Source organism: Vibrio furnissii CIP 102972 (genome assembly GCF_000176175.1).
Taxonomy (GTDB): domain Bacteria; phylum Pseudomonadota; class Gammaproteobacteria; order Enterobacterales; family Vibrionaceae; genus Vibrio; species Vibrio furnissii.
Genome location: NZ_ACZP01000014.1, coordinates 980418 through 1038088 on the forward strand (window position 1 = coordinate 980418; position 57671 = coordinate 1038088).

General features: G+C 51.9%; 55 protein-coding genes and 1 pseudogene (2 of these 56 cut by a window edge). 20 read left to right on the top strand and 36 right to left on the bottom strand.

Translation table 11 applies throughout. The features are described 5' to 3' along the window. From VFA_RS14620 to VFA_RS14640, 5 genes are all read right to left on the bottom strand, one after another. Positions 1-1101, bottom strand: the 5' portion of a protein-coding gene (locus VFA_RS14620; protein WP_004727625.1) for a pectate disaccharide-lyase. Its footprint begins 537 nt before the window's first position; the window shows 1101 of its 1638 coding nt (coding positions 1-1101); the start codon lies at positions 1099-1101; its stop codon lies beyond the left edge, outside the window. Positions 1102-1238: 137 nt separating this feature from the next. Further along, positions 1239-2525: an ABC transporter substrate-binding protein gene (locus VFA_RS14625; protein WP_004727626.1), complete on the bottom strand. Its 1287-nt coding sequence runs from the start codon at positions 2523-2525 to the stop codon at positions 1239-1241. Positions 2526-2547: 22 nt separating this feature from the next. Next, a complete protein-coding gene (locus VFA_RS14630) occupies positions 2548-3690 on the bottom strand; it encodes an ABC transporter ATP-binding protein (RefSeq protein WP_004727627.1) in 1143 nt (380 codons plus the stop codon). Positions 3691-3723: 33 nt separating this feature from the next. Then, positions 3724-4635: a carbohydrate ABC transporter permease gene (locus VFA_RS14635; protein ID WP_004727628.1), complete on the bottom strand. Its 912-nt coding sequence runs from the start codon at positions 4633-4635 to the stop codon at positions 3724-3726. 2 nt (positions 4636-4637) lie between these two features. Further along, complete coding sequence (locus VFA_RS14640) at positions 4638-5522, bottom strand: carbohydrate ABC transporter permease (RefSeq protein WP_004727629.1); 885 nt, start codon at positions 5520-5522, stop codon at positions 4638-4640. 630 nt (positions 5523-6152) lie between these two features. Here VFA_RS14640 and VFA_RS14645 point away from each other — a divergent pair. The 4 genes from VFA_RS14645 (at position 6153) to VFA_RS14660 (ending at position 14040) form a co-directional block, all read left to right on the top strand. Then, the gene (locus tag VFA_RS14645) at positions 6153-6881 is read left to right on the top strand and encodes an oligogalacturonate-specific porin KdgM family protein (protein ID WP_004727630.1); all 729 of its coding nucleotides are present in this window, start codon (positions 6153-6155) and stop codon (positions 6879-6881) included. Positions 6882-6969: 88 nt separating this feature from the next. Then, positions 6970-9207: a right-handed parallel beta-helix repeat-containing protein gene (locus VFA_RS14650; protein ID WP_004727631.1), complete on the top strand. Its 2238-nt coding sequence runs from the start codon at positions 6970-6972 to the stop codon at positions 9205-9207. Positions 9208-9338: 131 nt separating this feature from the next. Beyond that, on the top strand, positions 9339-11366 hold the full coding sequence (locus tag VFA_RS14655; RefSeq protein ID WP_004727632.1) for a methyl-accepting chemotaxis protein: 2028 nt from the start codon (positions 9339-9341) through the stop codon (positions 11364-11366). 121 nt (positions 11367-11487) lie between these two features. Further along, positions 11488-14040, top strand: coding sequence for a pectinesterase family protein (locus tag VFA_RS14660; protein WP_050780269.1), 2553 nt, complete (start codon positions 11488-11490; stop codon positions 14038-14040). A gap of 225 nt (positions 14041-14265) precedes the next feature. Here VFA_RS14660 and VFA_RS14665 read toward each other — a convergent pair whose 3' ends face one another. The 16 genes from VFA_RS14665 to kduD all read right to left on the bottom strand — a co-directional run bounded on the left by VFA_RS14665 (position 14266) and on the right by kduD (position 28684). Further along, positions 14266-14889, bottom strand: a complete 624-nt coding sequence (locus tag VFA_RS14665; protein WP_000854585.1) for a bifunctional 4-hydroxy-2-oxoglutarate aldolase/2-dehydro-3-deoxy-phosphogluconate aldolase — start codon at positions 14887-14889, stop codon at positions 14266-14268. A gap of 10 nt (positions 14890-14899) precedes the next feature. Then, entirely contained in the window at positions 14900-15826 is a 927-nt protein-coding gene (kdgK, locus tag VFA_RS14670; protein WP_004727634.1) for a 2-dehydro-3-deoxygluconokinase, read from the bottom strand. A gap of 143 nt (positions 15827-15969) precedes the next feature. Further along, positions 15970-16776: a helix-turn-helix domain-containing protein gene (locus VFA_RS14675; protein WP_004727635.1), complete on the bottom strand. Its 807-nt coding sequence runs from the start codon at positions 16774-16776 to the stop codon at positions 15970-15972. Positions 16777-16944: 168 nt separating this feature from the next. Beyond that, on the bottom strand, positions 16945-17769 hold the full coding sequence (gene rhaD, locus VFA_RS14680; RefSeq protein ID WP_004727636.1) for a rhamnulose-1-phosphate aldolase: 825 nt from the start codon (positions 17767-17769) through the stop codon (positions 16945-16947). Positions 17770-17791: 22 nt separating this feature from the next. Next, positions 17792-18121, bottom strand: coding sequence for an L-rhamnose mutarotase (gene rhaM / locus VFA_RS14685; RefSeq protein ID WP_232281722.1), 330 nt, complete (start codon positions 18119-18121; stop codon positions 17792-17794). Positions 18122-18127: 6 nt separating this feature from the next. Next, the gene (locus tag VFA_RS14690; RefSeq protein WP_004727638.1) at positions 18128-19393 is read right to left on the bottom strand and encodes an L-rhamnose isomerase; all 1266 of its coding nucleotides are present in this window, start codon (positions 19391-19393) and stop codon (positions 18128-18130) included. Between the two features lie 10 nt (positions 19394-19403). Next, the gene (gene rhaB / locus VFA_RS14695; RefSeq protein WP_004727639.1) at positions 19404-20846 is read right to left on the bottom strand and encodes a rhamnulokinase; all 1443 of its coding nucleotides are present in this window, start codon (positions 20844-20846) and stop codon (positions 19404-19406) included. A gap of 213 nt (positions 20847-21059) precedes the next feature. Then, positions 21060-22202, bottom strand: coding sequence for a beta-galactosidase BglB (bglB, locus tag VFA_RS14700; protein WP_004727640.1), 1143 nt, complete (start codon positions 22200-22202; stop codon positions 21060-21062). Between the two features lie 19 nt (positions 22203-22221). After that, on the bottom strand, positions 22222-23529 hold the full coding sequence (locus VFA_RS14705) for a TRAP transporter large permease (RefSeq protein ID WP_004727641.1): 1308 nt from the start codon (positions 23527-23529) through the stop codon (positions 22222-22224). After that, a complete protein-coding gene (locus tag VFA_RS14710) occupies positions 23522-24055 on the bottom strand; it encodes a TRAP transporter small permease (protein WP_038151860.1) in 534 nt (177 codons plus the stop codon). Before VFA_RS14710 ends, VFA_RS14705 begins: the two co-directional genes overlap by 8 nt. Before the next feature lie 39 nt (positions 24056-24094). Next, on the bottom strand, positions 24095-25087 hold the full coding sequence (locus tag VFA_RS14715) for a TRAP transporter substrate-binding protein (protein ID WP_004727643.1): 993 nt from the start codon (positions 25085-25087) through the stop codon (positions 24095-24097). A 255-nt stretch (positions 25088-25342) separates the two neighbouring features. After that, positions 25343-26242: an alpha/beta hydrolase gene (locus VFA_RS14720; RefSeq protein ID WP_004727644.1), complete on the bottom strand. Its 900-nt coding sequence runs from the start codon at positions 26240-26242 to the stop codon at positions 25343-25345. 113 nt (positions 26243-26355) lie between these two features. Beyond that, positions 26356-26991 (bottom strand): RpiB/LacA/LacB family sugar-phosphate isomerase, encoded by a 636-nt coding sequence (locus VFA_RS14725; RefSeq protein WP_000684798.1) that lies wholly within the window; start codon positions 26989-26991, stop codon positions 26356-26358. 49 nt (positions 26992-27040) lie between these two features. Then, positions 27041-27364, bottom strand: coding sequence for a cupin domain-containing protein (locus VFA_RS14730; RefSeq protein ID WP_004727645.1), 324 nt, complete (start codon positions 27362-27364; stop codon positions 27041-27043). Between the two features lie 14 nt (positions 27365-27378). Then, positions 27379-27900: a YgjV family protein gene (locus VFA_RS14735; protein ID WP_004727646.1), complete on the bottom strand. Its 522-nt coding sequence runs from the start codon at positions 27898-27900 to the stop codon at positions 27379-27381. Between the two features lie 22 nt (positions 27901-27922). Next, positions 27923-28684: a 2-dehydro-3-deoxy-D-gluconate 5-dehydrogenase KduD gene (gene kduD, locus VFA_RS14740; protein WP_004727647.1), complete on the bottom strand. Its 762-nt coding sequence runs from the start codon at positions 28682-28684 to the stop codon at positions 27923-27925. Between the two features lie 259 nt (positions 28685-28943). Here kduD and kdgR point away from each other — a divergent pair, with 259 nt between their 5' ends. The 4 genes from kdgR (at position 28944) to VFA_RS14760 (ending at position 33121) form a co-directional block, all read left to right on the top strand. Continuing rightward, positions 28944-29726, top strand: a complete 783-nt coding sequence (gene kdgR / locus VFA_RS14745; RefSeq protein WP_004727648.1) for a DNA-binding transcriptional regulator KdgR — start codon at positions 28944-28946, stop codon at positions 29724-29726. Between the two features lie 82 nt (positions 29727-29808). Continuing rightward, on the top strand, positions 29809-31680 hold the full coding sequence (locus VFA_RS14750) for a DUF294 nucleotidyltransferase-like domain-containing protein (protein ID WP_004727649.1): 1872 nt from the start codon (positions 29809-29811) through the stop codon (positions 31678-31680). A gap of 4 nt (positions 31681-31684) precedes the next feature. Next, positions 31685-32401, top strand: coding sequence for an exonuclease domain-containing protein (locus tag VFA_RS14755; RefSeq protein WP_004727650.1), 717 nt, complete (start codon positions 31685-31687; stop codon positions 32399-32401). 111 nt (positions 32402-32512) lie between these two features. Continuing rightward, positions 32513-33121, top strand: coding sequence for a 2OG-Fe(II) oxygenase (locus VFA_RS14760; protein WP_004727651.1), 609 nt, complete (start codon positions 32513-32515; stop codon positions 33119-33121). A gap of 81 nt (positions 33122-33202) precedes the next feature. Here VFA_RS14760 and VFA_RS14765 read toward each other — a convergent pair whose 3' ends face one another. The 4 genes and pseudogenes from VFA_RS14765 to VFA_RS14780 form a co-directional block, all read right to left on the bottom strand. Next, positions 33203-33454, bottom strand: coding sequence for a Rho-binding antiterminator (locus tag VFA_RS14765; RefSeq protein WP_004727652.1), 252 nt, complete (start codon positions 33452-33454; stop codon positions 33203-33205). 3 nt (positions 33455-33457) lie between these two features. After that, positions 33458-33991 (bottom strand): spermidine N1-acetyltransferase, encoded by a 534-nt coding sequence (gene speG, locus VFA_RS14770; protein WP_004727653.1) that lies wholly within the window; start codon positions 33989-33991, stop codon positions 33458-33460. A 94-nt stretch (positions 33992-34085) separates the two neighbouring features. Continuing rightward, a pseudogene (locus VFA_RS14775) lies at positions 34086-34487 on the bottom strand (DUF2391 family protein); the annotation flags it as partial. Positions 34488-34559: 72 nt separating this feature from the next. Then, positions 34560-35981, bottom strand: coding sequence for an aminotransferase-like domain-containing protein (locus VFA_RS14780; RefSeq protein WP_004727655.1), 1422 nt, complete (start codon positions 35979-35981; stop codon positions 34560-34562). Between the two features lie 97 nt (positions 35982-36078). Here VFA_RS14780 and VFA_RS14785 point away from each other — a divergent pair, with 97 nt between their 5' ends. Then, positions 36079-36984 (top strand): DMT family transporter, encoded by a 906-nt coding sequence (locus VFA_RS14785; protein WP_038151867.1) that lies wholly within the window; start codon positions 36079-36081, stop codon positions 36982-36984. A gap of 94 nt (positions 36985-37078) precedes the next feature. Here VFA_RS14785 and VFA_RS14790 read toward each other — a convergent pair whose 3' ends face one another. The 3 genes from VFA_RS14790 to VFA_RS14800 all read right to left on the bottom strand — a co-directional run bounded on the left by VFA_RS14790 (position 37079) and on the right by VFA_RS14800 (position 38861). After that, positions 37079-37912, bottom strand: coding sequence for a CsgG/HfaB family protein (locus tag VFA_RS14790; RefSeq protein ID WP_004727657.1), 834 nt, complete (start codon positions 37910-37912; stop codon positions 37079-37081). Between the two features lie 18 nt (positions 37913-37930). Then, positions 37931-38293 carry a curli assembly protein CsgF gene (locus VFA_RS14795; protein WP_004727658.1) on the bottom strand — a complete coding sequence of 121 codons (363 nt, stop codon included), beginning with the start codon at positions 38291-38293 and terminating at the stop codon, positions 37931-37933. A gap of 94 nt (positions 38294-38387) precedes the next feature. Beyond that, entirely contained in the window at positions 38388-38861 is a 474-nt protein-coding gene (locus tag VFA_RS14800; RefSeq protein WP_232281723.1) for a CsgE family curli-type amyloid fiber assembly protein, read from the bottom strand. Positions 38862-39115: 254 nt separating this feature from the next. On the opposite strand from VFA_RS14800, the gene VFA_RS14805 reads away from it, so the two are divergent. The 3 genes from VFA_RS14805 to VFA_RS14815 all read left to right on the top strand — a co-directional run bounded on the left by VFA_RS14805 (position 39116) and on the right by VFA_RS14815 (position 41134). Further along, the gene (locus VFA_RS14805) at positions 39116-39766 is read left to right on the top strand and encodes a minor curlin subunit CsgB (RefSeq protein WP_050780270.1); all 651 of its coding nucleotides are present in this window, start codon (positions 39116-39118) and stop codon (positions 39764-39766) included. Positions 39767-39836: 70 nt separating this feature from the next. Beyond that, positions 39837-40751 carry a hypothetical protein gene (locus VFA_RS14810; protein ID WP_004727662.1) on the top strand — a complete coding sequence of 305 codons (915 nt, stop codon included), beginning with the start codon at positions 39837-39839 and terminating at the stop codon, positions 40749-40751. A gap of 26 nt (positions 40752-40777) precedes the next feature. Then, positions 40778-41134 carry a hypothetical protein gene (locus tag VFA_RS14815; protein WP_231623316.1) on the top strand — a complete coding sequence of 119 codons (357 nt, stop codon included), beginning with the start codon at positions 40778-40780 and terminating at the stop codon, positions 41132-41134. A 37-nt stretch (positions 41135-41171) separates the two neighbouring features. On the opposite strand, the gene malK is transcribed toward VFA_RS14815, so the two are convergent. After that, positions 41172-42296 (bottom strand): maltose/maltodextrin ABC transporter ATP-binding protein MalK, encoded by a 1125-nt coding sequence (malK, locus tag VFA_RS14820; RefSeq protein ID WP_004727664.1) that lies wholly within the window; start codon positions 42294-42296, stop codon positions 41172-41174. A gap of 739 nt (positions 42297-43035) precedes the next feature. Here malK and malE point away from each other — a divergent pair. The 3 genes from malE (at position 43036) to malG (ending at position 46774) form a co-directional block, all read left to right on the top strand. Continuing rightward, positions 43036-44217, top strand: coding sequence for a maltose/maltodextrin ABC transporter substrate-binding protein MalE (gene malE, locus VFA_RS14825; protein ID WP_038152314.1), 1182 nt, complete (start codon positions 43036-43038; stop codon positions 44215-44217). An 80-nt stretch (positions 44218-44297) separates the two neighbouring features. After that, positions 44298-45869 carry a maltose ABC transporter permease MalF gene (malF, locus tag VFA_RS14830; protein WP_038151870.1) on the top strand — a complete coding sequence of 524 codons (1572 nt, stop codon included), beginning with the start codon at positions 44298-44300 and terminating at the stop codon, positions 45867-45869. Positions 45870-45883: 14 nt separating this feature from the next. Then, positions 45884-46774, top strand: coding sequence for a maltose ABC transporter permease MalG (gene malG / locus VFA_RS14835; protein WP_004727667.1), 891 nt, complete (start codon positions 45884-45886; stop codon positions 46772-46774). A 336-nt stretch (positions 46775-47110) separates the two neighbouring features. Here malG and VFA_RS14840 read toward each other — a convergent pair whose 3' ends face one another. Both VFA_RS14840 and VFA_RS14845 read right to left on the bottom strand, forming a co-directional pair. Further along, positions 47111-47362: a hypothetical protein gene (locus VFA_RS14840; protein ID WP_004727668.1), complete on the bottom strand. Its 252-nt coding sequence runs from the start codon at positions 47360-47362 to the stop codon at positions 47111-47113. A gap of 237 nt (positions 47363-47599) precedes the next feature. Continuing rightward, a complete protein-coding gene (locus VFA_RS14845) occupies positions 47600-48091 on the bottom strand; it encodes an acyl-CoA thioesterase (RefSeq protein WP_004727669.1) in 492 nt (163 codons plus the stop codon). A gap of 337 nt (positions 48092-48428) precedes the next feature. Here VFA_RS14845 and VFA_RS14850 point away from each other — a divergent pair, with 337 nt between their 5' ends. Further along, the gene (locus VFA_RS14850) at positions 48429-49010 is read left to right on the top strand and encodes an acyl-homoserine-lactone synthase (protein ID WP_004727670.1); all 582 of its coding nucleotides are present in this window, start codon (positions 48429-48431) and stop codon (positions 49008-49010) included. A gap of 1 nt (position 49011) precedes the next feature. On the opposite strand, the gene VFA_RS14855 is transcribed toward VFA_RS14850, so the two are convergent. The 3 genes from VFA_RS14855 to VFA_RS14865 all read right to left on the bottom strand — a co-directional run bounded on the left by VFA_RS14855 (position 49012) and on the right by VFA_RS14865 (position 51703). Next, positions 49012-49734, bottom strand: coding sequence for a LuxR family transcriptional regulator (locus VFA_RS14855; protein ID WP_004727671.1), 723 nt, complete (start codon positions 49732-49734; stop codon positions 49012-49014). Between the two features lie 144 nt (positions 49735-49878). Beyond that, positions 49879-50640 carry a DeoR/GlpR family transcriptional regulator gene (locus VFA_RS14860; protein WP_004727672.1) on the bottom strand — a complete coding sequence of 254 codons (762 nt, stop codon included), beginning with the start codon at positions 50638-50640 and terminating at the stop codon, positions 49879-49881. Between the two features lie 163 nt (positions 50641-50803). Beyond that, positions 50804-51703, bottom strand: a complete 900-nt coding sequence (locus VFA_RS14865; protein ID WP_004727673.1) for a DMT family transporter — start codon at positions 51701-51703, stop codon at positions 50804-50806. Positions 51704-51802: 99 nt separating this feature from the next. On the opposite strand from VFA_RS14865, the gene VFA_RS14870 reads away from it, so the two are divergent. Continuing rightward, the gene (locus VFA_RS14870; RefSeq protein WP_014258049.1) at positions 51803-52591 is read left to right on the top strand and encodes an AraC family transcriptional regulator; all 789 of its coding nucleotides are present in this window, start codon (positions 51803-51805) and stop codon (positions 52589-52591) included. 59 nt (positions 52592-52650) lie between these two features. Here VFA_RS14870 and VFA_RS14875 read toward each other — a convergent pair whose 3' ends face one another. Continuing rightward, entirely contained in the window at positions 52651-53571 is a 921-nt protein-coding gene (locus VFA_RS14875; protein ID WP_004727675.1) for a M14 family metallopeptidase, read from the bottom strand. A 177-nt stretch (positions 53572-53748) separates the two neighbouring features. Here VFA_RS14875 and VFA_RS14880 point away from each other — a divergent pair, with 177 nt between their 5' ends. After that, positions 53749-54657 (top strand): DUF808 domain-containing protein, encoded by a 909-nt coding sequence (locus tag VFA_RS14880; protein WP_004727676.1) that lies wholly within the window; start codon positions 53749-53751, stop codon positions 54655-54657. Between the two features lie 92 nt (positions 54658-54749). Then, the gene (gene rlmC, locus VFA_RS14885; RefSeq protein WP_004727677.1) at positions 54750-55883 is read left to right on the top strand and encodes a 23S rRNA (uracil(747)-C(5))-methyltransferase RlmC; all 1134 of its coding nucleotides are present in this window, start codon (positions 54750-54752) and stop codon (positions 55881-55883) included. Positions 55884-55960: 77 nt separating this feature from the next. Here the strand turns inward: rlmC and pyrC are convergent, their stop codons facing one another. Then, complete coding sequence (pyrC, locus tag VFA_RS14890) at positions 55961-56989, bottom strand: dihydroorotase (RefSeq protein WP_004727678.1); 1029 nt, start codon at positions 56987-56989, stop codon at positions 55961-55963. Positions 56990-57245: 256 nt separating this feature from the next. Here pyrC and VFA_RS14895 point away from each other — a divergent pair, with 256 nt between their 5' ends. Continuing rightward, on the top strand, positions 57246-57671 hold the 5' end (the start) of the coding sequence (locus VFA_RS14895) for an MOSC N-terminal beta barrel domain-containing protein (protein ID WP_004727679.1). It continues 1395 nt past the right edge of the window; the window shows 426 of its 1821 coding nt (coding positions 1-426); the start codon lies at positions 57246-57248; its stop codon lies off the right edge, out of view.

Here is a 57671-nt window from a genome sequence, read left to right on the forward strand (position 1 = left end):
GTCGCGCACAAAGGTGTAGCCCGTCAGGTCTTCACCGCTGTTCCACATGGGGATGATTTCGTTGCGCGCTTCATCCCACGCATGGGCAAAGTAAGCTGTGATGCCGTCTATTGCCCATTGACGCATTTGCGGTTCATCGAGCAGTTTGGCGCATTCGAGGATCGCCAGTGGGTTATCGACCACCACCGGCCAGCTATCGCGAAATAGCACGTTCGCTTCACGCGCGATGTCACCAAATTCGGGGCCGAATTGGCGTTTTGCACGGTCCCCAAACCACGAGTAGGTGAGGGTATCGTCGTCTGGAATCGGCTCTCTTTGCAGCGGTGACGAGAACTGATACACCGGCATGCCCGTTTCGGGATGGCGCGCCAACACAAATTGTTGATAGAGGTGTTTGGCCCACACTTTGGCGTGCGCGTCCCCGGTGTAGTGATAATAGTGGCTCGCGGCGTAGATCAAATCAGTGGACGCGTTGACGAACGTCAGCCCAATGGTTTCGGGTAGCGCGGGCCAGCGCGTGGGGTCGACCACAGGTTTGGGCTGATGACGTGCAAACAGATCGGCGGCGTACGGCTGGCCGTATTCGCCGTGGCGGCTGAGATCGAGCTTGTCCCAATCCGACACATGCGCCGCCCAAAACCCTTTCAGGAAGGTTTCGGTTGTGGCGGGGCTGACCTCATGCAAGAAGGCATAAAACGGAAAATGGTGTTTGAGTTCATGCACGCACTCCTTGCTGGCTGGCCCTTCAATGTTGCCATTTTGCCAGTGTACAAAGCGGTGACCGCCCCAATGGAACAGGCCGCTGGCGTCATCGACATAATGCTCCAGAAAATAACGCGTCACCTTGCTGGCGTGCTCGCGATACTGGTCATCGCCGGTCAGTGTGCTGAGCGCAACGAGGCCGCGCAGGAAGTTTTGTTGGCTGGCGAAGTTGCTCATTGGCACGCGCGTGCCATCGGGATACGTCCACGCGACCGGTTTCAACGTTTGGGTGTCGATGCCGTCTGCGAGCAAAGGAGAGGTTGGCGATTGCGCCAATGCACCGAGGCGCTGATAGTATTCGGTTAATAAAGGCAGATAGGATTTGCGTGTGTACGCCATGACATCACCCCATATTGAAAATAAAAAGGCCCAACATTGGAGATCGGGCAAATAAACAAGGTTAAGCGCCGGGCTTAGCGTTGATTACTTCGTGAAAACAATTCAGCACCCCTTGCGGGGTGCTGGTGGTTGGGTTGTTAGTTCATACGGTTCAGTACACGGTTACCACGACGCAGGAAGTTTTTCGCTGCATCTTCAACCGAGGCACGGCCGTAGTCGAGGCGTTGCATCTCTTCACTAAACAGTTCCATCAACTGTGCGTTGTCGGTGTATGTGGTTGGCATGATCTTCTGTGGAAGCTCTTTTGCCTGCTCATAACCTAGGAACGACAAGCTGTTTGGATCGATGTGACCGCTCTCTTGCAGCGTAGACAGACCCGCGTGGCTCATTGGAATACCACGGGTCAGCCCCAGCGCTTCAATACCCACAGGATCGTTGAGCAGGAAGTTCACCAGTTTGGCCGCTGCATCTGGGTTTTTGGTGTTACGGCCGATAGATAACATCATGGATGGGCGTGCCAACAGGCCTGCTTCCACGGCGTTTTCACTCATTGGGTAAGGACCTAACTCCAGTGACATTGGGGGTTGTAGGTTGTCGGCGTATTTCTCAACGGCGGTATCCCACATGTAAAGACCACCGAAACGACCGTCGATCCAAGGGCGCATTTCGTACAAGTTCCCTTTCCCGTAAGAGGCGAACTCTTTGGTTGATGGGAACACGTGGCTGTTGACTTGATCCACATACAGCTGGAAGAACTCGGTCATCTCTTTTTCGTTGAACGCCAGCAGGTTGGTGTCGTGATCGATAATGTCTCGGCCATGTTTTTGGATGTACAGCGAACGGTTCATCGCAAACACGTCACGGGCTTCAATCACCAGTGGGTAATAACCATTGCCCAAGTTCTGTTTGAAGGCTTGGCCTGCTTTCATCAGATCATCCCAAGTTTTTGGATAATCCACGCCTGCTTTCGCCCAAATGTCCTTGTTGTAGTAGAACACGCGTGACGTCATGCTCACCGGCAAACCGTTGATCTTGCTGTTGACGGTGGTCATGTTGATCGCTTGTTGCGGGAACTCGCTGAGCTGCAACGCATCTTTCTTCTGGGTCATGTCATAGAAGCCGCCGCCATCGCGAGAGAAGATAGGCAACCAGTTCCAGTTGGTCTGCATGACGTCTGGCTCAGTGTTCCCTGCGATTTGCGTGGTTAGGCGCGACAAGTGACCATCCCAACCGGTGTATTCCCCTTTCACGACGATGTCTGGGTATTTCTCATGGAATTTTTCCAGCGCTTGTAGGGTTGCTTGGTGGCGGGCATTGCCACCCCACCAAGACATACGCAGTTCCGTTTGTGCGTAGGCACTGGCAGCCATACCACCTAGCGCAAGCGCAGTCAGCGTTGATAGCAGCGTTCGTTTCATGTTCATAGGGTTTAGCCTCCAAGCTAATTTATTTTTTTAGGGAGATGTTCTTTTCAGTTTCTTTATCGAAAATGTGTGCTTTGTTCATGTCCACCATGAAGCTCACACCGCGTTTCAATTCCATGTTGAGTTTCGCTTTCACATCGTCGATTGGCACACGCGCCGTGAACTCTTCTTTACCCACGCGGAAGTAAACAAACACTTCGTGGCCCATGTTTTCCATACGAATCACGTCACCGATGAGCGATTGCATGCCTTCTGGCACGTCGTCAGTCAGGTTCAGTGTGATGTTGTCTGGGCGAATGCCCAGCACGGTTTTGTTGTAACCGTGGGCTTTGATGTTCGCTGCTTTCTCTGCCGAGATGGTGAGGCGCTGGCCTTCGATCTGCACCGCCAATTCGCCGTCGATGTCTTCGAGTGTGACATCGCGTAGGTTCATTTCTGGTGCGCCGATGAAGCCGGCCACGAACATGTTGACCGGGTTGTTGTACAGCTCATCAGGGGTGTCAACTTGCATGATTTCACCCAGCTTCATGACACAGATGCGATCACCCATGGTCATGGCTTCGGTTTGGTCATGCGTGACGTAAACCGCCGTAGCGGGACGATTTTCCGCTTTCAGGTGCTTGTGCAGATCCGAAATGCGCACGCGCATGGAGGCACGAAGCTTAGCGTCGAGGTTCGAAAGCGGTTCGTCGAATAGGAATACATCCGGTTTCTTCACGATCGCGCGGCCCACGGCCACACGCTGTGCCTGACCACCAGACAACTGGCGAGGCAGACGCTCAAGCAGCTCTTCGATCTCTAGGATCTTGGCGGCTTCGTTCACACGTTGTTCAATTTCTTCTTTAGGCAGCTTTTGCAGCTTCAGACCAAACCCTAAGTTTTCACGCACGGTCATGTGCGGGTACAGGGCGTAGTTCTGGAACACCATTGCGATACCGCGATCTTTCGGTGGCAGGTTGTTCACCACTTTGTTGCCGATGGTGACTTCGCCACCGGTGATGTTTTCCAGACCAGCGAGCATGCGCAGTGTGGTCGATTTCGCACAGCCCGATGGGCCAACGATCACCAGGAATTCACCTTCGTTGATGGTCAGGTCGATGCCGTGTACGGCTTTGAATCCGTTGGAATAGACTTTTTCTAATTTGTTGAATTTCACTTCAGCCATTGTTTTAACTCCAAAACTTGTTTAATTCCAAAATCAGCCTTTAATGCCGCTGCTGGTCACGCCTTCAACGAAGTATTTTTGAGACATAAAGAAGACGATGATTGATGGGATGATGGCGATCGATGCCATGGCCAGAATCTCGTTCCATCGTGCGCCTTCAGTGACGTCGATAGACATTTTCAGAGCCAGTGCAATCGGGTACTTCTCTACGCTCGATACGTAGATCAGTGGGCCAAGGAAGTCGTTCACTGACCACATGAACTGGAACAGTGCAACTGAAATGATGGCCGGACGAATCACCGGAACCACGACGTACCACAACACTTGGAACGAGTTGCAGCCGTCAATCATCGCCGCTTCTTCCATGTCTGTTGGTACGCCACGCAGGAACTGCACCAACATGAAGACGAAGAAACCTTGCGTTGCAAATGCCAGTGGCAGGTACAGCGGTAAGTAGCTGTCTAGCAGACCCATCTCACGGAACATCAGGTACTGAGGAATCAGTAGGACTGACTGAGGTAACAAAATGGTGGCGATCAAGGTCGCGAACCAGAACTTTTTCCACGGAATATCAAAGCGGGCAAAAGCGTAGGCCACGATGGTTGAAGACACCACGGTAAAGAACACTTTTGGCAATACATACAAGAAGGTATTCATGATGTAGTGGCCGAAGGTGTATTCCGTACCGGTTTTCCAACCGTTGATAAAACCTTCCATGCTCCATTCGCTTGGAATGAGGCTCATGGAAGAGAAGATCTCGTGGTTGGGTTTCATTGCCGCAGAGAACATCCACAACAATGGGTAAAGCATCATAATGCCGACGCTGATCAGCACGACGTAACGGATCGTGGCGTTGATCTTCTCGCGGCGCAGTGTACGTTCGTTTTCAACGTTACTGGCGTTAACTTCATTCGCCCCGTTTTGGGCAGCGATGGTTGTAGACATGATTATTTGCCTCCCTTGTCACCGGAGTAGAACACCCAGTATTTTGAAGAACGGAACGTGATGGCGGTGAAAATCGCAACAACGATGAACAACGACCAAGCCAGCGCACTGCCGTAACCCATGTCGAAGAACTTAAACGCGGTTTCGTAGATGTAGAGTGAAATCAGGTACGTTGACTTCATTGGGCCACCACCGGTGACGACATACGGCGCGGTAAACTCTTGGAATGCCTGCGTGGTTTGCATGATGAAGTTAAAGAAAATCACTGGCGTAATCAGTGGCACGGTCACTTTCATGAACATCTGCCATTTGCTCGCACCGTCGATCATCGCGGCTTCATACTGAGATTGCGGTACGTTTTGCAACGCAGCCAAGAAGATCACCATCGCTGAACCGAACTGCCATGCACGCAATAACGTGATAGAGAACAGTGCGAATGCAGGTTCACCCAGCCAGTTCACTGGATCAAAACCAATAAAGCCCAGCATGCCGTTCAAGACACCATCGATGGCAAACAAAGCGCGCCACAGAACAGCGATCGCGATACTGCTGCCGAGAATGGAAGGGATGTAGTAAGCGGTGCGGAAAAAGCCGATGCCTTTGAGCTTGAAGTTCAAAATAAAGGCAATAAATAACGCAAACGCCAGTTTGACTGGAATGGTCAAGAAAACGTACGCAAACGTCACGCTCATTGATTTCCAGAATAAATCATCCTCTGTGAGCATGTATCGATAGTTCTCAATGCCGACAAATTCAGGTGCGGTCATTAAGTCGTAATCGGTAAAGCTCATCAGAAATGACGAAACGAAAGGAAAGGCAGTAAACACAATCAACCCGATAATGTAGGGAGAGAGGTATGCCAATCCTAGCTTACGATTTTCATACATTTTCTTGTCCTCGTTAGTTTTATTCACCGAAAAGTAGAAAGCATCGCTCCGAAATCACTCCTCGGTTTCGGTTTTTATTTAACGCCGATAAAATTTTATTTTCCACATGACGTTTTGATAAATGTGATCGGATATTATTATTTTTAAATAAATTAAAATAAAAATGTGAAACAACGTTTTGTTTTGGTGTTGTCATCCTTTTAGATGTGATGTTTGTCGCGTTGTTTGATGGAGATGTGAGAGTTACTTATTTTTACCTATAAATTGTTGTTTTTTATAAGATTAACTTTCGGTCTAAATGGGAGGGATGGGTGTCGGTTTTGATGAAGCGAGTTGAGCGCACTATTGATAAATTTGTTTTTTGATTTAAATCAATATAATTATCATTTTTAAGATTTTGCCGATTTTATTTGTCGGGCTATTCTTACGTTTATTGTGATTCTAAAATTAAATAGATATTTATTTGAACTTAAAAATAAAACGTTATTTCAACTTTGATCACACATATTTGACTCTTTGGCCTTTGCGCAGTTTCATCGATCACACTTTGTCTATTTCTCACTTTTACAATGGAACAGGATTTATAAAATGAAACTCTAAATCCAACAAAACAAAACGGTGTTTCAAATTATGAAAGCTAAAATCCTTACCACTGCCGTCCTTCTTGCACTTACTTCTGCGGCAGCAAGTGCAGCCACCATTAACATTCGTCATGAGTTCTCGCCAGAGCACGGCGATCGCGCTAAGGCCCAACATCGCGACCGTATCGCAGTGAGCCATCGCTTTGACAACGGCATTGGCTTTGAAGTGGAAGCGAAATGGCGCTCCAACCAAAAAGCCAGTGATGAAAATGAGAAAGCATTTGATGAATTCGCAGGTAACGGCCAACAAGCAAACGTGAGCTACCGTTACCGCCTGTCTGACTCATTCACACTGACCCCGCAGTACAAATGGGAATCGAACGACAGCAAAATGGGTAACCAGTTCAACCTGACACTGGGCTACAAAATCAACAGCGACTGGAGCGCGTCATTCCGTCACCGTTACCACTACGAAACCAAACCAAACGTCGATGAAAGCTCACACTACAACCGCTGGACATTCGGCGCGGGCTACACCGGCTTTGATCTGTGGTCACTGGGTGCATCACTGGATTACACCTGGAAACAATCGTCAGACATCGTCTACAAAGATGACAGCCATGGCATCAGTGAAGTGAACTTCACAGCGGAATACCGCGGCCTTGAAAGTGGTTGGCGTCCATTCGGTGAGTTCGGTATGACGCCGTCTCGCAAAGATGATGCCGATGTTGATTCTTACCGCCCACGTTTCCGTGTCGGCATGAAATACAACTTCTAACACATCAAATTAATCAAAACCTGTCCATAACTCCTCTGGCTCTAAGTGTTCACTCTGAGCCAGCTTTTTTTCTGCTAAAGGTGCTCTGATGAAAAAAACACCCATTGCATTATGCATCGCTTCTGCGCTGGCGCTGTCTGCCTGTTCGACGACTTCTGTTTCACCGGTTTCAAACCTCGATGGTAGCCAGGCAGTTTGGCAAGCGATCACATTTGGTCAGTCGACCGATTTGAACTTCGGTTCGACGATCTTGCCGGAAAAAGTGGGCTTGAACCACGTGGTGGCCAATGGCCAAGAGGTTCAGCCGGGGCCGGTTGCGTCTCAGTTCACCATTGAAAGCCGTGGCGGCAAAATTGCGAACTCGCATGAAGGCGGCACGTTCTATTACACCGAATTACCGACCGATGTGAACTTCACCTTGTCTGCGAACGTGACCATCGATCAACTGGGCCCTGAAACCGGATCAACACCGAACCGCCAAGAAGGTGCAGGCCTGATGGTGCGCGATATTCTGGGTGAAGCGCGTTTGGATCCACAGCCGCAAGGTTTGGAAGAGTTTCCAGCGGCATCCAACATGGTGATGAACCTCGTGCGTGCGAACAAGAAAGAGCACAACGGGTTAGCCAACATCAATGCGTCTTACCGCGAAGGGATTTACCAACCGTGGGGCACTGCAGGCAACCGCATGACCCACAACGAATTTATCAAAGGCGTGCAGTTTGGCCCGGGTAAAACCTACCACATGACGCTCACGCGAACTGATGACGGCTATGTGGTGAGTTACGATGACGGCACCGTGAAGCAAACTCAGGAAGTGCGCGGCGCGAATGCCAACATCGTGCAGATGCAAGACGGCAAGCACCAATACGTGGGCTTCTTTGCTTCACGCAACGCCAAAATGACAGTCACCGATGTGGCACTGACTTTGTCAAATGCCAACACCGTGGATGCGCCACGTTACCAAGCGCGCTTGGACAACCCAGTGTTGCAACAAGCTTCGGCGGATCAATCGGCGATCGACAACTACACCGTACAAGCGCGTGCCAACTACAGTGGCACCTTCAGCGTCACGCAAAATGGCCAGCTCTTGGCGGACAAACAAGCGGTATCAGCGGGTGAAATGTTTGGCTTCCCGACTACGCTGACGCAAGCTTCAACCCAATTCAATGTCACGTTTACCCCAATCGAAGGCCCGGATCTTCAGCCGCTCAGTTACCAGCAGAGCGTCGAGAAAGTCGCGGTGAACAACCCGATGGAAATTCGCGTGAATCCAAACGGCACGGATGGCCGCATGACGCTCGATGCTGCGGTGAAACTGCTGCCACCGGGTGGCACGATTGTGCTGGAAGATGGTGATTACGCCGGTCTGACGCTGCCAGTCTCGGCCAGCGGCACACCAGAGGCGATGAAAACGCTGAAAACTGCGGGCGATCAGGTGCGTTTCGTGGGTGATTACCTTCACCAAGCCAACTACTGGAATGTGTCGAACATTGAAGTGTTTGGGGCGCGCACCATCGTGCATGGCAGCCACAACCACTTCTCCCACATGGTGACACATGGCGCGCCAGACACCGGCTTCCAAATCTCGTCGCCAGAGAAAATCGGCCGTGCGTTGTGGGCAAGCCACAACACAGTGACTGACAGCGAAAGCTTCAACAACATGGATAAATCACAAATCAACGCCGATGGCTTTGCGGCCAAGATGCGTATTGGTGACGGCAACACCTTCATTCGCTGTGCGTCGCACCACAACATCGACGACGGCTGGGATCTGTTTAACAAAGTGGAAGACGGCGCGAACGGCGTGGTGACCATTTTGGATTCTGTGGCGTACATGAACGGTCAAACCATGGATGTCGAAGCGAAAGGCGGCACACGCGGGAACGGCTTCAAACTGGGTGGCGAAGGTCTGCCGGTGGCGCACATCGTGAAGAACAGCTTGGCTTACCACAACAACATGGACGGGTTTACCGACAACTTTAACCCAGGCGCGTTGACGTTGGAAAACAACGTGGCGATCGACAACGTACGCTTTAACTACCTGTTCCGTAAGAGCCCTTACGAAAAAGCAGGCAAGCAAGGCACGTTTACGAACAACCAGTCTTACCGCTTCCATGTGACCAGCCAATACAGCGATGTGGTCAACGGTGACACCCTGAAAAACAACCGCTTTATTCGCGACGGCATCACGGTGGATGACCAAGGCAAGGCTGTGGATCTCTCACCGCTGGCAGAGCTGAAAGCGGCTGCGCTGCTGACGGAGACTGAATCGCATCCGGGTCATCAGCAAGTGGAACAGATTCGAAATATCTTAAACATGGACTAATCGTCCTTTTGGAGTGGCTTTCTGTCGGGAGCCACTCTTTTTTTCACTTGATTTTTCTTTTGGGTCTTCTGCTCGACGCGCGTTGAGCGGTGAGACACGTATCGCCGTACGTGACGGCGACAGGGACGACTATGAACGCATTTTTTACGCACCGCAGCGTCGGATTCCAGCTTAAACTGATCATCATGCTCTGCTTGCTGATCGCCTTTAGCGCGATTGCAACACTGGTCTATCGCACCGCCTCTGACATCTTGCTCGACACCCGCTACGACGAGCAACGCTCCAAACTCGAAGCCGTCGCACAAACCATCGGCGGCCAATTCAATGCCTATGTCAACACCACGCATGTGCTCAGTTCAACGTTTGAAAACGGCTATCTGGCTGGGTATGAGATCAGCAATGACGTGATGGCGTTTGCCGGACAACCGATTCGCAACATCCACCTCTACGGGTTACCGTTGGTCAACAATACCGACATCGTGGATATGTTCACGCGCGATACCGGTGCATTTGTCACCCTCTACAGCGCTTCCAACGATCATTGGCTGAGTATCGCCAGTTCGATGCTCGCCAGTGACAATCGCCGACTGATTTTACAACCGCTTGATGCCAAGCATGCGGCCTATGCAGCGCTGCGCCAAGGCAAAGATTTTGTCGAACTCACGCCGGACAACGGGCGTGATTACATCAACTATTACTCGCCATTAAAGGACTCGCAGGGCGATGTTGCGGGGGTATTGAGTGTGGCGCTGCCAGTGGATCAAGCCACGGTCAGTATTCTGACGTCGCTCAAAGCCATTCATTGGGGCACGAGCGGTGAAACTTGGGTGGTGAATGGCGCGCGCGATCGGTTTGGCGAGTTTTTATTGGGCAGCGTGGATGCCCGCGCAGCTTCTCGTTCCATCGTGGCCTATCGCGATGCAAGTGGCGCGATGCCCTTTGCCAATTTGCGTGATGCGCCCCAAGGCCGCGTCAACTTTACCGTCGACGGCGTTCAGCATTATCGACTCTACACCACGGTGCCGGGCTGGAACTGGCTTGTTTTGGGCGGCACTCAGGTGGATGAAATTACCCAAAGTAGTCAGCAGTTACTCACGTTGATCGCCTTGATTTCTCTGCTGGTGGGCGCGCTGACCTATGTGGTGATGAGCGGCGTGATTCATCGCGTGTTGAAACCGCTGGGCCCATTGCGCGTCACGATGGCGAAAATGGCGCAAGGCGAAGTGAGTCTTCATTTGGCGGCTCCCAGTGGCACGTCTCATAACGAAATGGTGTTACTCACGCAAGGGGCCGGGCAGATGGCCCAAGCGCTGAACCAATTGGTGGCGCAGATTCGTGAGACCAGCCAGCGCATCACCGCGCAATCGGTCAGTGTCGCGCGCGACGCGCACACCAATCTGGCGCAATCGGAAAGCCAGCAACAGCAGATTGAACAAGTGGTGGCGGCCATTGAACAGATGGCGACTTCCGCCCGCGATTCTGCCCAGCAGATCGATGTGATTGCCGACAATGTTCAGCATGCCAACCGCGATACGCAGCAGGGGCTGGCGGTGGTCGCGACGGTGGGCACGCACGTTGATGAACTGTTGGCGCAATTGACGCGCTCGACCGAGGCGATTCGCCAAGTGGACGAGAACAGCGAGCGGATTCAACAGTTAACCCAAATGATTGATGACATTGCCGAGCAGACCAACTTGTTGGCGCTGAATGCGGCGATTGAAGCCGCGCGCGCCGGTGAGCAGGGGCTCGGCTTTGCGGTCGTGGCCGATGAAGTGCGCACGTTGGCGCATCGCACCCAAAGCTCGGTGCAAAACGTGGTCACCATCATCGATGAATTACGCCGCTCCACGGCGAGTGCCGTGACGCTCACCGAGCAGAGCCAGCGCAAAGTGAGCGAAGTACAAACGCACTCAGCGCAGGCCGGCACTGCGTTACAGGCGATTGCGTCGCAGGTGGCGTCCATCGCTCAGCAATCGGAGGCCATTGCGGCGGCGGTGGAAGAGCAAGCGCAGGTGTCATCTCAGGTGGCTGACAACGCCAGCCAGATCAGCGAACTCAATGCATTGGGGCGCAGCAGCACGGAGCAAACCGCACAAAGTGCCGAGCGTTTGCAGCAGGATGCCAGCGCGCTGGAAGCGCAAGTGGCCTATTTCCATTGATGGCTTTGCGCCGATGGAGGCACCTGCATCGTTTTTGATTTCTGTACCACCGCCCAGGTCGGTGTTGTTTGTGAATTTCAACGCCTGTTGGGCGTATCATTCAAATGAAAGGAAGAGAACCATGAATCGTATCAGTCGGTTAGCTATTGGGATTTCGTCGCTAATGTGTGGCAGCGTCAGTGCCGCAATCCCTTTGTATGACGTGGTGGTGGCGAAAGATGGCAGTGGCGACTTCACGTCGGTCCAACAAGCCATTGACGTGGCCCCGCAGAATAATCAGCAATACGTCATCTACATTCGCAAAGGCATTTACCCCGAGCGACTCAATATCACGCGGAACAACCTCTATTTGATCGGCGAAGATCGGGATCGCACCATCATCACCGCATCGTTTGCCAATGGCACACTTGATGCCAATGGCGTGCGAACGGGCACCGCGGGCAGCCGCACGGTGTACGTCAATGCCCTCGATTTTAAAGCGCGCACGGTCACGATTGAAAATGGCTTTGATTTCAACGCGAACCAAGCCAAAGACGCCAACGATCCCACCAAGTTACGCGACACACAAGCTGTGGCGTTGATGGTGGCGCAAAAAGCAGATCGCGCCCAATTTAAAGATGTGAATCTGGTCGGCTATCAAGACACGCTCTATTTGCGCGGAGGACGCAGCGTGTTTGAAGAATCCGTGATTAGCGGTAACGTCGATTTTATTTTTGGCCACGGCACCGGGCTGTTTAAGTCCACCGAGCTGGTGGCGCGCAACCGCTTTGACGTCGCACCGGGCACGCCGTATGGCTACATCACCGCGCCGTCCACCAACATTGAGCAACTCTTTGGCTTGGTATTTAAAGATTGCCGTTTGACCAAGGAAGAGGGCGTGCCAGCAGACAGCTACGGTTTAGGGCGTCCTTGGCACCCCACCACCACGTTTGCTGATGGTCGTTACGCGGATCCGAACGCCATTGGTCATGCGGCGTTTATTGATTGCGACATGGACGACCACATTTACGGCTGGGACAAGATGAGCGGTCGCGACATCGATCAACAAACCATCTGGTTCTATCCGCAAGATTCCCGCTTCTGGGAATATGAAAGCCGAGGCCCGGGCGCGGCGTTGGGTGAACAACGCCCACAACTGAAAACGGCGGCACTGAGTCAATACAGTGACGACAAGGTACTCTCCGGCTGGCAAGCGGATCTGTCGCTGGGGCAAAACAGTGAGTTACATGGTGAAGTGCTGCACAACCTGATGCGTTTCCCTGCACAGGTGACCGTGCGTGACAGCGCGGGCAAGCAGCGCCAAACACAAACCGATGCCAAAGGGCGATACCAGCTGTCGATTGCGGGCATGACGGGGCCGCTACTGGTCAGTGCCGATGATCGCAGTGGATCATCGTGCTTGCACAGCGACCAACCGCGTTCGGTGTGTGCAACGGCGTTGGTGGTGGATTTGAATAACAATGCCGTCTCGACCGGTAACGTTAACCCTTTCAGTGACTTACAAGTCTCCAACCTGGCGACGCGAGAAGGCATCGACGGCCCGCAGCATCTGCTGGAACTCGAACGCCTGCCCGCGTTCTCTCGTCAAATCTGGCTTGAGACCAACCAGCAATTTCGACAGTTGAACGGTGGGCAAGACGCCCTGAATTCCCCCGTGTCGTATGCGCCTACCCTGCATCCACAGATGAAAGCGCTGGCGGACAACGTCGTGCACAACCGCGGTTACAACAGTCGCACGGGGCTGGCGAATCAAGTGGCGTTAACCGACGCTGCATTTCAGCCGATCATCAACCTCAATGCGGTGTCGCAGTATTTGGTGACCGCCGATCAGCTCGCCATGCAGCGTCAGCGCGTTCAAAACGCCGAAACGCGCCTGTTTATTGTTGGGGATTCCACCGCCTCGAATTACGAGCCGGATGTGTTTCCGCGCATGGGATGGGGCCAAGCGTTGGCGGAAAAATTGAGTGACATGCCAAATTTGGCGGTGGTGAATGCGGCGCGCTCTGGGCGCAGCTCGCGTGATTTCATCAACGGCCTGTGGTTAAGCCATCTTGAACCGATGGTGAAAGCGGGCGATTACCTGTTTATTCAGTTTGGTCACAACGATTCGAAGTGCAATCGCGCAGCCAGCGGTCGCGGTGAGGTCGATGTTCTCAATTTGTGTACTTATCCCAACGATACCAATGGTCAGGTGCAGTTTCCGCAAGGCGAAGCGGCTTTGTCGTTCCAACGCTCTTTAGAGCGCTATATTGAGTTTGCGCTGGAACACAACATGCAGCCGGTACTGCTCACTTCTGTGCCGCGTGTGCGTAACGACAGCAATCGTTCCGAGTTACCGTTGACGACGCAGCAGCATGTGACGCGCCAAAACAGCCAACATGGCTTTGAGTTTGTGGGCAGTTACTATCAAACCGTGCTTGATACCGCGCGCTTGCATCAGGTGCCTGTGCTCGATATTCAACAACGAATGATTGAGGCGACAAACCAACAAGGCGATTGGCGTCACCTGTGGTTGGCGGTCGATCCGAACGATTACCCGTATTACCAAGGGCGTACCGGCAGCCTCGATAAGCCCGATACCACGCACTTCCAGCAAGCGGGCGCGCAATTGGTCGCGGAGCTGGTATGGGACGAGATGCGCGCTCAAATCGCCTCGTTTACTGAGAACATCTAAATCGCTGCATCAGTTCAATCGCTGCATCAAATAGTGTCGGGGCTTTGGCCCCGATTTTTTTGCCCGTTCGACAGATAAAAAAAAGCCCATACCGAAGTATGGGCAAACACCTATGCATTCTGACCGCAAACTGGCAGGCATGGATTTCTACCAGTTCGCGAGCAGTCTTGGGCTGCAGGAGTAAAATCAAGGTCGAGATGATGGTCTCGAAAGCATCGGTAAGGATTAAGCGATGATACCGGCGACTTCTTTGACCAGCGCCGCCAGTTCGTCCCATTTTTCGTTGTCGATGAGATCGTTCGGTACCATCCACGTGCCACCACAGGCCAGTACGGCTGGGATCGCAAGATAATTTTTCACGTTGTTTGGATTCACGCCGCCTGTTGGCATGAAGTTCACTGGGTAAACCGCCGTCAGGGCTTTAAGCATCGCCACGCCGCCTGATGGTTCTGCTGGGAAGAATTTCACTGTTTTCAGGCCCAGTTCCATCGCTTGTTCAACCAAGCTTGGGTTATTCACGCCAGGGACGATTGCCACGCCACGTTGCTGACAGTATTTCACGGTCGTTGGGTTCAAACCTGGGCTGACGATGAAGTCCACGCCTGCGTCGATCGCTTGATCAACTTGCGCCGTGGTCAGCACGGTGCCTGCGCCAATCAGCATTTCTGGGAACGCTTCGCGCATGTTTTTCATGGCTTGTGCTGCTTGCTCAGTACGGAATGTCACTTCAGCGCATGGCAGGCCGTTTTCAACTAGCACTTGGGCCAGTTTGACGGCTTTGTTTGCATCTTGAATTGCAATCACGGGAACGACTTTGATGTCGCTCAGTTGCTCGTTAAGAGTTTTCATGTGTTCTTCCTTAAATGAGAGGCATAGCATCGCGCGGGATAATGGCCCCACGATGTTGAATGACGGTGCCTGCCAACGTGTGGCCAGCGACCGCAGAGTCGACAGTGCTGCCGCCTGTCAGACGTTTTGCCAGATAACCGGCACTGAATGAGTCGCCCGCTGCGGTGGTATCCACCACGTTGCTGACTTTCACCGCAGGGACGGCGATGAAATCATTGGGGGTCACAACATAGCACTCTTGCGCGCCACGTTTCACGACAATTTCTTTCACGCCGAACGCTTGCGTGCGTTCAATCGCTTGCTGTTCTTCGCTGTCGCCGTACAGCATCACTTCGTCGTCAAATGTCAGGAAAGCAATGTCGGTTAAACGCAGAATGCTGGCGTACATGTCACGTGCCGCATCGAGCGATTCCCACAAGGCTGGGCGGAAGTTGTTATCAAAGGCGACTTTCACCCCATCTTTGCGGCAGAGCGTCAGCAGTTCAACCAATTTTTCGCGGCAATCGGTCGGCAGAATCGCCAAGCTGATGCCACTCAGGTAAATCACTTGGTTCTGGCTCAGCGCGGCTGCAAAGCTTTCCACGGAACCGTCACGCAGCCAGTATTTCGCTGCAGAATCGTTACGCCAGTAGAAGAAGCTGCGCTCACCATCGGGTGCGGTTTCAATCGCGTAAATGCCGGGCAGCTTGTTGTCTGAGATCTGCACCAAGTCGGTATTGAGACCTTCTTGCTGCCAATTAGCCAACATCTCTTTGCTGAACGGATCTTTACCCAGCCCAGTCACGTAAGCGGTTGTGACGCCATGTTGTTGCGTTAAGCGAGACAGGTACAGCGCTGTGTTCAGCGTATCGCCACCAAAACTTTGCTTGAGTTGATCGTCGGTTTTTTGCAATTCAACCATGCACTCGCCGATAACCGCGACTCGATTCACCTTCATTGGGGTACTCCTCAAAATAATCTGGCGCCATTATGGCAATAAACAAAGACTGAAACAATAAAATTAAAACGATGGTTCATTTAAATTGTGAGTTCAGTCTTTGTTTACGATTATTCATCGAAGAAAAACCGTTTGAAGGTCGTTTAACGAAATTCAGTGGGGGTTTTGTTGGTGAATCGCTTGAACTTGGTACTGAAGTAGTTGCTGTCTTTATACCCAACTTGGAATGCAATGTCCGTGACCGAAAGGTCAGAATAGTGCAGCAAGTTCATGGCGTGGTTAATGCGCACGCGATGCACATAGTTGTTGAATGACAAGTTGGTGACTTGTTTGATCCGGCGGCTGAGCGTGCGCGAGGAGATCTCAAATTGATCGGAGATATCACCCACGTTGAACTCTTCCGCGTAGTTGTTTTGGATCCAATCGATGATCTTCAAAATGCTGTTGTCGGACGCATTGTTGCTTTGCGAAGTGAGGCGTCCGCGAGAAATTTCGACCACCAATTGTTGAAACAGCGCTTCGGTCATCAGGCGAGATTCCACCGAATGCAGGCTGGATTCGTGCTCGATCTGCGCCATCAAGGTGCACACTTTTTTCATGGTTTCGGTACTGATGTACCAACTTTGCTGCGCATCGCTCTCTTTCGGGAGCACGCTTTTCAGCAGGGGAGAATAAGCCAGTTTGTTTTTTTGAAATAAAATATTGGTGAGATGCAGATTGTCCGATTGCTCGAACAAGTGGCGATCTTTGGGTGAAATATAACAAATATAGTTTTGAGCCAAGTTAATCGGGACGTCGTTAAGAATATGCTGACCCGCACCTTTGGTGACGATCATCAGCTCATGAAAGTCATGGCTGTGCTCGGGAAAATCTTCCTGAGGCGCGCGCACCTCGGTGCAAACAGTCGCATCTGAATTATTGAAGAAATCATTACAATTTAATTGAAACATAATTTCATTTTCCTTTCTATGCGAAGTAGAAAGTAATGAAAATGCGCATCAAACTCAAGTGAGCGGGATCATAGATATGCCGTTCAATTCGGCCAAGTTTGATAAACGTGATCGGCTTATATGTTTCGCGCCCGTTGAGGTCGGGGGAGGCAACGGGCGCGCATGGGATCAGAGGTTAAACGTCACTTTCAGGTCGTGCATTTGCGCTTCACTGACGCCTTCTGGCACAAAGCCACTGGCCAGACATTTGAGGAACAGCTTCGCGCCTTTATTGGCCACGTCGATGTAATCGAAAGCCGTTAGCGCATCACGTCCGGTTGCCACGGCGCCGTGTTTTTCCCACACCGCCACATCAAACGTGGCCAGTTTGTCGCGTGTGCCATCGGCCATTTGTTTGCTACCAGGCATGCAGTACGGCACGATGCCAATGCCTCTTGGGACGAAGGCGCGAACCTCCGGCAACATTTGCCAGCACGCGTGCGTGTATGCGAGTTCATTGTGGGCGTAGTCGGCGTGGTGCGACAGCACGATCAGCTCCAGCGGGTGCGTGTGCACCACGCAGCGATCGGGTGAGCCAGCACGCTGTTTGGCCAGAATGATCTCGACGTGCGAAATGAATTCGCTGGTTGGCGCGAAGTTTGGATTGCCGCGGCCACCCCACAGCAGGTGGTAGCCTTTCGCTTCATCATCGATGCGCAGCACGCAACCGGCCAATTCAGGGTCACGCAGTTCACGAATGCGCTCGCCGGTGCCTTTGACGTAGAAGATGTGGCCGGCCGCTTCAAGCGGGAACACATCGTCGCCCACCATGGTCAGCGAGCAGTGTGGAAAGTCGTTGAGGTTGGCAGGCTCCGGGCCAAAGATTTCGGTGATGTCGACCGAAATGTTGCCGCCGTTGCGCTCTGCCCATTCGCGTTGCCACAAATATTCGGCCACTTCGGAGACTTTGCTGATTTCACGCAGCACCGCTGCGTTGAGGGTAAGTGTGTGCATTTTCTCGTTCCTGATTCGTTGCTTATGCCAAATAAAACATGTCGGTTAATGGGGTCGATTGTGGTGAGCTGTCGTCGTTCACTTCCATCAGCTCTGCCATAAACGACCACCAACGTTGGCAGACTTCGGTATTTGCAATGGTTTGCCAGCGCGCTTGCGACTCGACTTCGACATACCCGAACAACTGCAAGGTGTCGGGATGAAGGAAAATCGAATAGTTATGGGCGCCGTGGGCTTTCAGGGTTTGCGCCAATTCCGGCCACAGTTCGTCGTGACGTTGTTGGTACTGCGCCTCAAAGCCCGGCTTTAACTGCATCACAAAGGCCAATCGAGTATGTGATGGGTTCATCATGCGTCCTTAGTCGCGGCCTTGAAGCACAGTCGTTTCGTAATGTTTCACTTGGTTGAGCCAATCTGCGCCCACCGGCACGTCGTTGATCAAGCAGTAGTAATCCCACACCGCCGCCCATTGGCTTGAGCGTGACTCTTCCATCAGCGCCAAACGTGAGGTGAAGTCGCGTTGATCTTCGGCTTGCTTGAGTTGTGCATGCGGCTCCAACAGGGCTTTCAACAGCGCTTTACGCATGTTGCGTGTGCCGATCACCCAAGCGGCGATGCGGTTGATGGAGGCATCAAAGAAATCGAGGCCGATGTTGACGCGATCCAGCATTTGATGACGCACGATCTCATTGGCGATGGCTTGTGTTTCATCATCCAGCAGCACCACGTGGTCACTGTCCCAACGAATCGGACGGCTGACGTGCAGCAGGAACTCATTCACGTATAGAGAACATGCGCTGATCTTGTCGCTGATCACTTCGGTTGGGTGGAAGTGGCCGGCATCCAGACACAGCAGGATGTTACGTGTGGCCGCGTAGCCCATGTAGAACTCGTTGCTGCCGACGGTGTAGGCTTCGGTGCCGATGCCAAACAGCTTGCTCTCAACGGCGTCTTTGTGGAAACGAGTGTCGATTGGCTCGGCGATGATTTCATCTAGCGATTCCATCAGGCGTTTGCGTGGGCCGAGGCGGTCAAATGGCAAATCTTTCATGCCATCTGGAACCCAAATGTTCATCACCGATGGGGTGCCCAGCTCTTTGCCGAAGTATTCCGACACGCGACGGCTGGCTTTGCAGTGATCAATCCAGAACTGACGAATGGCCGCGTCAGGATGCGACAGCGTCATGCCATCTTCGCTCAATGGGTGAGAGAAGCACGACGGGTTAAAGTCGAGGCCGGTTTGGGTTTGTTTCGCCCATTCCACCCAGTTCGCGAAGTGTTTGGGTTCGATTTTATCGCGCGACACTGGCTGTTCGGCTTCTAGGTAGATGGCGTGCAAGTTCAGGCGTTTTTTGCCTGGGATGAGGCGAAATGCCATGTCCAGATCTTGACGCAGTTCTTGCGGTGTTCTGGCGCGGCCAAGGTAGTTTCCGGTCGCTTGAATGCCACCGCTCAAGGCTTGTTCTGGGTTTTCAAATCCACGGACGTCGTCGCCTTGCCAGCAATGCACAGAAATCGCGATGTCGTTGAGTTGCGCCAGCACGGCCTCGGTGTCGATCCCTTGGTGAGCAAATTGAGTTTTCGCCAATTGGTAAGCGTCATGGATATGTTGAAAGTCTGACATAGTGAAATTCCTAGTAAGTTAATTGCTGAAAGCGCGCGTAAATTTGAGCCATGCCTTTAATTGGCTTTGGCTGGTACTCGTGACAGGTGAAAGAGCGGCGAACGAGGGCGCGTCCTTCTTCGACATGAGCCAAGTCACCATGAGCAATAAGCTGCCCGATCAGATTTCCGATGGCGGATGCTTCAGCCGGGCCTGCGGAAACTGGGGTTTGACATACGTCTGCTGTCAGTTGATTAAGAAACGTGTTGTTGGAACCGCCGCCCACGACCTGAATATGCGTTAACGGGTGTGGGGCCACGCGGTTGAGTTCTTGGAAAACATTGAGGTATTGCAGCGCCAAACTGTCGTAAATGCAGCGAACAATGGCCGCCAGATCCGGCGGTGTGCCCTGACCGGTTTGTTGGCAGAACGCGATGATTTCCGCCTGCATGTCCTCTGGGTTGAGGAAACGGGCATCGTCTGGGTTAATCAGGTACGCAAATGGCGTCGATGCAGCGGCCAGCGTGGCCAGTTCGGCGAAGCTGTAGCTTGGGTTTTGGCGCTGAACGTTTTGAACCAGCCAAAGTCCCATGATGTTCTTCAAAATGCGGTAACGCCCTTCCGCGCCACCTTCGTTGGTGATGTTGGCTTCGCGAGTAAAGGTGTTGATGACCGGGCTGTGATGCTCAAAGCCCATCAAAGACCATGTGCCCGAACACAGATACGCGCTGTGGCTGTCTAGCAGCGGCGCGCCAATAACGGCCGAGGCAGTGTCATGGCTGGCAACGGAAACCACTGGAATCGTGTGGTCGCGTACGGTGTACTCGCCGATGACTTGGAACGGTTGCTCGGTTGGGCGAATCCAGTTGCGGTCGATGTTGCAGCATTCAAGCAACAATGGGCTCCACTGCTGCTGCGCCGCGTTGAGCAGTTGCGTGGTTGACGCGTTGCTGTACTCGAAATGCATCTTGCCCGTCAGGCGGTAGTTGAGGTAATCCGGAATCATCAGCAAGCTGGCGATCGTGTCGCGCTCAGGGCCTTGCAGGCGTTTGTCGACGCTCAATTGGAATAGGGTATTGAACGACAGGAACTGAATACCCGTTTCGGCATACAACTGCTCTTTGGTGAGCGTGTGGGCGAAAAAGTCATTCATGGCATCGCTGGTGCGCGGGTCGCGGTACGACACGGCTTCGCCAATGCGTTCGCCTTGGTTGTCGAGTAACACGTAATCGACGCCCCACGTGTCAATGGCCAGTGAATCTGGCACTTGTCCGCCAGCGACCAGTTGGTCGACGCCGTATTGAATTTGGCCGAGCAGTTCGTCGAGGTTCCAACACACCTGCTGGTCGCGTTCAACCAATGTGTTGTTGAAGCGGTGGACTTCGGTCAGTGTGAGCTGCTCAGCGGTGTACTCACCCGCCATCAATCGGCCACTGGATGCGCCGATGTCGACGGCGATAAATAGCTTTGCCATAAATGGCTCCTATCCGTTTCGTATAGGCAAATTATCGGGAAATCGCAGCGGTGAGGACTTAAAAAAACCGCACCCAGACACGCTTGTCTGTCCGTTTTTTCTTAGTGGCGGTGAGTGATATCACACTTAGAGAAACTCAGGTGTGGCGGGGATTTCGCATAAAAAAAGCCCCACCGAAGTGGGGCAAAGCGCGTATCGAGGTTGAACGCAATTTTACAAATAAGTACGGAGGTATTCAGACAAGCAGAGGATGGCCATCGCTTGTCCGTAAGGCATTGATGTCAGTGGGATCTCACGGTAGTAATCGAGGTCAGAGCCCATCGCGGTACCGAACGAGACGTTGATCAATTCACCCGCATCGTTGATGTAGTCGCTGATCAGCGCATCGACCGCTTTGTGCGCCATGTCGGCGTATTTCGCATCGATGTAGCGCATGCGTACGGCTTTCAAAATACCGTAGGCAAATCCAGCAGTGGCTGATGCTTCAACGTACGAGTTGCTGTCGTCGAGTAGGGTATTCCACAAACCGCCTGGCTGTTGGTATTGGGCCAGCGCTTCCACTTGACGATTCAGAATGTGAATCAGGTGGCGGCGGTACGCATCGTGCTCTGGCAGGTTCAGCAGCTCCAGGAAATCAGGAATGACGATCGTCACCCAGCTGTTGCCACGTGCCCAACGTGCGTTGGCAAAGTTGTGGTTGCCTTCAAATGTCCAGCCGTGGAACCACACGCCTGTTTCGCGATCGGTCAGGTATTGAATGTGCGTTAGGAACTGGTATTTCGCTTCTTCCACGTACTCTGGGCGATCTAACAGTAGGCCGATTTTCGTCAGCGGCATCACGCTCATCATCAGCGTGTCATCCCACATTTGCTCTGGGTTTTCGCTGTTGTAGACGATGTGCTGAATACCACCACTTTGGGTGCGCGGCATCTGGTACATCACGTAATCAGCCCATGTTTCCAAGTAAGGGATCAGGGATTGGTCGCCCGTCTCTTCGTAGCGGTACGCCAGTGTCAGGAACGGACACACGGTGTTTACGTTCTTGGTTGCTTGCTCTTCGGCGAAGCGGTCTTCAAACCACTCGTCGATGATGTTTAGCACGTTCAGGTCGTTGGTTTGCTGGTAGTACTTGTACATGCCGTACAGGCCGATTCCATGTGTCCATTCCCAGCCTGCCCAGCCTTTGGTATCGATGGTGCGACCGTCATCCAAGTGCAGCAGAAATTCGCCCGTGTGGTCCTGAATGTTGATCAGGTTATCAATCAAGTTTGTAATTTTATCCACGACAACATGGCGAGGATGAGTGCGCTCTACGCGGCGCAATAGTGAGCTGTGTTTTACTGGAAAAACTTTCATGTTAAATCCTCAAATTCAATTACATGACGCCAAGCAGTTTTGGCAAAAACAGTGTCAGTTGCGGTATGTAGGTGATGAGTAACAGTACGGCGACAATGGACACGTAAAACGGGATCAGGGGTTTAATCAGATTCTCGACCTTTACTTGACCCACGCTGGCACCGACGTACAAGCCGCTCCCCACCGGAGGGGTGATGGTGCCAATCGCCAGGTTGTAAACCATTAGGATGCCGAAGTGGACTGGGTCAACGCCGATCTTTTGCACGATAGGCAGCAGAATCGGGGTGAAAATCAGAATCGCAGGGCCGATGTCCATGAAGGCGCCAACCACCAACAAGAACAGGGTCACGACCAACAGAATCATGGCTGGGTTGTCAGAGATCCCCAGAATCATCTGACTGAGCGCGGCAGGGATACCGGTCATGGCCATCGCGAACGACATCGCCGAGGAGGTCGCCAGCAGGAACATGATGATGCCGGTCATGACAAACGTTTGGGTCAGCACTTTCGGCATGTCTTTGAGGGTCAGCGTTTTGTACAGGCCCAACGTCAGGTACACGGTGTAGATGACCGCCACAGCCGAGGCTTCAATCGCAGTAAAGATGCCTTTGACAATACCGCCCACGATGATCACCACCAACAATAAGCTTGGCAGCGCATCACGTGTTACTTTCCAAGCCACGCCTTTTTGTAGTGAGAAGAAGTTGGTGTAGTTGTTTCGTTTTGCCACGATGTAGGTGACGATCATGCACCCGATGCCCCAAAGGCTACCTGCGACCAAACCGCCCGCAAACAGCGCTGCGATGGAGGTGCCGCCACTGGCCAGCGCATACAGAATGAACGCCGTGGTCGGTGGAATCAGCATGCCGGTCGGCGCCGACGCGATGTTTACCGCAGACGCAAAGTTACGGTTGTATCCTTCTTTGGCCGACATTGGGATCATCACGCCGCCAATCGAGGTCGACGCGGCAATCGCTGAGCCAGACACCGCGCCAAACATCATGTTCCCGGCAATGTTGGTGTACGACAGTGAGCCCGGAATGCGACCGGTAAACAACTTCGCAAAGTTCACCAGACGGGTCGCGATGCCACCGTTGTTCATGATCACGCCCGAAAGAATGAAGAACGGGACGGCGAGCAGGGCAAAACTATCCAAACTCGAGAAGACTTTTTGCGCCGTGGTAAACATCGAAATATCAAACGGCAGCACCAACATGATGGTGGCGCTCGATGCCAGCACGATACACAGACCGATGGGGGTGCCTAGGACAAGTAGGACGACAAATATACCAACCAGCATACTGGCTGCAATGATGGGATCAATCATGCTGACCTCCGGCAAGTTCTTGGTTTAAATCGTGATGTTCATGGTGCGCGTGACTGTGTTGCGGTTTACGCACCAAATCGATGATGTTCAACACGCTGTAGACGATGGTGAGCACCCCTGCGATTGGCAGCGCGTAATACACTTTGCCCATCGGCAGTTGCAGCACCGGCGAAATCTGTTGCATCGCGTTGGAGGAGACTTTCCAGCCGCCGATGATCAGCACGTAGATCGAGAACAGAATAAACACCACTTGAATGATGATGTGCCACGAGCTGCGCAGTTGCGGCGGGCATTTGTCAAGAAACAGCGTTAGGGCGATGTGTTCACGTTTGCCGGACACATAGGCCAGACCAATCAGCGACAGCCACACCAGCGCAAAGCGCAGGAACTCTTCTGAAAATGTGCTGGGTGCGTTGAAGACATAACGGCTGATCACCTGCCAACAGGCAACCAAGACCATCACAATCATCAGCCCGCAGCCAAATACTTCTATGGTTCTATCCAACCAGAGTCGAATGTTACGCATGTAGACCTCACAGAAGGTAGAGAGCGTACTCTCTGCCTGTTATTCGTTAGTTAGTTGGTTGATTTGCTGATACAAGGCATAGATTTGCGGCTTGTTTTTCAGCTTGTCGTAAATGGGTTGAACGGCGGCTTTAAAGGGCGCGAGTTCGACCGTATTGAACTGCACGCCGAATTGCGTTTGTGCCAGTTCACGGGTTTTTTCCATTTCGACTTTCCACGCTTGTTTTTCCACTTCGACCGATTCTGTGATGGCCTCTTTTAGAGCCACCAGTTGGTCGGGCGTGAGCTTGCGTTTGGTCAACGTACTCATGATCACGATGTCAGGAATGCGTGTGTGCATGTCGTAACTGTAGAATTTGGCCACTTCACCGTGGCGGGCGATGGTCAGCGCGAATTCGTTGTTTTCTGCGCCGTCAATGATGCCTTGTTGCAGTGAGGTATAGACTTCTGCCTGACCCATGGCGATTGGCGATGCGCCCAGCAGTTTCATGGTTTCAATCGAGGTTTCACTTTGCATCACGCGAATCTTTTTGCCGCGTAGATCCGCCACCGTATTGATTGGGCCGCGCGTCATGTAGAAGCTGCGCGCGCCGGAGTCATACCAACCGACACCGGCAAAGCCTTGTGATTCCGTCGAGCGGTACACTTGGCCCATGATGTCTGGGTTGTCCATGACTTGGTAAAAACGCTCTTCGCTTTCAAACAGGTAAGGGAGGGAAAAGACACCATAAAGGGGTGAAAAGCTTTCAAGTAGACCCGAGGAGACTTTGGTGAGGTCGATGGCGCCGACTTGCGTCATCTCGACCAGTTCACGTTCCCCGCCTAACTGGCCATCGGGGAAAAACTGCACTATGACGCTGCCATTGGTTTTTTCTTCGACGGCTTTGCCAATGTAGTGCAAAGCTTCTTTAACGGGTTGACTGTTTTCTGCGTACGCCAGACGTAAGATCGTGGTGGCATAAGCGGACTGCGAAAAGGGTACCATGATGGCCGAAGCCAATAACCACTTTAAAGCGCTGTGAGGTTTGGACATAAATCCTCCATACACTTGCGTGTGATGTTCCTTGTTATTGAGTAATGACGTCTGTCAGTAGCAGCGTCTGAGTGTTCTTGTAGGGCAGGGATATCTTGGCAGTTTGGCCACTCAGGCACCTTTAAAAATGCGCCAACTTCGTTCAAGAAACGTCGCTTTAATCGTGGAGAGTACGCAGAAAATCACAGTTTTAAGGATTGCATGGCGAAGGTGGGAATTCGGCGCCAATCCATGAATGTGCGCCGAATCAAACCGTTAAGAAAACTGGCTTTGTAACCAACTATCAAGCAGTTGTGGCCAATGCTGCGCGGGGAGTTGCTGCGCGCCGCGTACGCCGAACCCGTGACCGCCGCGTTCAAAAAGATGCAGCTCGGTGGGCACGCGATGCGACTTCAAGGCGTGCCAAAACACCACGCTATTTTCAACCTTGACCGCGGCGTCATCGCTGGCATGCAGCAAAAAGCAGGGGGGCGTGTCGCTGCGCACTTGGGTGTGCAGCGAGTAGTGCTGGCGCGTCTCAGGATTCGGATGTTCGCCCATCAGCTCATGACGTGAACCGGGGTGGCCGATGTCATCGTCCATGCTGATCACTGGATACATCAAGGCAGCAAAATCGGGGCGCGCGCTGAACTCATCTGCGGCGTCTTGCGCGGGGTAGACGTTTTGGGCGTGATGGACCACCAAGGTGCCCGCTGCGTGGCCGCCAGCCGAAAACCCGACGATGCCCACATGACGCAATCCCCAGCGGTCTGCGTGGGCGCGAATGAGCCGAATCGCGCGCTGCGCATCCGCCAGCGGCGCGTGAACACCTTCGGCATGTCCATCGCCCGGCATTCGGTAGGTCATGGCAAACACGGTGTAGCCTTTCTCACTCATTGCCACCGCGGTGTCCATGCCTTCTTTATCGAACGCCACACGCTGATAACTGCCGCCGGGCATCACCAACAAGCCAATGCCGTTAGATTGCTGCGGTGTGACCACCACCATCTCCGGCATCACAATTTGAGAGACTTCGCGATCGCGAATCACGTCATCGCTGCTGCGCTCGCTAAAGCGCGGTGAAAGCGGCGGCGCCGCGTGACCCGATGGCCACAGCGCCATGACATCGTGGTCGGGAAACCACTGCGTCAGCGAGGTAAATGAAAAATCAGACATATCCAATCCTTGCCGTGTTGAAAGATGATTGATTGTGCCACGAATGGCATAAAAAAAAGCCAGCGAAATCGCTGGCTTTTTGCTTAGTTCCCGATAAATGAGTCAATCAGTGCTTAGTCCAGCAGAGATTGAACGTATTCTGCGATTTCTGGCACTTGGCAGTTGCTGAAGAAACACTCTTGGAAGCGAGCGCCGCCAACAGCGGTTTTCACCAACTCTTGGTCGATTGAACGCAGTGCTTCAACCACGTCTTTTGCGACAGCAAATTTCACTTGAGTCAGGATACCTGCGTTGCGTTGTTGTGGTTCAGCGCGCTCGATTGGGTAACCTTGACCACGTTCACCTGTGAACGCTTTTTCAAAGATGTAACGAACGTTCAGTTCACCCGCCCAGCCGAAGCCTTTTGCGAATGCTAGAGACAGTGCGTTGCCGTTGTTGATTTGGTTGAACAGGAATGCGTCTGATGGCTCTAGGCAGTAACCACAGACCACGCCTGGGTGCAGGTTCAGAGACATCATTGCGCCTTGGCCCGTACCACAACCTGAAACCACGAAATCTGCTGCTTTTGAGTTCAGCAGAATGCTTGCCATGATGCCAAGGTGGATGTAAGTCAGGTGATGGTCGTTTTCGTCAGACATACCAACGTTGAAAACGTCGTGACCCAGTGGCGCCGCTACGGTGTTCAGTTCGTTCAGAACCATTGCGTTTTTGCCAGCTTGGCTGTTTTCCATCATCAGTGCAATTTTCATGGAGTTTCTCCTGCGGGGTGACCGCAACAAATAAGTTAAAACAAAATCTTTATTGAATAAAATCTTTGCGCATTGGGGTGAAGTTATCGAGTAACACACCCGCTTTTAGGCAGACGCAGCCGTGCATCACGTTCGGCTCTTTGTACAGCGCATCGCCTGCTTTGACGATCTTGGTTTCATCGCCAATGGTAAATTCGAATTCACCCGACAGCACGTAAGTGAGCTGCTCGTGGGGGTGACTGTGCATCGCGCCAACTGCGCCATCTTCAAAATGCACTTCAACACTCATGATGTTGTCGCTGTAGGCTAGGATCTTGCGTGATACGCCAGCGCCCAGATCTTCCAGTTTTACATCTTGGTTATAGACAAACATAGTGTCCTCTTTGGTTACAGAGTCTGATCAGCCAGTGCGCGTTTTTGTTCACGCACCATACGATAGATGGTCAGGCAGTTCACGGTAATCACCGTCATTTCTAGCAATGTACCACCAATCGAGCCCACCAGAATATTGTTGGTCAGCCAACAACATGCGCCGACAAGAAACGCAATGCGCATCTGAATACCGCGCAACATGAAGATAGCAAATGTACCAATCATGGTGCCGATAACCGGCCACAAATCCCACCAATGGTCAGCAATCGCTAACCCCAATCCCGCTCCAGCGAGCAGGAACAGTGCCGCCACATATTTTGACGAGGTGTAAATGGAGCTGGCTGTCCGCATGGCCGACAGTGCCGCGCTGAGCGCTGACACGGCCGAACCAAGCAAAATAAAATGGAGCAGATGATTGAGATTGAAAACGAACATGACTATTTTCAAACGTCGGTCGTTTTTTTGGTAGAACGTGGAGATGCCTAAACCAAAGCTGACAAAGCCTAATGCTTGCGCCAGAGATAAATCTGCAATCATCGTCTCGGATACTTCTTCGTGATTAACGTGCTAACCAGCCGCCATCTACAGCAATGGTGTAACCATTGATGTAATCAGACGCTTTTGATGCCAAGAACACCACTGGGCCAGCCAAGTCTTCTGGTGTACCCCAACGGTCTGCAGGGATACGCTCAAGGATCGCTTGGTTACGCTCTTCATCAGCACGCAGTGCTGCAGTGTTGTTGGTTGCCATGTAGCCCGGTGCAATCGCGTTCACGTTGATGTTGTGTTTCGCCCATTCGTTTGCCATCAGACGAGTCACACCCATCACGCCGCTTTTTGATGCGGTGTAAGACGGTACACGGATACCACCTTGGTAAGACAGCATTGACGCGATGTTGATGATCTTGCCGCCTTCGCCTTGAGCCATGAACTGTTTCGCTACAGCTTGAGACATGAAGAATACAGACTTGATGTTGATGTTCATCACGTCATCCCAGTCTTTTTCACTGAAGTCGATGGCGTCGTTACGACGAATGATACCTGCGTTGTTCACCAGAATGTCGATACGACCCAGTTCAGTCACCGCGCGGTCAACAATGGATGGGATGTCGTCCAGTGCCATCAGGTTGGCGCGAACGTCGATGAATTTACGACCGGTTTCTGCCATTTTTGCGATGGTTTCAGTTGGCTCAACAATGTTGACACCCACGATGTCACAACCTGCGTTGGCTAGGCCAAGTGCCATGCCCTGACCAAGACCAGTGTCACAACCAGTCACGATAGCAACTTTGCCTTTCAGGTTGAATGAATCAAGAATCATAACGTTTTCCTCAATGGTAGCTGGTATTTGAGTGGCAGCGGATTGGCCATCTCACTTCGTATGTCTGTATCGTGGATCAAAAAGAAACCGAAGGCAATTATTTTTGAAAAGGTGTTTTAAAAATATTGATGGTGATCGTCTTTTTAATGCTCGCAATACTTGCGCGGTTTCAAAATTTTGAAAAGGCTTTTTAAAAATTGTGGTACGAAGAAAGTGAGTGGTTATAATAGGCGGCAATAAAAGATACAAAGGATCAACCATGGAAAAGTCAACTCAACCGGAAGCAGTCTCGTCGGTTTTAAAAGTATTCAGCATTCTGCAAGCGCTGGGTGAACAGAAAGAAATCGGAGTCTCCGAACTGTCTCAACGATTGATGATGTCTAAAGCCACCACTTATCGTTTTCTGCAAACCATGAAATCTATGGGCTATGTGGCTCAGGAAGGGGAAGCGGATAAATACAAACTGACGTTGAAACTGTTTGAACTGGGCGCAAAATCGCTGGAATACGTCGATTTGATTGAACTGGCTGACAAAGAGATGCGCTGCATTTCTGAACAGACCAACGAAGCGTTGCACCTTGGGGCGTTGGATGAAAACGCCATCATTTACGTGCACAAAATCGATTCAGGGTACAACCTGCGCATGCAATCGCGCATTGGTCGTCGTAACCCGCTCTACAGTACCGCGATTGGTAAAGTGCTATTGGCTGAACGTGAAGAACAATTTGTGCGTCACACTTTAGAAGACGTTGAGTTCATCAAGCACACCGACCGTACGCTAGAAAATGTCGACCAACTGCTGGAAGAACTGGCACTGGTTCGCGAACAACACTACGCGGAAGATAACGAAGAACAAGAACCGGGCCTGCGCTGTATCGCGGCGCCAATCTACGACCGTTTTGGCCGCGTGATTGCCGGGGTTTCGATCTCCTTCCCAACCATTCGCTTTGAGGAAGAACGCTTGCACGAGTACGTGAGCATGTTGCAGACCGCCGGTCGCAATATCTCGCAGCAACTTGGCTACAACAAGTATCCCGCTTAGTCTGAAGTATGAGCAGCCGCAGGGCTGCTTTTTTTAGTCACACTTTTTGTATTGAAACAGCGTTTTGAATTTGGAGGGCATTTTGGGCTCATCATTAACTCCTAACATTTATGACTTTCTTATCAAGCTCGATCCGTTTGATAAATTGCCCTCCACGATCGTTGCGTCGCTGGCTAATCACGTCAAAGTGCGCTACCTCGCCAAAGGGGAGAAGATTGAATTCAGCGCCCTGTGTGACGACCGCTATCTTTACATTATTCGCACGGGTGCGATTGAGCAGCGCCGTCGCGACGGTGAGTTGCGTGCCCGATTGGGCGAAGAAGATCAGTTTGGCTTTACCTTCTTAGCGCCGCTTAAAGATGCCGAAGACGGCTATCAGGCCGAGGCGATTCAAGACTCGCTGCTCTACCTTGTGCCGCACCGCGATGTGTTGACGGTGTGCCAAGAGCACCCGGAGTTTGCTGATTACTTCGCCTCGCAAGCGCAACTGCGTTTGGTGTCGGCGGTCAACAGCGTGTGCCGCGAAGAAGAGAAGGGCTTGTTCTTTCGCCGTGTGGGTGAAATTGCCAGTGAAAACATCGCCATTGTCGATGAAAACACCGCCATTCAGGAGGTCGCTAGAATCATGTGTGATGATGAGCGCCGCCGCAGCTCGTGCGCGGTGATCACGCGGGGCGGCGACATTGTGGGCATCGTGACTGACCGCGACATGACGCGCAGCGTGGTGGCGTCCGGCATTGATATTCAACAACCCATTCAACGGGTGATGACGCAAAATCCGCAATTGATTCAGGCTGATGACAAAGTCATTCAGGCCATCTCCATCATGCTGCAATACAACATTCGCTGCCTGCCGGTGGTGCGTGGTAACGACGTGGTGGGCTTGCTGACTACTTCGCATCTGGTGCACAACCATCGCACGCAAGCGCTGTTTTTGATTGAGAAAATCAAATACGCCAGCTCGGTCAATGCGCTGGCGGCGCTGAAAGTCGAGAAACAATCGATTTTCGAATCGCTGGTGGAAAGCGGGGTCAGCGCCGAAATCCAAGGGCGCGTGATGTCGATGATCATGGATGCGTTTACACGCCGTCTGCTGCAAATTACCGAAGAGTTGCTGGGGCCGCCGCCGTGCGAATACGCGTGGGTGGTGGCGGGTTCGCATGCGCGCAATGAAGTGCACATGTTGTCCGACCAAGACAGCGCGTTGGTACTGTCGGATGATGTGAAACCCGAACACATGCTCTATTTCACGCATTTGGCGATGCGCGTGTGCAACGGCTTGGCCGCATGCGGTTATCCGCTGTGCGACGGCAAATACATGGCCGCTTCGCCGAAATGGTGTCAGCCACTGAGCGTGTGGAAAGAGTATTACCGCAAATGGGTTGCCAGCCCGGAGTACAACAAACTGCTGAGTATCAGCGTGTTTTTGGAAGTGCGTTCAATTTACGGTAACAGCGAGCTGGTTGACCAAATGCAGGCGCATCTGCATCAGTGCATTCAAAACAGCCCGAACTTCTTGCCTGCTTTGGTGACTGACGCCATTGATACGCAGCCACCGCTCGGGATCTTCAATAATCTGGTGTTGGAAAAGGGCGGCGATAACAGCAACACCCTCAACATCAAAAAGTACGCGCTCAATCTGATCATCGACTTAGCGCGTATTTTCAGCTTGGCGGCGGGCGGCTCGATGACGGGCACCGAAGAGCGTTTTCGTTACGCCGCGCAGCAAGGCAGCATGTCGGAAGACAGTTGTCAGAACATCATTGGCGCCTACAAGTTCATTACCCAAGTGCGTTTCCAACATCAGTTGCAGGCGATTCGGGAAGGAAAAGAGGCAAACAACCACATCGCGCCGGACACGTTCAGCAGCTTTGAACGGAAGCACCTGAAAGATGCGTTTAAGATCATCAGTGAGCTGCAAGACGTGGCGAAATTACGGTTTGTGAAAGGGTAAAACCATGTTGGAAACCATCAAGCGCCACTTTGGGGGCGGCCTGCCCAAATTACAGCAGCAGCATGACGCGCTGGCCGCTCGCGCCGATTGGACGCCGGGGCTGGCGAACTATTTCAGCCAGCCATTACCGGATGTGGACGCGTTGGTTTACCAGCACGATTTACTGGCATTTGATTTTGAAACCTCCGGCGTGGATGCCGGGCACGATCAAATTCTGAGCTTGGGTTGGGTCGGCATGACGCTGGACCAAATCGATGTGGCTGCGAGCGAAGAGATATTCGTGCGTCACCCGGAATTTGTCACCGCTGACTCGGCAGTGATCAACCACATTACGCCGCAAGTGTTGGCACATGGCGTGACGCTGGATGAGGCGATGGATCGGTTGTTTGGTCAACTGGCCGGTAAGATTGCATTGGTGCACGGGGCGTGCATCGAACGGGCGTTTGTGGCGCAGTACATGCGTGAACGCTTTGCAATCGAACACTTTCCGTGTGTGTGGGTCGACACCTTGCAAATAGAAAAGCAGATGACTTACGCCGGTAAAACTGAATGTGGCACCAGTTTTCAGCTCAACGATGTGCGCACGCGTTATGCGTTGCCGCAATATAACGCCCATTCCGCAGCCATCGATGCGCTGGCGACGGCGGAATTGTTCACCGCGCAGATGAAATCGCTGTTCAAAAACCACCCGCCCAAAGTATCGAAAATCATGATGCCGTAACGGCGAATTGATGGTTGATAATTATTCTTGTCCTTTAAGACAAACAATCCGATTTGCGGCTTTTTCGCCAGACCTCTATAACGCCTCTTTTTGTCAACGTGCATAACAACTATGGCATTAGATGCGTTATTAGACGCCATCGCGGATCAAGGATGGTTTATTTGGGACGACTTTTTGGCACCAGAGCAGGTGCAGCGTCTTAGCGAATGTGTGCCGGAAGCGTGGCATCGTGCTCGCATCGGTCGCCACGACGACGTGCAGCGTGAGGCCACCATTCGAAGCGATAAGATCCAGTGGCTGAGCCAAACCATGGGGCAGCCGATTCAGGATTATCTGGAACGGATGGAGCAGATTCGTCAGACGGTGAACCGCGATTTTTTCCTCGGCCTGTTTGAGTATGAAGCGCATTTTGCCAAATATGAGCAGGGCGATTTCTACAAGAAGCATTTGGATGCGTTTCGCGGCCAAGAAAACCGCAAGCTGACCACGGTGTTCTACATGAATACCGATTGGCAACCGGCGGATGGTGGCGAGCTGAAGCTCTACGATCTCGATGACCATTTGATTGAGACGATTGCACCTGTGGCGGGGCGTTTGGTGGTGTTTTTGTCGGAGAAATTTCCCCACGAAGTGTTGACCACCAACGCTGAGCGCATCAGCATTGCAGGTTGGTTTCGAACCAATGGTGTGACGGAAAACAAGCTCGACATCGCCAACTGAATCTCGGTGATCACACCCAAAATCTCGGTGATAATACCCAATACAACGACCGCGATACGGCTTAGCCGTAGCGCGGTTTTTTTATTGCTGCTGGAAATGAATGTCGCTGAGATGCGGGTTTTCAATCAGAACTTGCATGCGTCGCAGCGTGGCGGTTTCAACCCAACGCTCGCATTCGGCTTGCTGCAGCACCAAACACTCTTGGCGCTCGGCATTGTATCCAGTGCCTTTGGCGATGCCTTGCACCACGTCGCCGTTGAGCAGCGTCACAGCAACCGGAAATTGGTAGACGCAGGCCAGTTCGATGGCGTCGTATTGGCTGCAGGAAATCATCGCTTATTCGTCTTTGTTGATGACTTTGTTGATGTAATCTTCTTGCAGAATGTACATGCGTTTCACGTCGCGGTAGCGGCCGTTGATGAAGAACTCCTGCACCAAATGCCCCTCTTCCACAAAGCCGCACGATTCATACAAATGCACCGCTTTTTCGTTCTCGATTGCCACATGCAGGTAGATTTTGTGCAGGTTCAAAATGGTGAACGAATAGTCCAGCGCTTTGTTGATCAACGTGCGCGCAAATCCCTTGCCTTGGTGAGCCGGCGTGATGATGATTTGAAATTCGGCGCTACGGTGAATGTAGTTGATTTCGATCAGCTCGACGAGGCCAACCAGTTCTTTGTCGTCATTTTCGACCACAAAGCGGCGCTCTGCGTTGTCGTGAATGTGTTTGTTATACAACTCTTCCAGCTCATCAAATGATTCGTAAGGCTCTTCAAACCAGTACGACATGATGTTGCGGTTGTTGTTTAGGTTATGGATAAAACGCAAATCGCCGCGTTCAAGCGCTCTGAGGCTTAATTGATGTTTCATAACGATTCCTGATGTTCTCATCCTGACTCATGATGGGTCGTATCGGATAACGAATATAGCGCCGATTGATGGCAAAACAAGCCGTTACCACGAATTATTCTTTGTCGAAACTGTCGACCACAATCGCGCCCATCGAGGCTGGCATGGCGATGACGATAATGCGTTTGAGCGATACCAGCGGTTCATCCAGCAGCGGCAGTTTATCCAGCGCCAGCAGCACAAACCCGACCACCAAAGCGGTGATGACGTAGGCAATTAAGATGCGAAACACGAACACCGGAATGCGCGCGCGAATGTTGCTTTGAAAGACGCTGCCATAGGCAAAGACGCCCAAGAAACCCAGCGATAGCGTCAGCAATAACAGGAGGTTGGGCAGCGGCAGCGAGGTGCCCAGTTGCCACGCTTCTTCTGAAAACGAGATGGGTACGGCGAGCGCAAATGCGCCCACGCAAACTTGTCCTGCATCTTCCAAATTAAAACTGAATTTCATCGATGTTTTCCCAGGTTGCTGATTCTGTTGCTCTTTTCACTGTACGCTGACTCGGCGCATTTGGCGAGCTTCGCCACGTCAAGATTGCAGTTGCTCGGCGATGAGCGCCGCGAGCACCGTCAAGCTGCGCAGCCACGTTGCATCATCGTTGAGGGTCGCGACACTAAAGCGAATACAGTGATTGAATTGGCCTTGGGTGGCAAACAAATGACCGGGTAATAGGCTGATTTTCTTTGCCAAGCAGGCGTGATAAATGCGGTAGGTGTCCACCGTGTGCGGCAACGTCAGCCAACACAGAAACGAGCCGTCCGGGCGCGACAGATGATAGCGCCCGGCCAGTGCGGGTTGTTGTTGAAACGCTTGGTGTAACAAGCGCGCAAAACGCTGTTGCCGTTGCTGATAGACGCGGCGCATGCGGGCGAGGTGCGTGCGGTATTTGCCTGTGGTGAGAAATTCGGCCACCGCCGATTGCATTAAATTGAGGCTGCCCATGTTTTCACTCAGCAGTACCTTTTCGATTTGCGGCAAGTAACGACCGGCCACAATCCAACCGATGCGCAGGCGCGAGTCGAGGGTTTTAGACAGCGAGTTGAGGTAAATCACGCGCTCTTCGGTATCAAGCGCTTTGAGGCTTGGAATTGGCTCACCAAACCCTAGGCTGCCAAACACATCATCTTCGATAATGGGCAGCGTGCGCGTCACGGCAAGCAGCGCTTGGCGGTGGCTCAAGGGCATTTTCGCCCCGGTTGGGTTATTGAAATTGGGCGTGACCAGCAAGGCCTTGATTGGCCAGCGGGTCACGGCATCTTGCAGAGCGTCGATATCGATGCCGGTGGCGGGATGGCACGCAATTTCAATTACACGCAATCCCAATGATTCCAGCAGCAATAAGGTGCCGAAGTAGCAGGGCGATTCCACCGCGACAATATCGCCGGGCTGCGTTAAGGCGCGCAGTGCCAAACTGATCGCTTGCTGGCCGCCGTGCGTGATGGCGATGTCACTCCGCTGGGCATCGATGCCGAGATCGCGCGTGATTTTGCGCAGTTGGCGCACCAGTTGATCGTGACCCGGTGGCAATTGATAGTGGCAGGGCATGTGGGTTTGCAGGCGACTGTGGCGGCCAATTTCTGCATACAAACTGCGAATGGCGGGCGAATCGGTGTCGGGATGCGCCGAGCCGGCTGGCATGTCGTGTTGAATGATCGGCTGCGTCAAAATGGACTTCGACATCGATAACAGATCAACGCGCGACGGCGCATGGGAAGGTGTCTCGGTTTTCAAGGCCCGTTCAGCCACGCGATAACCTGAGCGCGGCACGGCATAGACCCAGCCTTGCGCTTCCAATTCTTGATACGCACGAATGACGGTGTTTTTGCCAACCCGCTGGCGCTCACTCAATTGCCGAATCGAGGGCAGCTTGTCGTGGGCTTGAAACAGACCATCTTCCATCGACTGGCGCAGCTGCGCTTCCACATCACTGTATTTGCAATCGTCTTTCATTCTGTACCCATTAAAACGCTATCAACTGTGCCTTTTTAGTTTTTCTGTACCCAACTAAAGTAACGTCATTGTGACTCAGAACTCCAGAGATTTTTCCATGCTTGTCAAAATGATTCCGTTCCTGTTTGTGGTGCTTTGGGCGTCCGGCTTTGTCGGCGCTCGCTTTGGGTTGGCGTACGCGGAGCCCATGACGTTCTTAACCTTGCGGATGGTGTTTAACGTGCTGCTGTTTGCCGGGTTGATCGCTGTGCTTAAACGCCGCGTGCCGACGGGCAAATCGTTCTGGCACTCTTGCGTGACGGGGCTGTTGATTCACGGCCTTTATCTGGGCGGTACGTATCAGGCGATTTACTGGGGCATGCCCGCGGGGCTGACGTCACTGCTGGTGGGCATTCAACCGATTTTGACCGCGCTGCTTTTGGTCTGTATGGCGACTGAGCGTTTGAATCTGGCGCAGTGGGTGGGACTGGGATTGGGTTTTGCGGGAATTAGCTGTGTGCTGCTGGGGAACATGGAGTGGCAATCGGACGCGCACCAATGGGCGGCGATTGGCATGTGTCTCATCTCATTGACAGGCATTACGCTGGGCACGCTGTATCAGAAGAAGTTTTGTCAGGGCGTCGACTTGATTGGCGGGGCTTTGGTGCAGTATGTGGCGGCGGCCGCGCTACTGATTCCTGCGGCGTTTAGTTTTGAAACCATGCAGGTGGATTGGACGCCGACCTTTATTATGACGCTCGCGTGGCTCGTGGTTGTGTTGTCATGTATCGCCATTTTGCTGCTGTTGTACATGGTGGAGCACGGCGCTTCATCAAGCGTTGCCTCTGTGTTTTATCTGGTGCCACCGACCACGGCGCTGCAGGCGTGGCTCTGCTTTGGCGAGTCGTTTGATGCCCTTGGCGTGCTGGGGTTTGCGATGGCGGCGATGGCGGTCTATCTGGTGGTGAAAAAACCGGTGTTGCTGCGCCGCAACATGCCGGTCGCGCTTCGCCAAGACAGTTAACCGCGGTCGAACACGCACTATTGGCGACTCGATATTCAAAAGCCCCGTGGATACGGGGCTTTGTTGTGATGGCTGCTCAAAGAATCGCGACGGCTTAAAGGATCGCGACCGTTTCATCCGAGTAGCGCTGAATGATCGGGTTTTTGAGCTGCGCTTCATCTGCTGGTTGCCATAAGCCGCGCTTGATGCCATTGACCACCATGTGAATCACCGCGGAATCGATGGCCGACATGATGGCGATATTGACCGGTTCGTTATTGGTGTAGCCTGATTCGAGTTCCAGCAGATCTTGATAAGCGATGTAGCGAAAGACGCTGGCAGAGACCTCTTGCGAAAAAATGGTTTTGCTGGTGGTGACGCTGAGTACGATCTGGCCGGTGCGCACATCCACGGCGCGCAAATTGACCGTCACCTGATCCATGCGATATTGACCGTAAGCCGCAAAGCCAAGATAACCTGCGCCATGGCCACCGGTTTTGAGATCCGATTCATAGCCGATGATGCCGCCTTCAATCACCAGATTGGCCGATTTGAGCGCCGGTAAGTCGTCGCCAATGTTGGCGGGTGTTTGATCTTTTTTCTGCGCCGCGCGAATGATCTTGCGCTCGGTGAGCAGGTTTTGCAGCCCCTCCCGCTCTAAAGGCAAGAACCAACCTGAATCAAGCAACGCCGTGGTCAACATGGAGGTACCGCCTTGTGGAACCGCCGTAGAGAAACTGCTGTTGGGCGACGATTTGTATTGTCCGGTTTGATCGCGGAAATCGTACACCGACACCATGATCTTGCCTTTGGGCAGCGGTAGCTTCACCAAGTCGTTGTACGTGGGGCCACGCGGTGTCAGGGTTGGCGATTCATCGGCATCGGGAATCGACATCGAATTTGAACACCCCGCCAGCAGCGCAACACACAGCATCAATCCTGTTTTCATGGTCCATGTCATCCTGTGTTACAGCCCAGACACTTGAATGTCGGTGGACTCACCCGTCGCCTTGTCGGTGATGGTGATGGTCAGGTAGCCGTCGTTATCGGTGATCACCAAAGAATAATCATTGGTTTCTAGGCTACCGGCCTCTCCGGTCGCCAAAAGTTGGCTGATGAGGCGCGATTGCAAGCTGGAAGTGAGTGATGAGAGCACCGACGAGGAACTGGAAGAGCCTGAGCTACCCTCGTAATCGTTGATGGCTTCCGCGCGTGAAAACAGGTGTGTGGTATTGAGCGGGTTACCACCAAAGGTTGGATTGACGGGCTCATAAACCAGAGAAGAGCTGAACGCGGGGGCAGATAGAGTCGTGGCGAGCAGGCTGACCATGACTGCGTGAGTCACTCGTGGTGGGAGAACGCGACACCGCGCGCGGCATCCATGTTTTACGCTATTCATTGTGATGTCCTTGTATGCTTCACTGTTACTGCAATTCGTCGTGGTCGAGATCAAACGTGTCTGAATAGAGCCGTTCTATTTTCCAGCGCAATAAGTAATTGCTCACGGTCGCAACGGCGGCTTGTGCTTTCTCTCGGGCTTGTCTGGCGCCGGGCGATAACGTGGTGCGATACACCACCTTCTGTGAGTGCCAAACCGTGATAATGCTGCCTTGTGAGGCGGTTGCTCGCTCCTTCACCGTGAAGTTTTCATTCAGGTCGGGCTGGCTTTCATTCATGTATTTGGAAAATTCCGTATAAAAATTGCTGCCGATGCCTGTCATGGTTCGGTCGATAATGAGGCCGTTCACATCATTCAGATTCAACGAGTCATTACTTTCCAGTTGCTGGCCATTTTCCAAGCTCGCCTGATCCTCAGGATTGGCATGACTTGAAGAACTCATTAACAGAAAGATGGCAGAACAGAAGAAAAATACAGAACGTAATATTCTATTTCTCATTGTTGATACCATTATTATTAATGTATTTTATTCAGCGCTAATCATAGGTTTTTATTGCCTGATTAGATATAAACTAAAGTCGTGGTTTTAATATTATTCCTATCATGCGAATGAATGTTTATTTCCTCGTTTTTGAATAACTAAATTATAAAAAAATACTTTCAAATATTAATGTAAAGTTGATGGCTGGATATCGGCATCGCGATTAATCTATTTCTTCGAGGGCACAATGTTCTCTGCGTAAGGGAGGAAATATGTTCGTCCGTATAACTGCCTACGTCATGATGCTGTTGATGGAGGTCATCGTGTTATTGATGATGTCCAACATGGCTTGGTCGCAAGACCGGAATAATCAAACACACGACGATATTGACACATCCGTCGCGTATTCGTGGGGTGGCACGGCGATCGGTCGCTTCGGCACTGGTATGGATGATTTGAGTCATTTCAATGAGTTGGAGGATGTTATCACCGCCGATAATTACGCTGAAGTCTCTATGGAGAATGCGATCGGTGGCGAGGTCACCATTGAACAGTATGGTCGTCAGGCTGGCAACAAAGCGAAAGTTATTCAGCACGACAGCAGAAGAAGTCAGGCAACAATTTGGCAAGAAGGCTCGGCGAACACGGCGTTAATTACCCAAACCGGAAACCAGAATAAAGCAGTCATTGGTCAGAGTGGTTATGGGCATGAAGCGTGGATTAATCAAAACGGGAACTTTAACGTAGCGGCTATTATTCAAACCGGTGCTGCGAGTTCGTTAAGTATTAATCAAACCGGACATAATAACCAAGCTTATATTGTCGATAAAGGTGGCTCTAATTATGGCATCAGTCAAAATGGTAATGACTATCTCGCCATAATTGGTGGTTCAGGGATTAATGTGTACGTCACGCAATACTAATAATAGCGTACGACACGTGTTGTCATTCCCGTCTATTCAAAAGTAACAATATGATATCAAGGAAAATGTCATGAAAACAAAAATTGCTCTATTCATCACCGCAGCGTTGGCATCAGGCAGTGCTTTGGCAAACAATGATGCAACGGCCAATCTTTATTTGACCAACGACTCGGCCGTTACGATCACGCAAGTCTCCTCATCTCAAGGCAACTCGGCGCTGATCGACTCCAGCTTCTCGTCTGGAAACACGCTGTCTGTGTATCAGAATGGCGGTGACAATGCGGCAACGATTCGTGCGTTTGACGTCGACGGCTCTACGCTGGCCATCAACCAAACGGGTGACACCAACACCGGCAGCATCACGGCATTGGGCGCGAAGAACGCGAACTTTTCCATCAATCAAGGCGGTGATTTGAATGATGCCTCGATCAAAACCGACAACTACCATCGTGGTCGCGCATACTCTTACGACAATGACACCGTTTCTGTGGTCCAAAATGGTACGGAAAACACCACCAGTGTTGAACTGAAACGTGGCACCGATGACAGCAACGTCTCATTGGCGGCGTCAGGTTCTGGCAACCAAGCTAACGTGGTGCTCGATTGGGCTGACAGCAGCATGGTGACGGGGAATGTGCAAGGCACCGACAACGTGGCCGATGTGCTGATTGACAGTGGTTACGGTAACGAAGTGGCATTCACGCAAAACGGCACCGCGAATCAACTGGATGTAGATGTGCTTTACAGTGACATCAACACCGTTCACGTCAATCAAACCGGTTCAAATAACGCTGCGGATGTCGACCTGATTGCCAGTGACGACAACGACATTTACGTGACACAAAGCAACTCTAATGCTGATGCGAACGTGTACGTGAACTGGAGTAGTAACAACACCATCAGCGTGGTGCAAACCTACGGGGATACGGCGAACGTGAATCTGGCCTTAAGCCACAACAACACGGTCGCGATCAGCCAGTACTAACGCAGCGCGACAACGGCACGTTGGCTATGACACATCACGAGACAGCGGCGCTATGCGCCGCTTTTTTGCTTCTCTCAACCGCCGCGATGGCGCAAGGGCATGAGATGACACATGTCGCCTTACTGGAGGGGCAATTGCAGGTGGACTGCACCCTCGACAACGAGCACACATTGCACCTGACGGTCGAAAGTCAGGCCAGTTTTTCTGGTTCGGTGAGTGTGGTTTCGGCGTCTGGCAGCCGGATTTTGCATCGCTTGCAAGGGCAAACAACGCTCACCTTAGGCCTTGGGGCGGAGCAGTTACCGCTCACGCTGACGGCGGGCACGATGGCAGGCGAAAGTGAATCGCTCACAATTGGCGCAGAATGCAAAACGGCCCCTTGATGCAAGCGGCCGTTTTTTGTGTGTTGAAAGGTTGCGCTTATTCGCTCAGGAACTCGACGCCTTTCTCTTGGAACAGACGTTGGCACGCGCGGCCATCGCTGTGGAATAGGTGACAACGGTGCGCTGGAATACCGATAGTCAGTGTATCACCCACTTCGATATCGAGCGTGTCTGGTTGGCGGTAGATGATGTCTGAATCAGAACCCTTCACGTTCATGTACACCTGAGTTTCGTTGCCCAGTTTCTCCACAATCATCACTTTGCCTTCGATGCGTGCATCGCCGTCGTCGGCTTCAACCAAGTGTTCAGGACGTACGCCCAAAGACATGCGAGAGCCCGGTGTGACCGTGGTGCCATCCACAGGAATCCAGAATGAGAAGCCATTCGACAAGCTCACTTTTACGCGCTCTTTCTCGGCTTCATCAACCGTCACACTCATGAAGTTCATTTTCGGAGAACCGATGAAACCTGCCACGAAGCGGTTTTGTGGGTAGTGGTATAACTCAAGCGGTTTACCCACTTGTGATACAAAGCCTGCATCGAGGACCACAATCTTGTCAGCCATGGTCATCGCTTCGACCTGATCGTGGGTAACGTAAATCATGGTGCAGCCCAGTTTACGTTGCAGTTTGGTGATTTCAGAACGCATCTGAACACGCAGCGCCGCATCCAAGTTAGACAGCGGTTCATCCAGCAGGAAGACATTCGGTTGCGAGACCAGTGTACGGCCGATGGCCACACGTTGACGTTGACCACCAGACAGCGCTTTCGGTTGACGATCTAGCAGGTGGCTCAGTTGAAGAATTTCGGCGGCGTGTTCGACGCGTTTGCTGATTTCTTTCTTATCGGCTTTTGCCAATTTCAGGCCAAACGACATGTTATCGTGCAGGTTGAGGTGCGGGTAGAGTGCGTAAGATTGGAACACCATACCCACGCCACGTTTGGAAGGTTCGGTGTCGTTCATGCGTTGGTCGCCAATGAATAGGTCGCCGGAAGTGATGTCTTCCAAGCCCGCGATACAGCGCAGAAGGGTCGATTTACCACAGCCTGATGGACCGACGAAGACGACAAACTCACCCTCTTTGATGTCCAAATCGACATTCTTAGAAATCAGCACATCGCCGTAAGCTTTACATACATTTTTTAACGTGACACTCGCCATCTAGCTCGTCCTCGGATCAAGATTTTTTAATGATTACTGCTCGTCATTATATGAACTTTTTTATAAAAAATGTCTGCGAGCAATAACAGTAGGAATACGTTTTAGGTGAATCAACGCTCTGGTGAGTGTGAATGATTCCGCGGCCAGGCCGCACATACCTTTTATGTTGATGCATCAAAGAGCTGGCAAGTAAGAAAAGAAAGGGTGATGCCTCAGACAAAAGATCTGAAGAAACCATCACCCATCAAAGCCAAGAATCGTTTGCTTCCCCCGACACAGATGCACGTCTCCCCCGTACAATAATTACCACGAACGCACCCTCTGTGACAGCAAACCAATTCGGCGATGCAAGCCAGTATTATCTGACATACTGGAAAGGTTCTTACCATCCACTCTTGGATGTATGCAGTTTCTGTGAATCAGGGAGTGAATACATCCTCCTAATCACTTTTTTTGCAGGGGGAGTAGTCAAGGAGGAGGTGGAGGGGTGAGAGAAACACCAAGTCTGATCGAGTTCAAATTATTGATTGCCATCAACTTGATAATGATCACAAACCTTGTTTTTTTTGTGACTTTTGTCTCGAACTCTCAACGATAGAGATCACGAAAATACGCCATAATGCAAAGGGCGTAGGGAGTAGGAGGATGAGGACGAGCCCGTTTTTTCTGATGATATATGGCGAAATACGGCGAAACCTCACCTGGTGAGCCCTACAACACTAATAAAAAGGATATGAACATGAAAAACGCCCTAAGCACGGTAGCGCTAAGTACTATGGTCGCTCTTGGTTCTTTTGGTGCACACGCTGCTATTCAAGAAGGACAACTGACTATCTGGATCAACGGTGACAAAGGTTACAACGGTCTTGCAGAAGTTGGTAAACAGTTTGAAGCCGACACGGGTATCAAAGTGACCGTGGCGCATCCTGATGGACTACAAGACAAGTTCCCACAAACCGCTGCGACGGGTGATGGTCCTGATATCGTGTTCTGGGCTCACGACCGTTTCGGTGGTTACGCTGAAGCTGGCCTGCTGGCTGAAATCAAGCCATCTCAAAAAGTGAAAGACGGCATCGTTGATTTCGCGTGGGATGCTGTGAAATACAACGGCAAACTGATTGGCTACCCAGTTGCGGTTGAATCGCTATCTCTGATCTACAACAAAGACCTTGTGCCAAACCCACCAAAATCTTGGGAAGAAGTGGCTGCGCTTGACGCGAAACTGAAGAAAAACGGCAAGTCTGCAATCATGTGGAACCTGAAAGAACCGTACTTCACATGGCCTCTGATGGCTGCTGACGGCGGTTACGCATTCAAATACACCTCTGACGGCTACGACGTGAAAGACGCGGGTATCGACAAGAAAGGCGTGAAAGAAGCGATGAGCTTCGTGAAAGGCTTGGTGGACAGCGGCGTGATCTCTGCGGACATGGACTACTCAGTGTCTGAAGCGCAGTTCATCAAAGGCAACACGGCGATGACCATCAATGGTCCTTGGTCTTGGAGCAACATCGACAAATCAGGCGTCAACTACGGTGTCACCACGCTGCCGAAATTCAACGGTCAGTCTTCTAAACCATTCGTGGGTGTATTGACTGCGGGTATCAGCACAGCGTCTCCAAACCGTGATTTGGCTGTTGAATTCATCGAGAACTACCTGCTGACTAACGACGGTCTGCGTGCGATGAACAACGACAAGCCACTGGGCGCGGTTGCACTGAACTCATTCCAACGTGAACTGGATGCAGATGCACGTATCGCAGCGACCATGGATAACGCCATGAACGGTGAAATCATGCCGAACATTCCACAAATGAACGCATTCTGGGGCGCAGCGAAAAACGCCATTATCAACGTCGTTGATGGCCGCCAGACTGTAGACGCTGCTCTGGCAGACGCAGAAAAACAAATGACGAAATAAACCATCCTTCGTCAACTATTTTGAGGAGGGGGCAACCTCTCCTTACTTTCCCTTTTTTTATTTCGCTAGCAGGTTGTTCTATGCAGTCAATTCAAGGTACAGAGGCGATGTCAGCACCAGCAACGACACTCCCGGCCAACAAGCGCGCATTCATCAAATGGGCCGTATTAGGCGCAGTGGGTATCGTGAATGGCTATGCAACGATTCTAATGTATTCCCGCGGTGAGCTGGCTTTTGCTTTGCTGACCCTGATTCTAACCGCTCTTGCGCTCTACATTTTCGGCAGCAAGAAAACATACGCGCATCGTTATATCTATCCAGGTGTCGCCGGGATGATCCTATTCATCCTTTTCCCATTAGCCTATACGGTGAACCTGGCGTTTACCAACTACAGCGCCAAAAACCAACTCTCTTACGAGCGTGCACAATCTGTCCTGATGGACCGTACGTTCCAAAGCGGAGAAAGTTATTCATTTCATCTCTACAGCACAGAAGATGGTTACCGCATCTCGATTGAAGACGGTGACAAACTGTACGCAACCCCGGCGTTCTCGATTACCAATGTGCCTTCGGATCTAGACCTTGCTCCGATTGACGCCATGAGCGGTGAGAAAGAACCGATTAAAACCATCATCAGCAATCGTAGTGCGCTGGGCGGATTGGACTTGCACTTCCCATCGGGCGATGACATTCGCATGAGTGGCCTGCGTAAGTTCGCGGCGGTCGTTCCGTTGTACACCATGCAAGAGGATGGTGAAACGCTTTACAACAACCGCACCGGTGAAACGCTGCGCCCGAATATGGAGCTGGGTTTCTACCAGCCAATCGATGAAAACGGCGCGTTTGTGGGCAACACGGTGTCGCCAGGTTTTGTGGTCTCTATCGGGACACACAACTTCGAACGTGTGTGGAAAGATGATGGCATCAAAGAGCCGTTTATCAGCATCTTCATCTGGACGGTTGTGTTCTCCGTGTTGACGGTGATCTTTACGCTCATCATCGGTCTGATTCTGGCGAGTGTGGTGCAGTGGGAAGAGCTGAAAGGCCGCGCGGTATATCGTGTGCTGCTGATTCTGCCTTACGCGGTGCCGGCGTTCATTTCGATTCTGATCTTTAAGGGCTTGTTCAACCAAAGCTTTGGTGAAATCAACATGGTGCTACAAGCGCTGTTTGGGATCAGCCCAGCTTGGTTCTCAGACCCATTCCTGGCGAAATCCATGGTGATGATCGTCAACACGTGGCTGGGTTTCCCTTACATGATGATTCTGTGTATGGGCCTGTTGAAAGCTATTCCGGAAGATTTATACGAAGCGTCAGCGATTGACGGCGCGAACTTTGTGCAGAACTTCAAGAAGATCACGCTGCCTCTGATGATTAAACCGCTGACACCGCTATTGATTGCAAGCTTCGCGTTTAACTTCAACAACTTCGTGATGATCCAATTGTTGACCGCTGGTGGCCCGAACATGATCGGCACCTCGGAGCCAGCAGGTTATACCGACCTTTTGGTGAGCTATACCTACCGTATCGCGTTTGAAGGCGCAGGTGGTCAAGACTTCGGTCTGGCAAGTGCGATTGCAACGCTGATCTTCCTGTTGGTCGGTGCACTGGCACTCATCAACCTACGTTTCACTAAAGTCAGTCAGAATTAAGAGGAGCGACGACGATGGCAATGGTTCAAGGTAAATCGCTCAAGTACCGTGTGTGGGCCACACACATCGCATTGTGGGCATTTTTGTCACTCATCATCTTTCCACTGTTGATGATTGTCGCTATCTCATTTCGTGAAGGTAACTTCGCAACGGGTAGCCTCATTCCAGACAACCCGTCTCTGGAACACTGGAAACTGGCGCTGGGCTTTTCGGTCACCAACGCGGATGGTAGCGTAACACCGCCACCTTTCCCGGTACTGACTTGGTTGTGGAACTCGGTGAAAATCGCGGCAATCTCATCCGTGCTGATTGTGTCGCTGTCGACCACATCGGCTTACGCGTTTGCTCGTATGCGCTTTAAAGGCAAAGAAACCATCCTGAAAGCGATGATGATTTTCCAAATGTTCCCTGCGGTACTGGCGCTGGTGGCTATCTACGCACTGTTTGACAAGCTAGGACAGTACATTCCGTTCCTCGGGTTGAACACGCATGGCGGCCTGATCTTCTCTTACTTAGGCGGTATTGCGCTGCACGTATGGACGATTAAAGGGTACTTTGAAACGATTGATAATTCGCTGGAAGAAGCGGCGGCACTGGATGGTGCAACCCCTTGGCAAGCGTTCAGACTGGTCTTGTTACCGTTGTCTGTGCCGATTCTCGCCGTGGTGTTCATCCTGTCGTTTATCATGGTGGTGGGTGAAGTTCCGGTAGCATCGTTACTACTTTCTGATGTAAACTCGTACACACTCGCGGTTGGTATGCAGCAGTATTTGTACCCTCAGAACTACTTGTGGGGCGACTTCGCGGCAGCGGCAGTCTTGTCTGCACTACCAATCACTATCGTATTCCTGCTTGCACAACGCTGGTTAGTCGGAGGCCTGACAGCTGGTGGTGTCAAAGGATAACAACGATAATGGCGACCGCAAGGTCGCCCATTTTGTCCACCCTTAACACTTTTGGTTTGGCCGCCGATCAGTTAAGAAGGAGACAATTCTGGCGTTACGCATAGCTGGCTGTTAGCTCTATTCCTTACGTATCATGACTAACAGTTTTTGTAACCAAAACCTGAGCTGAGCTCAGGTTTTTTTATGTCAGCCGTTTGGGGTTGGCCTCGTGAGATGGCCTTCCATGCGGAAACCGATTCAGTATATAGACGGTGTGAATGGACAAAAGGCGAGCGGAAAAGGAGTGCGAGTCAGATCTGAATTGTTGGTGTAAGCGGCGCAAATCCTGCAGAAAAATCAGAACTCACGACTGGACGGTGCGCATCCGATGTATTGCAGCAGCACGTACAGGCTCTCTTGCTGTAGCGCGACTTTACGAAACAGATCGGCAAAGGTGTCATCCCCGCCAAAGCAAGCGTTAATATAGTGGTTGATTTCGGTGGGCTGATACCCTTCAACATACAGGGTGCGAACCCATTGGTACTCGACGGCTTTTGGATTGGATAAGGTTGTTTCACTGAGAGTGATATCGCTGAGCGTTAATGCCATGGGTCTGTTTTCTCGGTCGTGTCAGGCACACGTTTGCCTGATCATCGCGCATTAAAGCAGAGAAAAATGAACGTTCGATGACAGTGGCCGGTGATTGGCTGCAACAACGGTTGATTCGAGGCCTGCGGTTGATGAGAAGAGTGTGGTTGATCGAAAGACTGCAGTTGATGGAAAGACTGAGGTTGATAGGAACACAGCGGCTGAAGCGCCGCTGTGACGTAAAGCGGTGCGAAAGGGCTATTTGGCTTTAAGGTATTTCACGTGCGCTTCCATCTCTTCGCCAATTTCGGTGCGCATATTCATCAATCGGACGGCGGAGTTGTGCAGTTCGATGTCTTCTTGCGTGGTGGGGATCCATTCCGGTACTGCGGTGGGTTTACCACTTTCATCCACGGCGACCATGATCACGATGCAATGCGTGGTCAGACGGTTTTTTAACTCTTTTGGATCGCTGGCCTGAACATCAATCGCGACGTGCATGGAGGTTTTGCCGGTGTAAATCACTTTGGCACTCACTTCGACCAAATTGCCGACATGAATCGGCGCCACAAAACGAATGCCCCCGGCGTAAGCGGTGATGCAGTATTTGCCACTCCAAGCCGCAGAACAGGCGTAGGCCGCCAAGTCGATCCATTTCATCACGGCGCCGCCGTGCACTTTACCACCAAAATTCACATCACCGGGCTCTGCTAAAAAACGCAGAGTAATATCTCGTTTGCCACTGCTCATAGGCTGATCCTTCATTATTCAACACGGACAAGGGATTGTTCTGTACTAATAACGAATCTATAACTTATTCGCAATGTTTTGTTCATTTTGTTTCGCTTTGCCGGTGAAAAAGGCAAGAAAAAACCCCTTTTGCGTGCAACAAAAGGGGTCTCATGTCGGAATGGTACGATTAATTATATTCGGGTGTACCTTAATTTTTAGCCAACTGATTGCTAGTAAATCAGAGGGCCTGATAATAATGTAAACAAGGCTAAGACGTAACTGTTCGATCGGACAGGTTTCCTCATTTAAGAGATTGTTTAGCGTGATTTCTCCATTAACCAATAGGAGAAGTCCGATGAGTATCTCAATCCACAGTTATCAATTCACTACCGTTCCAGCACACGACTACCTGGCGCTGCTTAAACTGCGCTTTAAGGTGTTCTCTGAACGTTTGCACTGGGAGCTGGAAACCCATGAAGGGTTAGAAAGCGACGAGTACGACATTCCAAGTGCCCATTACCTCTATGCAAAAGGGGATGAAGGGCACCTGATTGGCTGCTGGCGCATTTTGCCAACCACAGACAACTACATGCTCAAAGATACCTTTCCGGAGCTTCTGGGTGACGTACAGGCCCCGAAAGGCAAGCGTATCTATGAACTGAGTCGTTTTGCGGTCGACAAAGAGTTTTCGGCGCAATCCGGCGGGGTGAGTAACGTGACGATGAAGATGTTCCAATCGCTCTATCATCACGCGCAGCGTCAAGGCATTGAACGGTATGTGACCGTCACCTCGACTGGCGTAGAAAAGCTGATTAAGCGACTGGGCATTCCGTGTGAGCGGGTGGGGGACAAGCAGGTTCACATGCTGGGCGATACGCGCTCCGTAGCGCTGTTGATCCCCATGAACGACCACTATCGTGAGAGTGTGGGCGCTTGATTCAAATGTAAGGATTGATATAGCCACCTAAGATGGCTTTAGTGATAGCTTGGTAGCGATTCGTCGCGCCAAGCTTTTTACAGGCATTGGCGATATGAAATTTCACCGTGCGCTCAGAGGTGTCGATGATCTTGGCAATCTCCCACGCACTTTTCCCCTCTGCTGCCCAAGTGAGGCATTGGTTTTCACGGGCGGTCAATTCAATACGCGGCGCCGCATCTTTGTGGCAGCGTGCGATGTTATGAATGTTGTGCGACAGCAGTGGAATGATCAGTTGCGAGGTTTGAATCGCGTCACAGTTGAGCTCGTAATGGCGCGTATCCGAGGTGGCGAAACTCAACATCCCAAACTCACCGCGCAGGCCGTGAATCGGAATCGAAAACCCTTCTTTTAAGCCGTTAATTCGCGCTTCTTCAAACATTTCGTGCGCTTGATTGGATGCCACGGGAATCTGCGACCATCGAATCGGTAAAAAGTTGGTCATGCTGTATTGCACGATCGGGTCAACGTGCATGAAGCCCGCTTCATCGTATTGCTGACGCCAACTGGCTGGGTAGTTATCGGTGATTATGGTTTCACTGGTGGTCAGTGTCGGTTGCAATGACAGTCCAAACAAGAAGTATTCGTGGTCGATAATATTATTTAGCGCCGCCAGCGTACTCTCCAGATTTTCGTAACTGGTGATCACTTGGTTTTCTTGAACAAGGCGGAGAATCTTCTGCATTTAAGGATAATAATCTAAGAGCAACAATGAGATAGTGATATTAATATCAGATAAGCGCGAAAGGCAAGATGACATTAGTCTGATGTCCGGATTTTGTGCGCGGGTGGGCGAAAACGAAAGAAAGCGCGGACTCGCGCTTTCTAATTAAGCCACTTGAATGGTGACTTCGTGCTCTTTCGCAAAATTCGCGATTTCTTTTGGTGGTTCTTGATCGGTGATGATCAAATCCACATCGGCCAGCGTGCCGAGCTTCACCATGGCGTTGCGGCCAAACTTACTGTGATCGACGGCGAGAAAGACACAGCGGCTGTTTTCGATAATGGCACGTTTCACTCGCACTTCATGGTAGTCGAAATCGAGCAGCGAACCGTCGTAGTCGATACCACTGATGCCGAGAATGCCAAAATCAAGCCGGAATTGAGAGATGAAATCGAGCGTGGCTTCCCCCGTGACGCCGCCATCTTTGTTGCGCACTTCACCGCCGGCCAAAATGATACTGAAATCCGGTTTCGCCATCAAAATGGTTGCGACATTGATGTTGTTGGTCACGATGCGCAAGTTATGGTGTTCGTCCATCAAAGCGCGAGCCACCGCTTCGGGGGTGGTGCCGATGTCGATAAACAGCGTGGCACCGTCGGGAATGTGTTTGACCAGCGCGGAGGCCACTTTCTCTTTTTCGCCTTGCGATGTCACCTGACGCGTATGATAGGACGAGTTTTCAGAACTGGTTGCAATGGTGGCGCCGCCGTGGTTGCGACGCAATTTGTTGTCATCCGCCAGCTCATTCAGATCACGGCGAATGGTTTGTGGGCTTACATTGAATCGTTCAACCAGTTCGTCGGTGCTGACAAACCCTTGGCTTTGAACCAATTCGATGATTTCTTGATGGCGTTTTACCGCTTTCACAGGCATGTCCTTATACATTGAATTGCTACAAGTGTACGGTTTAGCACACTAAATTCAATTGATTAGCGAGAGTTTTACAACGTTGCTGTTCGTTTTAAGCTTCGTTTCACATAAAACGAACATGACCTGCCGTGGCTTTTGATGCTCATATGAGCATTCATGCTTACGCCTGCGCTGCGTTTTCAACGGGTTTGATTACTCTGCGACGTACTTTCAGTTGCGACAGAATCACCCCACTGACCACCATCACGCCGCCCAAGACATGATAAACGTGAATCTGTTCGCCCAGCAGCGTGGCCGCTAAGCTGACCGCAACCACGGGCAGCAAGTTCATAAACATAGCGGTAGAATCTGCACCAATCGCATCGATGGCTTTGATCCACATCCAAGGTGCTAGCAAAGAGGCCGCAACTCCAGCGTAAGCGATCAGCGGCAGCGACCCTTCGGTTGGAAGCAAGTGGTCGCTGCTTAGCCATAAGGGCACCAGCATAATGACCGCACACACGCCTTGCAGGTAGATTAACGTCCAGTTGCTCAATGGCATTTTCCAGCGTTTTAACAGCACGCAGTAAATCGCGTACACCAGTGCCGCCAAGACCATCAAGCCGTCGCCTTGCGTCACGTCTTGGTTGAGAAAGAACAGCACATCGCCCTGACCCAGCATAAATGCCAGCCCTGACAACGAAATCACGCCGCCAACAATACTCAAACCGGAAATGCGTTTGTTCAGCAGCGGCACGCTGATGAACACGCTCATCAACGGCACCAGCGAGGTGATGAGCGACATGTTAGACGCGGTGGTGGTCAGCCCAGCGTAATAGCCGAGCGATTGGTTCAGCACCATGCCGAGCAAGGCCAAAAAGGCCAATTTCGCTAAATAGGGTTTGATGATGTGACGCTGACGAATCACCGCTGGCAAACAAAACGGCGTTAAAATCAACATGGCTAAAAACCAGCGATAGAAGCTCATCGCACTGGGTTCGATGGTGCTGGCTGCAAGTTTATTGACGATGGAGTTACCACCCCAAATCAGCACAGTAAACAGTGGAAGAAGATAAATCATGTGCGCCTCGTCTCAATTTGCGTCATGGAAACTAGTTTGACAGGTCTATATAATTACATATATCTCTAAAACGACATTGCGAGCGATAGGAAGACAAGTTTGAAAAAACGCGCCAGAAACCTTCATCCATCATTATCAATCGAGCGTGCACCATCCGACGTATTTATGAATTTCGAGGCGTTTTTGTCTAATACCGAAACGCGCGAACACAGCCACCCCTGGGGGCAGGTTCAGCTCATCTCGGGGGGGATTTTGGAGATGGAAGCGGAAGACACGCGTTTTCTGGCGCCACCTCATTTGGCGATTTGGGTGCCAGCCGGTATTCGCCATCGCAGTTACAATCGCAAACCAATCGAGTATTGTTCCCTCAACATCGCTGCGGCGATGACCACGGCATTCCCCAGCAAAACCAGCCTGATCAAAGTCACGCCAATTGTTTCGGCGATCATTGATGATTTTCGTCAAAGGGAAATCAGCGTGGCGGAGGCGCCGCAGGACCTGCGTTTGGTGCAAGTGTTGCTCGATCAGTTGGCAACCCGTGAAACTCAGCACCATTTTCTGCCATCAAGCAGCAATAAGTATTTAGCGCCGATTTTGTCGGCGGTGGAAGAGAACCCGACCGATGACACCAGCTTGCAACAGTGGGCGGAGCGCGTGCACACCACGGAGCGCACCTTGGCGAGGCACTGTCAGGCGGAGTTGGGCATGAGTTTTACCGAGTGGCGACTGCGCGTGCGGTATCTGTATTCGATGGATTTGCTGCGCAACGGGCATTCGGTGAAAGAAGTGGCGCTTACGTTGGGATACAACCAAGCCAGTCCGTTTATTGCGATGTTTAAAAAATACTCCGGGCAGACCCCGGAGCAATATAAAAACCGTTTGTTGTGATCGCCATGAGGCGCGATACACGGCGGTGTTGGCGTTAAACCTCAGCCAGCACATTCAACTCACTTAATCTGAGTCAACACATAGTCCAGCGCGCCAACAATCGCAGCCACTTGCGCATCGTTACACTCTTCATCGGTAACGCTCGGGCTGTCTGGGTACACTTCGGTGGTGGAGCCATACACACAATTGGTCACGCCGCCGCACAGGCCGAGTGCCTTCATCGGATAAAGAATCACGCCGTCTTGCACCACTGCCGAGCCAATAATTTCGCCGTTGTCATCGGCTGGCGCGATATGGGTCACTTGGCGCACCGATTGAATGATTGCCGCCTGAAATTCAGGTTGTGGGTTGTCGCTGTCGCCAACGGTGTAAAAGCCATCCGGAATGATGCCGGCGTCATAGGCGATACCATCGCGTGCCGCCAATGCCGGGCGAAACTCACTTTCGTCAGTATCGGTGGTTTCGTGCAAATCAATGTGCATCAAGATGTTTGGCAGCGTTGCCACGAGGGCCATCAGATTCGCGGATTCTTCAGCCGGGGTTTCGGCATAAAACGACCGGTTGGGATCAATCGCATTTGGGTTCCAGCGGTTGATCGTCTCGTAACCCCATGGGCTGATACAAGGCGCGGCCACAATGTTGACATGAGATTCGTAGCGTTTGGCTTGGGTCGCGAGAAATTTCAGCGCGCCGTGAACGCCACTGGTTTCGTACCCGTGCACGCCACCGGTGATCAACATGGTCGGCTTATCGGCTTGCCAATCGCGGGTTTTGATGCAAAACAGCGGAAAACGCGCCGGATCGTACGACAGTGCGCCATATTGTTCGACCTCAAAAGCTGAGCGCAACGCCTCAATTTTGGGCACCACTTCACGTTGGTATTCTCGTTTGACGGTGGTTTGTGCGCGCCAAGCTTGGCGTTCAGATTCACCCCAAGGTTGACCTGGCGTGCCAATGGGGTAGGTGTATGCAGAGTTCATGGACTTTCCCTGTAAGTGGAACAAGCTATGCAGAGTAATCCGCGAATGCCCGGTGTGCAACTGTGGCTCAGGGTGTCGGCGTGTTTTGCGACTTTTCTTGTGGTTATGACTAACCGATTCACCGGGTTAGTGTTACATTTCGTTTCATCGATTCCTGATAACAAAAAGAGACTGTTCATGGCTGGAGCGAGCTTACTGACTTTGTTGGACGATATTGCGACGGTGCTGGATGACGTTGCCGTGATGTCGAAAGTAGCGGCCAAAAAAACCGCAGCGGTACTGGGTGATGATTTGGCGTTGAATGCCCAGCAAGTGTCGGGCGTAACGGCAGAGCGAGAGATCCCGGTGGTGTGGTCGGTGGCCAAAGGATCGTTTCGCAACAAATTCATTTTGGTGCCGGCTGCGCTAATCATCAGTTCAATTGCGCCTTGGCTCATCATGCCGCTACTGCTGCTGGGTGGGTTGTTCCTCTGTTTTGAAGGCGCAGAGAAAGTGCTGGAAAAGCTGTTTCATACACAGCCGGAGACATCACCGGAAGAAGCCCTAGAAGCATTGGGGCAGCTCAGTTTGGAAGAGTACGAGCAGAAGAAAGTGAAAGGGGCAATCCGCACCGACTTTATTCTGTCGGCCGAAATCATTGTGATTGCGCTGAGCACCGTTCAAGGCAAAGAGATGATGACGCAAATTGTGGTGGTGAGCTTGATTGCCATGATCATGACCGCAGGGGTGTACGGGCTGGTGGCCGGGATCGTCAAGTTGGATGACTTGGGCTTTTATCTTGAACGCAAGTCCAAAGGCCAAGGGTGGCTAGCAAGCGTGGGCGGTGTGTTAGTCAGTTTTGCGCCGAAGTTGATGAAAGCGCTTACCGTGGTCGGCACGGCGGCGATGTTCTTGGTTGGCGGTGGCATTGTGGTGCACAACGTACCGATGATTCATCACTGGATTGAACCCGTGTTGATGGATTTGCCGAATCTGTCATTGGTGAATTCACTGGTTCCGGTGGTGCTCAATGGCTTGATTGGTCTGGTTGCAGGCTTAGTGATTGTGGCCGTGATGGAAGTTGTGCACAAAGTACGCGGCCAATAAATAAATCGTTGTCGTGAAGATAAAACATTTCAATGGTGATTTGTCAGTGAAGGAATAGACTAGCGCTTTTCTTTTTCCGGCAGTCACCCTATATGCATTGTGAATTCTTTGAACAGCAACGCTGCACGTCTTGCACGCATTGCGCCACGCCTTACGCTTCTCAGGTTGAGATCAAAGATAACCAACTCAAAGCACTGCTGACGAACTTGGCGCCACAGCAATGGCTGGCGCCCATGCGCAGTCAAGAAACCGCATTTCGCAATAAAGCCAAAATGGTGGTGCTCGGCGCCGCACATGCGCCGATTCTTGGCATTGAAAGTCAACTTGACGGCGCTGCGTTGTCACTCACGCAGTGCCCACTCTATCCGGCACCCACGCAAGCGTTGCTCGAATATCTGCAGCAATGGATTCGCATTGCGGGCATTCCGCCCTACAACAAAGCCAAGAAAAAGGGCGAACTCAAATTCATCCTGCTGACTCGCAGCGAACACAACGGCCAGTTCATGCTGCGCTTTGTCAGCCGCAGCACAGCGGTGCTGCCGCGAATTGAACGCAATTTGCCTGCATTGTTGGCGGCGTTCCCGGCGATTGAAGTCGTATCGGTCAATATTCAGCCCGTGCACATGGCAAGGCTTGAAGGTGAGGAAGAGATTTTTCTCACTGACACGCAAGTGTTGATGGAGCAGTTCAACGATGTGCCGATGGTGATTCGTCCGAAAAGCTTTTTCCAAACCAACCCGCAGGTCGCGTCATCGTTGTACGCCACCGCGCGTCAATGGGTGCGCGAGTTAGCGCCGGCGCACATGTGGGATCTGTTTTGTGGGGTGGGTGGCTTTGCACTGCATTGTGCATCACTCACCACGGCAGTCACCGGGATTGAGATTGAGCCGGAAGCGATCGCCAGTGCCAAGCGCTCGGCCAGCGCGATGGGGATTGATAATCTCAGCTTCGCGGCGCTCGATTCGGCGCAGTTTTCATTGGGGCAGGACGTGGCGCCGGATTTGGTGTTGGTGAATCCGCCTCGCCGTGGTTTAGGGGATGCGCTGACCCAGCAACTCGCGATGTTGGCCCCGAAACATATCATCTACTCCAGCTGCAATCCATTGACGATGAAAAACGATGTGGAACAACTGACGGACTATCGCGCGGTGAAGCTGCAATGGTTTGATATGTTCCCGCACACCGAGCATGCTGAAGTGTTGCTGTTGCTTGAACGCACTGCCTAAAACGGATTAAAAAAGGAGAGGTGAGCCTCTCCTTTTTTGTGTTTGCCATGCAGCCGTTAACGTCGTGGCTTAGCGGCTTATTTCACCGTCCACTGCACGGCTTCGCCAGCGCGGATTGGCACAACCGTTTCGCCGCCAAATGGCATGGATGCCGGGACGTCCCACGCTTGTTTGGTCAGCGTCACGGTGTCGCTGTTGCGCGGCAGGCAGTAGAAATCTGGGCCGTTGTGGCTCGCAAAAGCTTCCAGTTGATCCAGTTTACCTTCCAGTTCAAACACTTCTGCGTATAGTTCTAGCGCGGCGTGCGCTGTGTAAGAACCCGCGCAACCACATGCAGCTTCTTTCTTACCTTTGGCGTGTGGCGCCGAGTCGGTGCCGAGGAAGAATTTCTTGCTCCCTGACGTTGCAGCAGCAACCAGCGCATGCTGATGCGTGGCACGTTTTAAAATAGGTAAGCAGTAGAAGTGTGGGCGAATGCCGCCAACCAACATGTGGTTACGGTTAAACAATAAGTGGTGCGCCGTAATGGTCGCGGCCACGTTGTCGCTCGCGTTCTTCACAAATTCGACCGCTTCTGCGGTGGTGATGTGTTCCAATACGATTTTCAGATTGGGGAAATCGTTGACGATGGGCGCCAGCACGGTCTCTAGGAACGTCTTTTCACGGTCGAAAATGTCGATGTCGTGCGTGGTCACTTCGCCGTGAACCAGCAGCAACATGCCTTCTTCTTGCATGGCTTGCAGCACTGGGTAGATATTTTTTGCAGACGTCACACCTGAATCTGAGTTGGTTGTGGCACCCGCTGGGTACAATTTCGCAGCAACCACAGCGCCAGAGGCTTTGGCTTTGCGAATCTCTTCAGGGGAAGTGTTGTCGGTGAGGTACAGTGCCATCTGAGGTTGAAACTGGCTTTGTGGTTTGGCCGCCATGATGCGTTCGCGGTAGGCGAGGGCCATTTCCGTCGTGGTCACCGGTGGGACAGTATTGGGCATGATTAGCGCGCGTCCGTTGTAACGGCTGATATCGCGCACGGTGTCAGTCAGCACTTCGCCATCGCGAAGGTGAACGTGCCAGTCGTCAGGACGTGTGATCGTTAGAGTTGTCATGAATTGCTCCCACCATGGATTTGTTAAGTGATTGGAGCCAAAACGGCCAGCGATGTCTTCTGCGCAAACGCTTCCGTTTAGGCGACAGGATGATAGAGGAAAAGGGTCGTCATTTCACTCTTTTCTTTGAAAATCGCACCAAATCGCCATTTTCATTAGTTTTGTGTGAGGCGCAGGGGCGATCGGTATCGCGATTAGTCGCCTGACGATTTTTGTTTTATCATCGTCGAATCATCATCATGCGTAAGGAATTGCAATGTCGTCAGCTCATCTTTCTCAAATTAACGTTTATCCGGTCAAATCCGTCGGAGGCATTGCGCTTTCGAATGCTTGGGTTGAAAAACAGGGCCTGATGTTTGACCGACGCTTCATGGTGGCATTGGCCGACGGCAGCATGGTGACCGCGCGTAAATACCCGAGCATGGTCAAGGTGCGCTCCACCTTAACGCCGGATGGCTTGATTTTTTCTGCTCAGGGGCAGCCGCCTTTGAAACTGCGCTACCAAGATTTCAAAATGCAAGAAGCGCCTGCGCAAGTGTGGAAAGACAACTTCACCGCGTACACCACCACCGATGACGCCGATGATTGGTTTAGCGCTGTGTTGGGGCAGCGCGTTGAGTTGCTGTTCAGCGGCGAGCAATCCAACCGTGTGCGTGAGAAAGTGGGCGGCAATGTCAGCTTT

What these genes read in the sequence shown, in the direction of transcription:
- bglB (WP_004727640.1), bottom strand. Translation starts at nt 22,202, where the DNA reads ATGAAAGTTTTTCCAGTAAAACACAGCTCACTATTGCGCCGCGTAGAG.
- VFA_RS14705 (WP_004727641.1), bottom strand. Translation starts at nt 23,529, where the DNA reads ATGATTGATCCCATCATTGCAGCCAGTATGCTGGTTGGTATATTTGTC.
- VFA_RS14735 (WP_004727646.1), bottom strand. Translation starts at nt 27,900, where the DNA reads ATGATTGCAGATTTATCTCTGGCGCAAGCATTAGGCTTTGTCAGCTTT.
- VFA_RS14665 (WP_000854585.1), bottom strand. Translation starts at nt 14,889, where the DNA reads ATGAAAACTCTTAACGAGCAACTGAGCGACATCAAAGTCGTTCCCGTG.
- malK (WP_004727664.1), bottom strand. Translation starts at nt 42,296, where the DNA reads ATGGCGAGTGTCACGTTAAAAAATGTATGTAAAGCTTACGGCGATGTG.
- VFA_RS14625 (WP_004727626.1), bottom strand. Translation starts at nt 2,525, where the DNA reads ATGAACATGAAACGAACGCTGCTATCAACGCTGACTGCGCTTGCGCTA.
- VFA_RS14635 (WP_004727628.1), bottom strand. Translation starts at nt 4,635, where the DNA reads ATGTCTACAACCATCGCTGCCCAAAACGGGGCGAATGAAGTTAACGCC.
- malE (WP_038152314.1), top strand. Translation starts at nt 43,036, where the DNA reads ATGAAAAACGCCCTAAGCACGGTAGCGCTAAGTACTATGGTCGCTCTT.
- VFA_RS14795 (WP_004727658.1), bottom strand. Translation starts at nt 38,293, where the DNA reads ATGGTCAGCCTGCTCGCCACGACTCTATCTGCCCCCGCGTTCAGCTCT.
- malF (WP_038151870.1), top strand. Translation starts at nt 44,298, where the DNA reads ATGCAGTCAATTCAAGGTACAGAGGCGATGTCAGCACCAGCAACGACA.
- VFA_RS14725 (WP_000684798.1), bottom strand. Translation starts at nt 26,991, where the DNA reads ATGAAAATTGCACTGATGATGGAAAACAGCCAAGCTGGCAAAAACGCA.
- VFA_RS14755 (WP_004727650.1), top strand. Translation starts at nt 31,685, where the DNA reads ATGTTGGAAACCATCAAGCGCCACTTTGGGGGCGGCCTGCCCAAATTA.
- VFA_RS14845 (WP_004727669.1), bottom strand. Translation starts at nt 48,091, where the DNA reads ATGAGCAGTGGCAAACGAGATATTACTCTGCGTTTTTTAGCAGAGCCC.
- VFA_RS14645 (WP_004727630.1), top strand. Translation starts at nt 6,153, where the DNA reads ATGAAAGCTAAAATCCTTACCACTGCCGTCCTTCTTGCACTTACTTCT.
- rlmC (WP_004727677.1), top strand. Translation starts at nt 54,750, where the DNA reads ATGCATTGTGAATTCTTTGAACAGCAACGCTGCACGTCTTGCACGCAT.
- VFA_RS14655 (WP_004727632.1), top strand. Translation starts at nt 9,339, where the DNA reads ATGAACGCATTTTTTACGCACCGCAGCGTCGGATTCCAGCTTAAACTG.
- VFA_RS14690 (WP_004727638.1), bottom strand. Translation starts at nt 19,393, where the DNA reads ATGTCAGACTTTCAACATATCCATGACGCTTACCAATTGGCGAAAACT.
- VFA_RS14815 (WP_231623316.1), top strand. Translation starts at nt 40,778, where the DNA reads ATGACACATCACGAGACAGCGGCGCTATGCGCCGCTTTTTTGCTTCTC.
- kduD (WP_004727647.1), bottom strand. Translation starts at nt 28,684, where the DNA reads ATGATTCTTGATTCATTCAACCTGAAAGGCAAAGTTGCTATCGTGACT.
- VFA_RS14840 (WP_004727668.1), bottom strand. Translation starts at nt 47,362, where the DNA reads ATGGCATTAACGCTCAGCGATATCACTCTCAGTGAAACAACCTTATCC.
- VFA_RS14710 (WP_038151860.1), bottom strand. Translation starts at nt 24,055, where the DNA reads ATGCGTAACATTCGACTCTGGTTGGATAGAACCATAGAAGTATTTGGC.
- VFA_RS14865 (WP_004727673.1), bottom strand. Translation starts at nt 51,703, where the DNA reads ATGATTTATCTTCTTCCACTGTTTACTGTGCTGATTTGGGGTGGTAAC.
- VFA_RS14760 (WP_004727651.1), top strand. Translation starts at nt 32,513, where the DNA reads ATGGCATTAGATGCGTTATTAGACGCCATCGCGGATCAAGGATGGTTT.
- VFA_RS14650 (WP_004727631.1), top strand. Translation starts at nt 6,970, where the DNA reads ATGAAAAAAACACCCATTGCATTATGCATCGCTTCTGCGCTGGCGCTG.
- VFA_RS14780 (WP_004727655.1), bottom strand. Translation starts at nt 35,981, where the DNA reads ATGAAAGACGATTGCAAATACAGTGATGTGGAAGCGCAGCTGCGCCAG.
- VFA_RS14790 (WP_004727657.1), bottom strand. Translation starts at nt 37,912, where the DNA reads ATGAAAACAGGATTGATGCTGTGTGTTGCGCTGCTGGCGGGGTGTTCA.
- rhaM (WP_232281722.1), bottom strand. Translation starts at nt 18,121, where the DNA reads ATGATGAACCCATCACATACTCGATTGGCCTTTGTGATGCAGTTAAAG.
- rhaD (WP_004727636.1), bottom strand. Translation starts at nt 17,769, where the DNA reads ATGCACACACTTACCCTCAACGCAGCGGTGCTGCGTGAAATCAGCAAA.
- kdgR (WP_004727648.1), top strand. Translation starts at nt 28,944, where the DNA reads ATGGAAAAGTCAACTCAACCGGAAGCAGTCTCGTCGGTTTTAAAAGTA.
- VFA_RS14875 (WP_004727675.1), bottom strand. Translation starts at nt 53,571, where the DNA reads ATGAACTCTGCATACACCTACCCCATTGGCACGCCAGGTCAACCTTGG.
- VFA_RS14715 (WP_004727643.1), bottom strand. Translation starts at nt 25,087, where the DNA reads ATGTCCAAACCTCACAGCGCTTTAAAGTGGTTATTGGCTTCGGCCATC.
- kdgK (WP_004727634.1), bottom strand. Translation starts at nt 15,826, where the DNA reads ATGAAGGTGAATCGAGTCGCGGTTATCGGCGAGTGCATGGTTGAATTG.
- speG (WP_004727653.1), bottom strand. Translation starts at nt 33,991, where the DNA reads ATGAAACATCAATTAAGCCTCAGAGCGCTTGAACGCGGCGATTTGCGT.
- VFA_RS14805 (WP_050780270.1), top strand. Translation starts at nt 39,116, where the DNA reads ATGTTCGTCCGTATAACTGCCTACGTCATGATGCTGTTGATGGAGGTC.
- VFA_RS14810 (WP_004727662.1), top strand. Translation starts at nt 39,837, where the DNA reads ATGAAAACAAAAATTGCTCTATTCATCACCGCAGCGTTGGCATCAGGC.
- VFA_RS14850 (WP_004727670.1), top strand. Translation starts at nt 48,429, where the DNA reads ATGAGTATCTCAATCCACAGTTATCAATTCACTACCGTTCCAGCACAC.
- VFA_RS14640 (WP_004727629.1), bottom strand. Translation starts at nt 5,522, where the DNA reads ATGTATGAAAATCGTAAGCTAGGATTGGCATACCTCTCTCCCTACATT.
- VFA_RS14675 (WP_004727635.1), bottom strand. Translation starts at nt 16,776, where the DNA reads ATGTTTCAATTAAATTGTAATGATTTCTTCAATAATTCAGATGCGACT.
- VFA_RS14765 (WP_004727652.1), bottom strand. Translation starts at nt 33,454, where the DNA reads ATGATTTCCTGCAGCCAATACGACGCCATCGAACTGGCCTGCGTCTAC.
- VFA_RS14660 (WP_050780269.1), top strand. Translation starts at nt 11,488, where the DNA reads ATGAATCGTATCAGTCGGTTAGCTATTGGGATTTCGTCGCTAATGTGT.
- VFA_RS14855 (WP_004727671.1), bottom strand. Translation starts at nt 49,734, where the DNA reads ATGCAGAAGATTCTCCGCCTTGTTCAAGAAAACCAAGTGATCACCAGT.
- VFA_RS14720 (WP_004727644.1), bottom strand. Translation starts at nt 26,242, where the DNA reads ATGTCTGATTTTTCATTTACCTCGCTGACGCAGTGGTTTCCCGACCAC.
- VFA_RS14880 (WP_004727676.1), top strand. Translation starts at nt 53,749, where the DNA reads ATGGCTGGAGCGAGCTTACTGACTTTGTTGGACGATATTGCGACGGTG.
- VFA_RS14800 (WP_232281723.1), bottom strand. Translation starts at nt 38,861, where the DNA reads ATGAGAAATAGAATATTACGTTCTGTATTTTTCTTCTGTTCTGCCATC.
- VFA_RS14630 (WP_004727627.1), bottom strand. Translation starts at nt 3,690, where the DNA reads ATGGCTGAAGTGAAATTCAACAAATTAGAAAAAGTCTATTCCAACGGA.
- VFA_RS14730 (WP_004727645.1), bottom strand. Translation starts at nt 27,364, where the DNA reads ATGTTTGTCTATAACCAAGATGTAAAACTGGAAGATCTGGGCGCTGGC.
- pyrC (WP_004727678.1), bottom strand. Translation starts at nt 56,989, where the DNA reads ATGACAACTCTAACGATCACACGTCCTGACGACTGGCACGTTCACCTT.
- rhaB (WP_004727639.1), bottom strand. Translation starts at nt 20,846, where the DNA reads ATGGCAAAGCTATTTATCGCCGTCGACATCGGCGCATCCAGTGGCCGA.
- malG (WP_004727667.1), top strand. Translation starts at nt 45,884, where the DNA reads ATGGCAATGGTTCAAGGTAAATCGCTCAAGTACCGTGTGTGGGCCACA.
- VFA_RS14785 (WP_038151867.1), top strand. Translation starts at nt 36,079, where the DNA reads ATGCTTGTCAAAATGATTCCGTTCCTGTTTGTGGTGCTTTGGGCGTCC.